The organism is Bartonella raoultii (genome assembly GCF_019659805.1).
In the GTDB taxonomy this organism is placed as follows: Bacteria; Pseudomonadota; Alphaproteobacteria; order Rhizobiales; family Rhizobiaceae; genus Bartonella; species Bartonella raoultii.
Genome location: NZ_JAIFRO010000002.1, coordinates 230686 through 288356, shown reverse-complemented (window position 1 = coordinate 288356; position 57671 = coordinate 230686). Strand labels below are relative to the sequence as shown.

Sequence of the window (57671 nt, the reverse complement as noted above, 5' to 3'; positions counted from 1 at the left end):
TCGAAGCATTGGAAATCAATACTCCTCTTGGAGAAGCCCTTAATTGTTTTGCAAAAATTGGGCACTCTCGCATACCTGTTTATGCTGAAACCTTAGATGATCCTAGGGGAATGATTCATATCCGCGATATCCTTAACTACATGACACGCTTCATTATACAATCTGTTCAAACAACACAAAAGCCCGATTTGCTCCAGATAAATCATGCAGACTTATATACCCCAATTGGTGAATTGGGGCTGATTCGAACAGTTCTTTTTGTGCCTGGATCCATGCTAGCAAGTAAATTATTAACAAGAATGCAAACCACACGAACACAAATGGCTTTAGTCATTGATGAGCATGGAGGAACAGATGGTTTAGTTTCTATGGAAGATATCGTCGAATTGGTCGTTGGAGATATTGAAGACGAACATGATAATGTCGATAATGCTATCGTACGTGAACCCAATAATAAATGGCTTGTTGACGCAAAAACCGAACTAGAAGATGTAGAAAAAGCTCTTGGTCCTGATTTTATTGTCGGAGAATATGGTGATGAAGTCGATACTATTGGTGGTTTAATTGTCTCCATTCTTGATCGTATTCCTGCAAAAGGTGAAATCATTGAAGCAGTACCTGGCTATCGATTCCGCATTTTAGAAGCAGATAAACGTCGGATTAAGAGATTGCGCATTTTTCGCATTCCAAAAAATGAAAATTTTGAGAAAAATGCCCTCTCTGAAAAATAATCTCACATTTTTAAGTCATATATCACTCTTCTTGTCTTCTGTTACCGGCTGGAAACGACAAATGTGGGTGTTTTTATGTGGTGCATTCACATCCCTTGCGCTTCCACCTTTTTATTTGACACCTCTTTGTTTTTTCACCTTCCCTGTTTTCATTGTTTTACTTGATACAATAAATAGCATTCAAAACACTAAAAAGCGTTTTTTAATCTACGCTTTCAGTTGTGGAAACTTTGGCTTTAGTTATTTTATTTGTAGCCTTTGGTGGCTATGCAATGCTTTATTGACGGACCCTGTCTCTTTTGGCTGGGCGGTACCATTTGCTATTTTGGGTCCTCCTCTTTATCTTTCTTTTTATTGGTTTTTGGCTGGATTTCTTGTAGGGTTGTTATGGACAAAAGGAATAGCGCGCTTTTTTATTCTAGCCTTTGCACTAGGATTAGCAGAATGCTTACGTGCACTCCTTTTCACAGGTTTTCCATGGAATGCTCTTGGGTATACAGCTATGCCAGTACCTATGCTCATGCAATCTGATGCAATTGTCGGGCTTTACGGCATGAATATTCTTGCGGTCTTAGTCTACAGTTTACCTACTGTTTTATTAACAGATGAAAAAAAGAAAACTGCACTTTTTCTTTGCTTATCACTAATACTTCTGCATAGTGGTTTTGGATTTTATCGTCTCAATAGTATACCTAGTGTAATCAATGAACATAAAAGTCGCTATTGGGTGCGCATTGTTCAGCCTTCTATCCCACAAAACATAAAATTAGATGATACAGTACAAAAAACTATTTTTGCAACGCATATGCATCTGAGTGCAACACCAATAACAAACCAAAACCCAGAACCTGACTTTATCATATGGCCTGAAGCATCCATTCCTTACCTGCTCTATGACAACTCTAACATAACAATGCGTATTGCTTCCCTGCTCAAACCCAAACAATGGGCGATTATTGGTGCGATACGTGCTGTGCACGATTCTTCTCATGAACAAACACAATATTTTAATACTATTGCAGCCATTAATGCACAAGGTCATATTTTAAATACTTCTGATAAGACCCACTTAGTTCCTTTTGGGGAGTATCTTCCCTATCAGACTTTATTAAAAAAAATTGGGTTACATATTCTTGCTGACAATATTGGTGGATATAGCGCCGCTAGTGTGCGTAAAACTGTCGTCCTGCCAAATGGATTTTCCTATCTTCCATTGATTTGTTATGAAGTTATATTCCCTAATGAAATGACTTTTGAAGGTCCCTCTCCTCAAGCAATCATTAATGTTACAAATGATGCATGGTTTGGCGTAACACCTGGACCATACCAACATCTTCAACAAGCACAGCTTCGTGCCGTTGAAATGGGAATTCCCCTTATACGTGCAGCCAATAATGGCATATCAGCTATCATTGATTCTTATGGACGAATCGTTGTAGCTCTCCAGCAAAATGTTGTTGGTATTATTGATGCGCAAATTCCATTACCTATTACCCCTTTATGGAGCAATAAGTGGAGAATATTCTCTACTTTTATCTTATTTATTCTTATGCTATTGTGTTATGCTGTTTTTGGGTCTACAAAACAGCTTAAATAATCACATGCCCATGTATAGTATTATGTTGCGCGTACCAGTAACCTTGGGAAAAATTATTACATATTATTTTAATTATATGATAAACCAACCTCATAGTAAAAGTGATGTTGGTTTAGAAGTAAAGTGCTGGAAATAAAGAGTTGCATTATGACCGAAACTAGAAAAAAACCTGATCCTATAGATATCTATGTCGGAACTCGTATTCGTTTACGTCGTAATATTTTAGGACTTACCCAAGAAAAACTAGGTGAAAAATTAGGTATTACATTCCAGCAAATCCAAAAATATGAAAAAGGTACAAACCGTATTGGTGCAAGCCGTCTTCAAGCGATTGCGGAAATTATGGATGTACCCGTTTCCTACTTTTTTGATAAAGGTCTTGCCTCCCAACAAGTAGACGGTTTTGCTGAAAGTGACAGCGATTTTATGGACTTTTGCTCAAGCAGTGAAGGAATACAGCTCATGCGTGCTTTCACAAATATTTCTGATGCTAAAGTGCGTCGAAAAATTATTGATTTGGCAAAAGCTCTTTCTGAGGAAGATTTGACAGACAAGTTCTAAAATAAAAATTATAGCTTTTCGTTTTTACCATATCAATCAATATTGACGATTTGCCATGGGAATGGCAAAGAGTGACGATTTTAGAAAACATTAGTTAAATACTGGTTTTCTTTTTGAAGGAGTTCTTATGCCGCATCAAGATTATTTTTTTACTAGTGAGTCGGTATCGGAAGGACATCCTGATAAGATTTGCGATCGTATTTCCGATGAAATTGTTGATATGGTCTATAGAGAAGCTCAAAAAACTGGTACAGATCCATGGTTAGTACGTGTAGCTTGTGAAACTCTCGTCAGTGTAAATCGTGTTGTTATCGCTGGGGAAGTGCGTGTTCCTGATACACTCTTAAAAAGAAACAAAAATAGGGAATTTGTCTATGATGGAACTGGCTGTCCATTCATTAATCCTGCGCGTTTTCGTGCAGCAGCACGTCGTGCTATTCGTGCAATTGGTTATGAACAAATAGGTTTCCATTGGAAGACTGTCAAAATTGATGTTCTTTTACGTCCTCAATCAACAGATATTGCACGCGGAGTTGATAATGCTATGGATCGACACGGCGAAGAAGGAGCAGGTGATCAGGGCATTATGTTTGGATATGCTTGCCGCGAAACACCAGACCTTATGCCAGCACCAATTTATTATGCACATAAGATTCTAAAACTTCTTGCAGCAGCCCGCCATAAAGGAGAAGGAGAAACCGGAAAATTAGGACCAGACGCTAAAAGCCAGATTACAATACGCTATAAAAATGGAAAACCTATAGAGGTAACATCCATCGTTCTTTCAACACAGCATCTGGATGAAAGTTGGAATTCCGATAAAGTTCGCACAGTAGTTGAACCTTATATTCGCCAAGCTTTGCACGATATTCCTATTTCCGCTCAATGTCATTGGTATATTAATCCAACAGGAAAATTTGTTATTGGTGGTCCTCAAAGCGATGCTGGGCTAACAGGACGTAAAATTATTGTTGATACTTATGGAGGAGCAGCACCTCATGGCGGAGGAGCATTTTCAGGAAAAGACACAACAAAAGTTGATCGTTCAGCAGCCTATGCTGCACGTTATCTAGCTAAGAATATTGTTGCAGCTAACTTAGCAGAACGATGCACCATTCAACTCTCCTATGCAATTGGTATTGCACAACCCTTATCCATTTATCTTAATCTTCATGGAACAGGGAAAGTTGATGAAAATATTATTGAAGCAGCTATTCGTAAAATAATGGATCTTTCACCGACAGGTATCCGAAAACATCTTAATCTCAATAAACCTATTTATACAAAAACAGCTGCCTATGGTCATTTTGGACGTAAGCCAAAGCAGGATGGTTCATTTTCATGGGAAAAAACTGATCTGGTTGAAACACTTCAAAAAATGATTACAGTATCATGATTGATCATAAACTACGTATAAGTGAAGCCTTTTTTGGTCGCCGACAAGGAAAACGGCTACGAAAAAATCAGCTTGCACGTATAGAAAAGCTTCTTCCAGCTCTTAACATTGATTTAAATAATCGTCCCCCTTTAGATCTCACATCTTTATTTTCTAGTAGAGTGAAAGAAGTTCGGCTTGAAATTGGCTTTGGCGGAGGTGAACATTTGCTCCACGAAATGGAACATTTTCCACAAACTGGTTTTATCGGTATCGAGCCTTTTATCAATGGTATAGCAAAAATATTAATGTCTCTTGAACAATGTAAACACCATCAAAGTCACCTTCGTCTTTATAATGATGATGCTACAAACCTCCTTGATTGGCTTCCCAGTGCTTCACTTGATGGAATAGACCTCTTTTATCCCGATCCGTGGCCTAAAAAAAAGCATTGGAAACGACGCTTTATCAATATGAAAAATCTCAACCGTTTTGCTCGCGTTCTTAAAAAAGGCAAAAAATTCCGTTTTGCCAGTGATATTGATAGTTATGTCAATTGGACTCTCTACCATTGTATACACCATAATAATTTTGAATGGGAAGCAGAAAAACCTAAGGACTGGAAGACTCCTTATCCATTATGGTCAGGAACCCGCTATGAAGCGAAAGCTTTACGTGAAGAGCGGATACCTACCTATCTTACTTTCATCAAAATATAGATGATAAAATGCTTTTCTTATAAAAAACTTGAAAAATTGTGAATTTAAGAGTATCAATAGATACATTCTTGATCTTATGGTGAAGAGTGGGCCATGTGGACCCGCTCTTTTTTAATATCATAAAATGGATAAAATGTATGGGTGCAATGGAAAAAATAAGTGATATTAATGAGCCGCGTCTTTTTGAAGAAGATGGCACTGAAGCACAAATTGCTGCTCTCATTACACCATTGCTTACACCATTGGGTTTTCGTTTGGTTCGCGTGAAACTCCTTGGGCAAAATGGTTTAACGCTTCAGATTATGGCTGAACGTGCTGATGGTTCTATGACAATAGAAGATTGCGAAACTATAAGTCGAACGGTTTCCCCCCTTCTTGATGTACAAAATGTTATTGAACGCAAATATCATTTAGAGGTCTCATCTCCTGGAATTGATCGTCCATTGGTAAGAAAATCTGATTTTTTTCATTGGCAGGGACATGTTGCAAAAATTGAAACAAAAATCACTATTGATGGGCGCCGAAAATTTCGTGGAATACTGACAAATATCACTCAAGATGGCTTTACTTTGAATACTGATAAAACTGCTCATGGAGAAGCTATATGTGTCTCTATACCCTTTTGTAATATAACCAATGCCCATTTGGTTCTTACCGATGAACTTATTCATGAAGCTTTGAAAAAAGATAAAGATTTAAGTCAACAACTTATTCTTGGAGAACATTCTAACATTTCAAAAAAAATATAAAATTATAAGAATTCATATCACTGGAATTAATGCCTATCGTGTGGCATAAAAAAGGAGAAAAGCGATGGCTACAAGCGCTAACAGGCTTGAAATTCTGCAAATTGCAGATGCTGTTGCACGTGAAAAGTCAATTGATCGTGAAATTGTCATTTCTGCAATGGCTGATGCTATTCAGAAAGCGGCGCGTTCTCGTTATGGTCAAGAAACAAATATACGTGCTGAAATTAATTCAAAAACAGGTGAAATTAAATTACAGCGCCTGCTCAAAATTGTTGATGTTTTGGAAGATTATACAACTGAAATTACCTTATCTGATGCACTTAAACGTCAAGCAGATGCAAAAATTGGTGATTTTTTTGCTGACCCTTTACCTCCTATGAACTTTGGGCGTATCGCAGCGCAATCTGCTAAACAAGTGATTGTACAAAAGGTGCGCGATGCAGAACGTGACCAACAATATGAAGAATTTAAAAACAAAGTTGGTGAAATTATTTCCGGTACAGTAAAACGTGTAGAATATGGTAATATTATCGTTGATCTAGGACGAGGTGAAGCTATTGTACGCCGCGATGAATTAATTCCGCGTGAATCCTTCCGTTATGGTGATCGTATTCGTGCTTTTGTCAATGATGTGCATCGTGAATCACGCGGTCCACAAATTTTTCTTTCACGCACACATCCTCAATTTATGGTAAAACTTTTTACCATGGAAGTCCCCGAAATCTATGATGGTATTATAGAAATTAAATCCGTTGCTCGTGATCCAGGTTCACGTGCAAAAATTGCCGTTGTTTCACGTGATGGCTCTATTGATCCTGTGGGTGCATGTGTAGGAATGCGAGGAAGTCGTGTACAAGCTGTTGTAACAGAATTACAAGGTGAAAAAATTGACATTATTCCTTGGTCACCAGATGCTGCAACATTTATCGTTAATGCATTACAACCTGCCGAAGTTTCTAAAGTCGTTCTAGATGAAGAGGCAGAACGTATCGAAGTCGTCGTGCCTGATGATCAACTTAGTCTTGCAATTGGACGGCGTGGACAAAATGTTCGTTTAGCTTCACAATTAACAGGATGGAATATTGATATTTTAACAGAACAAGAAGAATCTGAAAATCGTCAAAAAGAATTTAATGAGCGCAGCAAAATGTTCATGGAATCCTTAGATGTTGACGAAATGATCGGGCAAGTTATGGCATCAGAAGGCTTTTCTTCCATTGAAGAAATTGCCTATATTGCTCTTGAAGAAATCGCTTCTATTGATGGTTTCGATCATGAAACTGCTGCTGAAATCCAAAGCCGTGCACGGGAGTATCTTGAACATAAAGAAAAAGAGCTGGATAAAAAGCGTAAAGAGCTCGGTGTCTGTGATGAATTGCGTACACTTCCTGGAATGACAAGTGCTATGTTGGTTGCTATTGGTAAAGATGGAGTGAAAACAATAGAAGATTTTGCGGGTTATGCTATTGATGATTTGGCTGGCTGGAGAGAACGCAAGGAAGGACAAACACAAAATTTTGCTGGTATTCTAACTCCATTTGATATTACACGTGCTGATGCAGAAGCTATGATTTTAGCAGCACGTGTGCAAGTGGGCTGGATAGATCAAGCGGATCTTGTTACAGAAAATCCTATAGAAAATGAAAATTCTGTAGAAGATAAAAAAATAGATAATTTGGATGTGGATACACTTTAAATGAATGAACGGACCTGCATTGTGACAAGAAAAAATGCTTCAGCAAAAATGCTGATCCGTTTTGTTATTGGTCCTAATAATCAAATTGTCCCTGATATTAAAGCCAATTTGCCTGGACGTGGTGTTTGGGTTTCAGCCCGCCATTGTGCTATTGAAAAAGCAGTCAAATTAAAAGCTTTTCATAAAAATTTTAAAACAGATGTTGAGGTTGCGCCAAATCTTGCGCATATTGTTGATAGACTTCTGCTAAATGCTGCTCTTGGAAGCCTCTCCATGGCGCGAAAAGCAGGGGCAATTGTCACGGGAGCAACAAAAGTTGATGCAGCTATTCGCTCTGATCACGTCCTTCTCGTGCTCCATGCCAAAGAAACTACAGAAGATGGGAAACGAAAAATTTTACAAGCTATTCATAAAGTACAACAGCAGACAAATAGGAATATAAAAACTATATCTTTATTTACAAGTGATGAAATGCGTATGGCTTTTGGTACTAATCCTGTAATGCACGCTGCCTTATTAAACAGTAAAGTTGCAGAAGGGTTTCTCAAAACGATACACAAACTGATCGCCTACCGTGATGACAAGCACAGTAAGCTTGGTGAGATGACGGCACAAGCCGTGAAGGAAATACAATGAGTGAAAAAAATAACGACAAAATAACAGTCAAAAGGACATTGACCTTAAAGCGATCAGTCCTAGAAACGAGCACGGTTAAACAAAACTTTAGCCATGGCCGTACAAAGGCTGTGGTTGTCGAGACCAAGCGGCGTAAAATTACACGACCTGATGAAAAAGCTGAAACACAAAAGCCAATTACAAAACCACATGTTGCTCCTCAGCGCTCTAAACCGCGGTTTGAAGATAAAAAGCCAAGTGAACCTGTCTCTAAGAGCAATCTTTCATCTGCTGAAATGGAAGCAAGGCTTCGCGCGTTAGAAGAAGCACATATCCAAGAAAAAATAATGCGTGAACAAGCTGAAGAAGAAGCAAGACGTGCAAAAGAACGTGAAGAAAGTTTGCAGCAAAAAAATCAAGAAATGGAAAAACATCAAGAAGAAGACAGTCTACCAGTACCGCCCCCACCTCTTCCCTCTGATCATTCTCTCATAGAACCGATAGATCTGCCTACCACACCTAAAAATACCCCTGCTCTTGAAAAGCGCAAAGCAGATGAAAATAAGGAAAATGAACGGCATAGTCGGCGTACCAATTCTTCTAAGTCAGAAGTACGTGCACCTAAAGTTATAAAAGGTGCTGATGAACGACGTCGTGGAAAAATCAATCTCAACAGTGCTCTGGATGAAGAAGGTAGTGCACGTGGGCGTTCAATGGCTGCCATGCGCCGTAGACAAGAAAAATTTAAACGTGCGCAAAATCAAGAACCAAGAGAAAAAATTTCTCGCGAAGTTATTCTTCCTGAAACCATTACCATTCAAGAACTTGCGCAGCGTATGACTGAACGCTCCGTTGATGTGATAAAATTTCTAATGAAACAGGGACAAATGATGAAGCCAGGCGATATCATCGATGCCGATGTTGCCGAACTTATCGCAGTGGAATTCGGTCATACTGTAAAGCGTGTCTTAGAATCTGACGTAGAGGAAGGCATCTTTAATATAACTGATAATCCTCAAAAAATGCAGCCACGTCCACCAGTTGTAACAATTATGGGCCATGTTGACCACGGAAAAACCTCTCTGCTTGATGCTATTCGAAAAGCGAATGTTGTTTCTGGTGAAGCAGGTGGTATTACACAACATATTGGTGCTTATCAAGTAGAGCAAAATGGTCAAAAAATTACTTTTATTGATACACCAGGTCATGCTGCTTTTACAGCTATGCGTGCTCGTGGAGCTCGTGTAACAGATATTGCTGTTCTGGTTGTTGCTGCTGATGATAGTGTAATGCCACAAACAATTGAATCAATTAATCACGCCAAAGCTGCTGGTGTTCCAATTATTGTTGCTATCAATAAAATTGATAAACCCGCTGCTGATTCACAAAAAGTACGTACAGAACTTTTACAACATGAAGTATTTGTTGAAACCATGGGTGGAGAAACTTTGGAAGTTGAAGTTTCTGCTAAAACTGGTCAAAATCTTGACAAACTTCTTGAAGCGATCCTCCTTCAAGCTGAAATTCTTGACCTAAAAGCGGATCCAAAGCGAACTGCGGAAGGTGTGGTCATTGAAGCAAAATTGGATCGAGGTCGTGGCTCTGTTGCTACAGTGCTTGTTCAAAAAGGTACACTACATCCTTCTGATATTATTGTTGCTGGCAATGAATGGGGTCGTGTACGTGCTTTAATTGACGATCATGGCCGCCATGTTAAAGAAGCCGTTCCCTCTACACCTATTGAAATTTTAGGTATGCAAGGAACACCACAAGCTGGTGACCGTTTTGCTGTTGTGACCCATGAAGCAAAAGCACGAGAAATTGCTGAATATCGTCAACGATTAGCGCGTGATAAAGCTGTCGCTCGACAAACGGGTTCCCGTGGTTCCCTTGAGCAGATGATGAGCAAATTACAAACCACAGGTATTAAAGAGTTTCCCCTTATAATTAAAGGAGATGTGCAAGGTTCAATTGAAGCAATCGCTTCAGCATTAGAAAAGCTTGGAAATGAAGAGGTTCGTGCACGCATTGTACATTCTGGTGCTGGAGGAATTACTGAAAGTGATATTTCTCTCGCTGAAGCATCTAATTCAGCTGTAATCGGCTTTAATGTTCGTGCTAATAAACAAGCACGTGATTGTGCAAAAACACAAGGAATTGAAATTCGCTATTATAATATCATCTATGATCTTGTTGATGATATAAAAGCTGCTATGTCAGGACTCCTTTCACCAGAGCAGCGTGAAACTTTCCTCGGTAATGCTGAGATTCTTGAAGTCTTTAATATTACAAAAATCGGAAAAGTTGCTGGATGTCGTGTTACAGAAGGAAAAATAGAACGTGGTGCCGGTGTCCGCCTTATTCGTGATAATATTGTTATTCACGAAGGAAAACTTAAAACACTCAAACGCTTTAAAGATGAAGTTAATGAAGTGTCAAGCGGTCAAGAATGTGGAATGGCCTTTGAAAACTACGAAGACATACGTGCAGGAGATATCATTGAAACCTTCCGTATTGAACATATTAATCGCACATTATAAAATTAATCCTGTAACTGTGTACTGTTATAAAATGAGAAAATTATCACATTTTATGTACACTTCTTCTTTTTATCCTTGATAAACTGATCTTTAAAAAAGTTATAAGAAAGAAAAGATAAAATTTTGATGAAAAATATAGGGCCATCACAACGGCAACTCAGAGTAGGAGAGCAAGTACGCCACGCAGTAGCGCATATGCTACAACGTGGTGTTCTGCTTGATAATATCTTAGAGAATATTGTGATTTCTGTCTCTGAAGTACGCATGTCACCAGATTTAAAAATTGCTACCTGCTTTATTTCTCCTCTCAACACTCTTAAAAGCGCATCTCATATTGATGTCGTAAATACTCTCAATAAACATAGCCGTTTTATTCGTGGAGAAATTAGTCATTCATTACGACAAATGAAATATATGCCCGAACTGCGTTTTCGGCTTGATAACAGTTTTGATAATTTTTCAAAAATTGATGCCCTGCTCCGCTCGCCTCAGGTCGCACGTGATCTTCATCATCGTGATAAAATTGAGGATTAAAATATGTCACGGCAACGTAAAAAAAAAGGACGTTCTGTTTCTGGTTGGGTCATATTTGATAAACCAAAGGGAATGCGCTCAACAGAAGCTGTTGCGCAAATCAAAAGGCTCTTTAATGCTCAAAAAGCTGGGCATGCAGGCACGCTTGATCCGCTTGCTTCTGGTCTTTTACCCATTGCATTGGGTGAGGCAACTAAAACCGTTCCTTACGTGATGCAAGGCATAAAAACTTACCGCTTTCATGTTGCTTGGGGAGAAGAACGCTCAACAGATGATCTAGAAGGAGAAGTAACCAAGACATCTCTCAAACGCCCAACACAAGAGGAAATACTTGCTCTTCTTCCTCAATATACAGGCATGATTTTACAAACACCTCCACAATTCTCAGCCATTAAAATTTCTGGTAATCGTGCTTATGATCTAGCACGTGAAGGTGAAACTGTTGAAATTCCACCACGTTACGTAGAAATAGAGACTTTTAAATTAATAGAAACTCCAACAAAAGAATGTTCTATTTTTGAAGTAACCTGCGGAAAAGGAACCTATGTACGTTCTTTAGCACGTGATATGGGACGTAACCTTGGTTGTTATGGACATATTGCTGATTTAAGACGTATTGCAGTAGCACCTTTTTGTGAAAATGATCTCATTACATGGAATGCACTCAAAATGATAGCAACAGATAAAAGTGCAACAAATGACAATGATATGCCCCCAAAAAGAGACTTTGCAACACTTGATAAAATCTTAATTAAAACAGGTGCTGCATTAAATTGTCTTACGCATTATACTCTTAATGAACATCAAGCGCTGCGAGTCAGGAGGGGCAATGTCGTATCCCTTTCTCATCATGATGCATCTCTTGATAAAGATGAGGTTTGTGTTCTTTACAAAGAACAACTTCTTGCTATAGGTATTCTTGAAAAAAATCTGTTTACACCTAAGCGACTTTTCACAATTTGATATGTTTTTTTGCACAAAAGGCTTTTGTAAAAAGATTGTTTTTTGACCTTAACAAAAAGGAAACAGCTTTTTTATGATTTCCCACGTGATTCTTTTTCCTTTAAGGTAATTGCTCTGCAGAAGGCTTTAAATGCATTTCACTGGCATGCGGTATCGTCTGCCGCTCAATCATACGGTGTACTCTTATACCGTTTGGCATACGATTTAAGTGACGTAGAATTTTATTTACCTCTGCATCTGCTTTTATGCGACGATGATTATGGCGTAAATAATCCACCCACGTTGGCATATGATATGCTTCTGTCCAATATTCAGGCCTTTCAAGATCGCGTAAAAGAACCCATTGACGCGCACCATCGCGTAAACGAATATGGCGACGACGTGTCATAACTTTGAGAAACTCTTCAAGATCATTTTCATGGATCTGATAATCGATCATAATCATAATTGGACCACTTCTTGCTTTTAGATCAAGTAAAAGTTCCGGTTCTCTGAAATGATCAAGTGGAGCCAAATCTATTTCAGGAATTTCATGAATTTTAAATTTGAATCCTGCTAGAGCTCCTAGAATTAAGAAAAAGGAACAAATACTCAAAGCAATAGTTGGAGAATAACCATCAGCGAGACCTCCCCAAATTGCGCTTCCAACAGTCATCCCTCCATAAGAGAAGGTTTGATACAAAGCCACAGCACGCGCTACAACCCAGCGTGGTGTAGAAAGTTGTACAGATGTATTAAAAAGTGATAATGCTAGAACCCAACATAAACCAGCAGGAAATAAGGCAATATGGCTTATAATCAACGAATGGCTTATTGCTAAAAAAAAGCAGGAAAAAGCAAAACCAATAAACGCGCTTGCAATGATTGTTTCTGAATGAAAATAATATCGTACCGATGAATTAATAAGGCCAGCTGTCATCGCTCCTAAACCAAAACAACCAAGCAACGTACCATAAAGAAATGCACTTCCCCCAAGAATTTGATGCACAACAACAGGCAAGAGCGCTAAAATCGAAATTGCTCCAATACCAAAAAGAAAAGCTCTAACCATAATATTCAAAAGATTAGGTGACATCGCAACATAACGTACTCCATCTGAAACAGCTCCGAGAAATCTTTCCCGTGGTAATACATTATTTTTATAGTTATGCTTCCATAAAGACAAAGCACTAATTAAAGGAATATAACTGATTGCATTGAATAAAAAAGCCGCAGCCACCCCCAGAGCTGCAATGATTGCCCCACCAATAGCAGGGCCAACACTGCGCATTAAATTAAAGCCCACACTGTTCAAACTCACAGCAGAAGAAATATTTTCTCTGCTTACAATGTCCCCTATCGTTGCCTGCCAAGAAGGATTATAAAAGGCCGTTCCGCAACCAATCAAAAATGTAAAGCCTAATAAAAGCCAAGGTGTTAAAACCTCCATATAAGCCAAAATAGCTAAACTCACGGATAAAAACATCATCATAAGCTGCGCGTACAACATAATTTGACGCCTGTTAAAATTATCAGCTAATGCCCCAGCCATTAAAGAAAACATCACAAGTGGTAGTGTCGTAGCACTTTGAACAAGCCCTACCATAGAATGCGAAGAACTAATCAATGCCATTAACCATCCTGCTCCTACAGCTTGTATAAGCCCTCCTAAATTAGACATGAGGGTGGACGCCCATAAATTTCGAAATACCGAATTACGAAAAAGTTCAAATGTTGAAATGCTTTGCATCTTTTGCCTCCAAATCAATATTTACCGCTTTTGTTACTACATATACACTTTGTACAGCAGTCATCTTTGTATCAAAAGGATGCATAATTCTTTAAAAACTTTTTATAAAATACTCTCAAAATCAATATTTCTAAAAAACCTTTTGCTAAAGAAGAACTTCTGAATGTTTTCAAGGACTAGTATTTTTGTCTTCTTTCTTATATAAGAGCCAAAGTGAATAAGAGTCTTTAACTCTTTTTCTTTTTTCGTAGACCCTTGCTGGACGACATCTCGGCTGTGGGTGTCTTTTGTTTATTCGTTTTTTGAAAGGATAATACGATGTCGATTACAGCTGAACGTAAACGAGCTCTTGTCGCAGAATATGCAAATAAAGTTGGTGATACAGGATCACCAGAAGTGCAAATTGCTGTACTTTCTGAACGTATCTCTAATTTAACTAATCATTTTAAATCTCACAAAAAAGATAACCATTCTCGTCGTGGTCTTTTAAAAATGGTCTCTCAACGCCGTCGTCTTCTTGATTACCTTAAAGGAATTGACCCAAATCGTTATCAAACCCTTATTAAAAGATTGGGTTTACGTCGTTAAAGGAAAAGTAAATGGGTGGTATTTTAGAAAATCCGCCCATTTTTTAGCTTGCTTCTTTTTACTAAAAGCCAGTAAATAAGCGTCATGGGGCAGGATTGCTAGTTACTTCGTGTTAAAATAGTATATTACTCCTTCTCTATTTTTACAGGAATACAGAAGTGTCTTGTTATCCTGCCCATAGCTTGAAAATATGCTACGCAAAACCAGAATGTGAATACTGGTCATTAAGGATAAAAAATGTTTAAAACGCATAAGATTGAAATTGAATGGGCCGGTCGGCCACTTACCCTTGAAACGGGAAAAATAGCGCGTCAAGCTGATGGTGCAGTCATCGCCACTTATGGTGAAACTATTGTATTAGCAACCGTTGTATCAGCCAAAACCCCAAAACCGGATCAAGATTTTTTTCCGCTTACCGTTAATTATCAAGAAAAATCTTATGCTGTTGGTAGAATACCTGGTGGTTATTTAAAACGTGAAAGTCGACCAACTGAAAATGAAACGTTGATTTCACGTTTGATTGATCGTCCTATTCGCCCTCTCTTCGCGGATGGTTATAAAAATGATACACAAGTTATTGTTTCCGTTATACAGCATGATCTTGAAAATAATCCTGATATTCTTGCAATGATTGCATCTTCTGCCGCATTAACTCTATCAGGTGTTCCTTTCATGGGACCCATTGCTGGTGCCCGCGTTGGTTACTGTAATGGGCAATATATTCTTAATCCTCACATCGATGAGATGCCCGAATCAAAACTTGATCTTGTGGTAGCTGGAACAGACAGTGCTGTGTTAATGGTTGAATCAGAAGCACAAGAATTACCAGAAGATATCATGTTGGGGGCTGTTATGTTTGGGCATAAAGGCTTTCAGCCTGTTATTGATGCTATCATCAAACTTGCCGAAGTTGCCGCAAAAGATCCACGTGATTTTATTCCTGAAGATCTTTCTGATCTTGAAATAGCGATGCGGGAAATGGCTGAAAAGGATATACAAAAAGCTTATACAATTACTGATAAGCAAGAACGCTACGCAGCAATCGATACACTGAAAACAGCAGTTACCAACAAATTTATGCCAAATACAGCAGAAGACTGTCAATTTACGACAGATCAAATTGCAACTGTTTTCAAAAAGTTACAAGCAAAAATAGTTCGTCGCAATATCCTTGATACAGAAAAGCGCATTGATGGACGTGATCTTTCAACAGTCCGTCCAATTCAATCAGAGGTTGGTATTTTACCTAGAACACATGGATCTGCACTCTTTACTCGCGGAGAAACACAAGCCATTGTCGTAACAACATTAGGAACAGGTGAAGATGAACAATATGTCGATTCTTTAACAGGTATGTATAAGGAAACCTTCCTTCTCCATTATAATTTCCCACCATTTTCAGTAGGTGAAACAGGGCGTCTTGGTTCTCCTGGTCGTCGTGAAATTGGACATGGAAAACTAGCGTGGCGTGCACTTCATCCTATGTTGCCAACAAAGGAAGCCTTTCCCTATACCATTCGTGCTGTTTCAGAAATCACCGAATCAAATGGATCTTCTTCAATGGCAACAGTTTGCGGAACTTCACTTGCTCTTATGGATGCTGGTGTTCCTCTAGCACGCCCTGTTGCTGGTATCGCTATGGGCTTAATTAAAGAAGGTGAACGCTTTGCAATTCTCTCTGATATTTTAGGAGATGAAGATCATCTCGGCGATATGGATTTTAAAGTTGCTGGGACAGAAAATGGTATTACTGCTTTGCAAATGGATATCAAAATTGATGGTATTACTGAAGAAATTATGAAAATCGCACTTAAACAAGCCAAAGATGGTCGAATTCATATTCTTAACGAAATGGCAAAAGCTTTAACCAACGCACGTGATGAATTGAGTAAATTTTCTCCGCGAATTGAAGTTATGAATATTGCTGTTGATAAAATCCGCGATGTTATCGGCTCTGGTGGCAAAGTTATTCGAGAAATTGTGGAGCAGACAGGAGCAAAAATTAATATTGAAGATGATGGAACTATTAAAATCGCTTCTGCTGATGCAAAAACAATCGAAGCAGCAAAACATTGGATCCATTCAATTGTTGATGAACCTGAAGTTGGTGTTATTTATCAAGGCACCGTTGTAAAAACAGCAGAATTCGGAGCATTTGTAAACTTCTTTGGTTCAAGAGATGGACTTGTTCATATCTCTCAGCTTGCCTCAGAACGCGTCACAAAAACAACAGATATTGTTAAAGAAGGTGATAAAGTCTGGGTAAAATTAATGGGATTTGATGAGCGTGGTAAAGTGCGATTATCGATGAAAGTTGTAAATCAGCAGACAGGTGAAGAGATTACAGGAGACAAATCAATAAAAGAAGAACAAGAAAAATGCATGGATGAAAAAAATAAATCCGAAAATAAGCGTCGCCGTAAGAAAAAAGAAGAGTAATCTCTTCTTTTTTCTATAACATGAAATGCCATCCTAATATGAGTGTGGCATTTTTTTTAAAGAGGCACATATGTTATTATTTTTGCCTTTTGAAAAGCATGAACTTCCATATCCTGATCCAAATCAATATTGGCTTAGTTTTGGATTAACAGAGATTCCTCCTCCAAAGTGGATAAAAAACTTAAAAGTTATAACGTCTTGGAGACCGGATTTTTTAAAGTTTTCTCATGCTCAATTTTCCTGCTCGCCCCAAATAGATAAAAGTTTTATCTATGATGGTGCATTTTTGTATTTAAGCAAATATCGTGGTTTGAATCAAAATCATTTTCTTGATTTATTAGAATGTATAAAACCTGGTGGATGGATTGTTATTGGTGGAGACAAAACTGTTGGCGCTGCTTCAATGATGAAATGGGTTAAAACAATTGTTCCTGTCTGTGATAAATTATCTAAAAATCATGGACTTGTTTTCTGGCTTAAAGTCCCCCAGAAGATAGAGAGAGAAAAAATTGCACAATTGCGCGCACCACCACTTGCTTTTGAAAATAAATTTCAAACAGCCCCTGGTATGTTTTCGCATGGTCGCATTGATCCAGGATCTGCCGCACTTACTCTACATATGCGTGAGGTTATTTCCGGAAAAACTGCAGATTTTGGAGCTGGTTGGGGTTTTCTTTCTCACGCTGCACTTGAAAGAAGTGACAAACTAACAACTCTTGATCTTTATGAAGCTGACTACAATGCTTTAAATGCTGCCAAACAGCACCTCAAATCCGTAATAGCACCTTGTCCAATTCATTTCTATTGGCATGATCTTATACAGGAACCGATAAAGAATCTATATGATACAATTATTTCAAACCCGCCATTTCATACCCAACAAAAAATAGATATTGCATTAGGACAGCATTTTATTATCAATGCAGCAAAATCTTTAAAGCCCGGTGGCAATCTGCTTCTTGTTGCTAATCGCCACCTCCCTTATGAAACACTTTTAAAAGATATTTTTCAAACAGTTCTGATACATAAAAAACCTCATGGATTCAAAGTAATCCACGCACACCTTTAATACAAAACACGTGATAAATTTAAAGAATAAAACGCGAGAGATCAATATCAGCAGCAAGATCACCTATCGATTTTTTGACATAAGCAGCATCAATTTTAAACGATGTTCCAGCTTTATCCGGCGCAGTAAAAGAAATTTCATCTAAAACACGCTCCATCACCGTTTGCAAACGACGCGCTCCTATATTTTCAATCCTTGCATTCAAATCTACAGCAATATCTGCTAAAGCATCAATTGCATCATCAGTAATTTCTAAATGCACTTCTTCAGTTGCCATTAAAGCAATATATTGCTTAATCAGGCTAGCCTCGGGTTCAGTTAAAATACGTCGTAAATCTTCCCTTGTTAAAGCATTTAGCTCTACGCGGATAGGCAAACGTCCCTGAAGTTCTGGTAATAAATCAGATGGCTTAGAAACATGAAATGCTCCTGATGCAATAAAAAGGATATGGTCTGTTTTTATTTGCCCATATTTTGTAGCAATTGTTGTTCCTTCAACCAAAGGCAAAAGATCTCGCTGAACACCCTCACGCGAAACGGCAACACTTGCCCCACCATCTCGCGTTGCAATTTTATCAATTTCATCAATAAAAACGATTCCGTCATTTTCAGCAACACGAAGTGCTTCTTGAATAATTTGATCCTGGTCAAGAAGTTTTTCAGATTCATCATCAATAAGTGGTCTAAAAGAATCCTTTACTGTCATTTTGCGAACCTTTGTACGATTCCCCATTTTGCCAAAAATTTCTGACAAATTCATAATTCCCATTTGCGCACCAGGCATTCCAGGGATATCAAAGGTTGAAGCACTATTACTATTATTATCAGCTATTTCAATTTCAATCTCTTTCTCATCCAATTCTCCTTCACGCAATTTTTTACGAAAACTATCACGGGTATTAGGACTTGCTGTCTTACCAACAAGAGCATCCAAAACGCGCTCTTCGGCATTAGCATGCGCTTTTACCTTTACTTCATCCCGTTTCTTTTCACGCACAAGGGAAATAGCAATCTCAACAAGGTCACGAATAATTTGTTCAACATCACGCCCTACATACCCAACTTCAGTAAATTTAGTCGCTTCTACTTTAACGAAAGGTGCTCCAGCAAGTTTTGCTAATCGACGCGCTATACCCGTTTTTCCAACACCTGTTGGTCCTATCATCAAAATATTTTTTGGCATAACCTCTTCACGCATCGGACCATCAAGCTGTTGTCTACGCCATCGATTGCGCAATGCAATTGCTACAGAACGTTTAGCATCATTTTGGCCAATGATAAAACGATCAAGTTCAGAAACAGTTTCACGAGGGGAAAATACAACACACATTCACATAGCTTTCTCTAAAGAAGATAATTATACATCCAATGTTTCAATTGTAAAATTATCATTGGTGTAAACACAAATTTTAGCGGCAATATCCATTGCTTTACGGGCAATGGTTTCTGCATCCAAATCCATATCCATAAGTACCCTTGCAGCTGAAAGAGCAAAATTGCCCCCCGAGCCTATTGCCATAACCCCGTCTTCTGGTTCTAAAACATCACCAAGCCCTGTTAAAGCTAAAGTTACATTCTTATCAGCCACAAGCATCATTGCTTCAAGACGACGTAAATAGCGATCTGTTCTCCAATCTTTTGCAAGTTCTACACATGCGCGCATAAGCTGATCAGGATATTGCTCAAGCTTTGTTTCTAATCTTTCTAATAAGGTAAAAGCATCTGCTGTAGCACCTGCAAAACCAGCAATCACTGCTCCACCCTTCCCAATGCGACGCACTTTACGTGCATTACCTTTCATAATCGTTTGCCCTAGTGAAACTTGACCATCACCGGCCATTACGACTTTGCCACCTTTTCGTACAGTAACAATTGTTGTACCATACATTATGTCTGGCTTATGTTCTGCCATAAGGAAACTCCTTAATATTGACTTTTCACTTTAAATATGGATTTCTTTTTACCAAATGTAAAATCCAATCAATATTGTCTTATTTAAGAACACATACCGAAAAACACAATGTCTTAACATCATTCAATTTACTGAAATAAAAAAAATGCGTGCATTGTTGTCAATAAAAATTGTTGCTAAATAACTTTATATAAACAGTTTGTACTTGTGGGAGGAAAAATTATGAAAAAAATAGCCATAGGAACACTAGGCGGAACAATTGCAATGGCTGCTGACAGTTTTGGCAAAATGCAACCAACTTTAACCTCAGATATACTTATTAAAAATGTTCCTGATCTAAATAACATTGCTGATATTCACGCGCAAACATTAATGCAAATGCCAAGCGGATCCTTCTCTTTTAATACTCTTTTCGAAATCATAGAGTGGGCAACACAACAAATAAAAGATGGTGCAGAAGGTATTATTTTAACCCAAGGAACTGATACACTAGAAGAGACGGCTTTTTTTCTTTCTCTTTACTGGAATAAAGCAGAACCACTTATTATCACAGGTGCTATGCGCATACCTCACGAAGCTGGAGCAGATGGACCTGCTAATATCTTAGCAGCAACGCGTGTCGCTGTTCATCCCCAAAGCCGTAACAGAGGTGTTTTAGTTGTCATGAATGATACTATTCATTCACCTTATTGGGTTCAGAAAAGCCATACAGTAAAAATTGAAACATTTCAGTCAGGTCTTGCAGGCACTTTAGGGACTATTTTGGAAGGAAAAGTGATTTATTTCAATGATCGAAAATTCTTCCCAACAATATTTGAACTGCCTAAAAACTATGATCATCAAGTCGCACTCCTCTACTGTTCTCTATCTTCTGATACAAATTTAATACAATTCTGTCTTGAAAGTGGGTATTATGCTGGGCTTGTTATCGCTGGTTTTGGCTCAGGACATTGTAGTTTTCAAGCAACAGATATTATAAAGAAATATACGCACAAAATGCCCATTATTATTGCTAGCCGTTGTTGTAACGGCTCAACAACGCGTGCCACTTACGGCTATAAAGGCTCAGAAGTTGATATGATTGCCTCTGGAGCCCTCATGTCAGGTTATTTATCAGCCGTAAAAGCACGTTTACTTTTATGGGCCTTTTTAGCGCAAGGTATTTCACTGGAACAAATCAACAATCAATGGAATGATTGGACTATCAGCTAATAAAAGATTATCTTTTATATAACTTTTAAAGAAAAGAACATTTAAAATAAAACAGCTTGTCTGTCTATTACATTGCCACAGAAAAACATCCCGATAATATAGATGATTGATACGACCCTCTCAAAAATTCATCAGGAAAATAACCTGATAAAATCCATTTCTGATAGATATTCACCCTATCATATTTTTACTGCACAAGAGTGGTCGCAGTTTCGTGCAGATACACCACTTACTCTGACCTTTGACGAAATTAAACGTTTACGGTCAATGAATGATCCAATTGATCTTGAGGAAGTACAGCGTATCTATCTTTCCTTATCACGTCTTCTCTCATGTCATGTTGAAGCAGTACAGGAACTTTTCCGAAAACGTCAACAATTTCTCCATCAAAAAGGAAGCAGAAAAACGCCTTTTATCATTGGAATTGCTGGCTCTGTGGCAGTAGGAAAATCAACTACTGCTCGCATTCTTCAAGAGCTTTTAAAACGTTGGGCATCTAATCTTAAAGTGGATTTAGTTACAACTGATGGTTTTCTTTATCCTAACGCTATCTTAGAGCAAAAAAATCGTATGAATCGTAAAGGATTTCCTGATTCCTATGATATAAAAAAGTTACTGAGTTTTCTTTCTGCTATCAAAGCAGGTGTTGGTCATGTGCATGCTCCCCTTTATTCACATATAACTTATGATGTTCTAGAAAATCAAACAATGCTCATTGACCGTCCTGATATCTTAATTGTTGAAGGGATTAATGTACTGCAAGTTAATGACCTTCCTAAAGATGGAAAAATCATCCCATTTGTTTCAGATTTTTTTGATTTTTCAATCTATGTGGATGCTGAAACGGACATTATTCATCGCTGGTACTTGGAACGCTTCAAACGTTTGCGTAAAACAGCTTTTCAAAATCCTGAATCTTATTTTCATCGTTATGCACTCCTTAATGAAAAGGAAGCTTTAAAAATCGCTGATGACCTTTGGCAAACGATTAATTTGAAAAATTTACAGGAAAATATATTACCTACACGGCCACGATCTAACCTTATTCTACGAAAGGGAAAAAACCATTTGGTCGAGTATGTTGCACTTCGACGATTATAAGGATCTTATCAATATGACTCTACATCAAATTCATTTTACCTCAACGCCTGTTAACAATAGTTGTCCCATTTTTTTGCTTAACCAAAGAAATCTTGCAGACTTATCTCTCGACGCATCAACAACAGCATGGATGAAAGTTCATGATTTTACAGCTAAAGCAGGACAAATACTCTTCATTCCTCATGAAACAGGGCATTTAAAAAAAGTTTTCTTTGGCATTGGTAACGGTGATGAACCTTTTATCACAGGACTCCTTGCTAAAAAACTTCCCGCAGGTCAATGGTATTTAGAAGGAGACACCTCTCATGAAATCAATAGCTATCTTGGACTTGCATTAGGAAGCTATCAATTTAATCGTTATCGTCAAAATACCTCCTGCAAGTCATTATCGTTCTACGTTAACGATATGGTTGATCTTAATGAGCTTCAACGCCTTTATGAAACAATCTTTTTTGTTCGTGATCTTATCAATACTCCAGCAAATGATATGAATCCTGAAAGCTTAGAGCAAAAAGTACGCCAACTGGGTAAAAATTATGGTGCGCATGTTACAAGCATTTGTGGAGACGATCTCTTAACACATAACTTTCCCATGATTCACGCAGTAGGACGCGCCAGCAGTACTGCCCCTCGTCTCATTGAGCTACACTGGGGACAAGAAGATCACCCTAAAATAACATTGGTTGGTAAAGGTGTAGCCTTCGATACTGGAGGGCTTGATATTAAATCAGCCCAGAGTATGTCACTTATGAAAAAAGATATGGGAGGAGGAGCACATGTTTTAGGATTAGCTAAACTTATCATGGATGCTAAATTACCCTTTCGTCTTCGTGTATTGATTCCTGCTGTTGAAAATACAATTTCTGCGAATTCTTACCGACCAGGTGATATTCTCCAAAGTCGTAAAGGCTTAAGCGTTGAAATTGGCAATACAGATGCTGAAGGACGGCTTATCCTTGCCGATGCATTGACCTATGGTGATGAAGAAAGCCCACAATTCATGCTTTGTATGGCAACGTTAACAGGAGCAGCGCATATTGCATTAGGACCAGATCTTCCAGCATTTTATTGTAATGATGCAATATGGGCCCAACAGATTTCTCAATCTGCGCATGCGGTTTCTGATCCTCTTTGGCAAATGCCTCTTTGGAAACCCTATAAAGAAATGTTATCTTCACCAATTGCCGACCTTAATAATATAACTGGAAATCATTTTGCCGGCTCTATAGTTGCTGCTTTATTTCTTAACTCTTTTGTTGAAAAAGCTAAGCATTTTGCGCATTTTGATCTTTATGGGTGGGTTCCAAAAGAAAAGCCCGGCTACCCTGTTGGTGGATCTGCACAAGTTATTCGTGCTCTTTATAATCTTTTTAAAAGTTCATCTTGACACAAAATATCCGTAAAGATGGACAAATCTGCAATTTTAAGAATGGCTGCTTATCACTATTTTATATGAAGATGTAAAATTCTAAAAAATATAATTTTCATGTATCTGCGTAAAGAGAAAAAGCTAAAAACCGAAGGTGAAAAATGATCTCTAAAGATCCAAGGTTGTATGCATTCAGAGATGATCTTGCAGATCAACGTCTTGAAACAGAAGTTACTGCTCGACGCTTTGTTCAAGGTAAAAAAAGACGTGTTAAGACAGCTGTTGCAGGATTGTTTAAAGAAAATAATAAAAAAAGCGCAAGACAAACAGAGTGCTTATTCGGAGAAGAACTCCTTATCTTTGAACAAGGAAAAACTATGTCGTGGGGACAATCACTCAAAGATGGTTATGTCGGTTATATCGATACTAAGGCTCTTTGTACATCAACCATAAAACAAACACATGTCGTTTCAGTACCGCGTACTTTTCAATATTTACAAGCTGATATACATGGTCCAATAGAAACGTCCTTATCCATGGGAAGCAAAGTTAGTGTCATAGATGAAACTGAAATCCATGGCACACTATATTCCATCCTTGAAAAGGGAAAAGCAATCATTACCCGCCATCTTAGTCCTATTGGACGCGTATATGAAGATTATGTCAAAGTTGCAGAAACTTTAATACGCACTCCTTACCTTTGGGGTGGGGCCAGTGGTTTTGGAATTGATTGCTCAGGGCTTGTCCAGCTTTCTATGATGATGACTGACCAGATGGTTTTGCGCGATACTGACATGCAGCAAGAAACCATAGGCAGCCCCCTTAAAGACGATGACAATCTTAAACGAGGCGATTTAGTTTTTTGGAAAGGTCATGTCGCTATTATGATTGATCATAAAAATGTTATTCATGCCAGTGGTTTCTCCATGGACGTGATGATTGAACCCTTAGAAGATGTAATCACACGCACTTCTCAGCATCATCAGTATCCTATAGCAAAACGTCGTCCTATTCAGGAGATATAATGCATATTTTATATGGGAATAAACAATTTATTTCTAGTCCCTATACTCTTCCATGAAATTATACAAATCGTAGCACACCGCTAAGCATATATGAATAAAACACATTTTTATAAACTTATTTATATGCGCGGGTCATTTACCATTTTCTCTTTTCCTAAACTTCATATTTAGCATTTATTTCCCCTTTTTCATCAATATTCAATGGTAAAATAAACAGAATGGTTTACTAAATGACTTTCACTCAAATCCTCTCTTCAAGATATTAACTTTTTAAATAATACTCTCTTATATAACTTGAATCATAAAAATCGATACTGTCATATTTTATATGGGATGCTTGTACTTTTAATAGAATGAGAAAAAAGGTTCGTGTATTCATTTTAGAAAAATACTAAACTATGAAGGAGAAGATATCATACAACTTTACCATTTTCTCATAGTTTTCAAAGATATAAAAATAATATCTTTTAGTACTACCTATAATGTATAATATGACACATATTCCTTTTTTATATTTATAAACGTATAAAGCCAACCTCACTTTATTTGGCTTTTTCTTACATATTTTCTTTACTCTTAATACATAGTGCATACATATTATTTGTTTCATCTATACTATAAAGACTTACCAAATTACACACTAGTCCTCACTGATCTGTCATAGAACGCTTTTCTGCTTTAAAGACGGTTTGTATAACAGATTATGAAGATGTATAATATCAGGAAGAAAACTTTATGCAGTGTATTTATGAATTAATATCTTAGCATAGATAACACATCACATTGTTGTAAAAAAGAAAAACTCTCATAACAACCATCATACTTTTTTGGGAAAGCCGCTTCTTGAAGCCTCTTTCTCATAAATGTTTTATACTACAAAGCATCCTATTCTTGGCTGCGATACCTTCTGCTCAAACACACATTAAAGAAGAAAATTTTTCAATATTTTAACCAATGGCTTATCAGCATCAGGCATAGGATATTTATCAAGATCTCTTATAAAAATCCATTTTAAATTTTGCCCTTCTCGTCCTTTTGGCACCCCCTCATAATGATAACAAAGATATAATGGCATTAAGAGATGAAATGTCTCATAACCATGACTTGCAAATGTTAAGGGTAATAAATTATTTGCTTGAACATGCACCCCAAGCTCTTCCTCTAACTCACGAATTAACGATGCCTCTGGAGTTTCACCTTGTTCAACCTTTCCACCAGGAAACTCCCATAATCCAGCCAATGACTTTCCTTGAGGACGTTCTGTAAGCAAAATGCGATTTTCTTGATCTAACAATGCGCATGCAACAACAAGAAGAAGAGAGCTTTTTAGATGCATATCGCTCTCCAACAAAGATCATTGCCCCTTCTCTTATAAAAATCTCCTCTACAATAAAAAAAGATCAAATATTTCACCCTCTCTGAGAACATAGATAAATATCCAATATCATATTTACAACATATCTGTTAACTTCTGTAATCACTATTGATGATAACGTACTCTTTCGTTAAATCACAAGACCAAACTGTTGCCTTACCAATGCCCAAACCAATATCCACACGAATTGTAATGTGTTGCTCTCTCATATAAGCAGCTATGGTTTCTTCACAATACTCAGGATCTCGTTCGCCATTGACTGCTAAACGATGTTCTCCAAACCAAATCGTCAACAGATCACGATCCACTTCAACCCCTGCTTTACCAACAGCCATAACTACGCGTCCCCAATTCGCATCTTCACCAGCAATTGCTGTTTTTACAAGAGGTGAGTTTGCAATTGATAAAGCAATAATCTTAGCAGCACTATCTGTTGTTGCGCCAATTACATTTACTTCGATTAAATGACGGGCTCCTTCACCATCACAAACCACTTGTAATGCAAGTTCACGTAACAGTGTACTTAATTGTTCCAAACATATCTGGTAACGTGGATCAGATTTTTGCGTAAGAGATGGAAAGCTTTTTTTTGCTTTTCCTGTCGCAAACATCATTAAAGTATCTGATGTGGAAGTATCATTATCAACAGTAATCGAATTAAAAGAGCCCTTAACAGCCTCTGATAGCATAGATTGGAGTATATCTGAAGAAATAGCTGCATCACTGACCACAAAGGAAAGCATCGTTGCCATATCTGGAGCTATCATACCAGCACCTTTTGCGATCCCATTCATGGTTACAGTCACTCCTCCACAATCAAATTTGCACGTAGCAAGTTTTGGAAATGTATCAGTCGTCATAATAGCTTTTGCTGCTTCTAACCAATCTCCTTCTTTTGCTGTTTTGGCCATAGTTGGTAAAAGATTAACAATAGTCGACGCTTCCATCGGCTCACCAATCACACCTGTAGAGGCTATAAAAATTTCATTTTCTTTTACATTTAAAGCACGAGCCGCTGCACACATTATAGCATTTGTTGTATGCTTTCCTTTGCGTCCTGTAAAAGCATTTGCGTTTCCAGAATTAACCACAATTCCCCTCGCAACCCCATGGGGAAGTGATGCCCGACAATGCTCGACAGGAGCAGACGGGCATTTTGAACGTGTGAAAACACCTGCCACACTTGCCGGTGCATCAAATATAATGAAAAGAAGATCCGTACGACCTTTATACTTAATCCCAGCTTCAGCTGTTGCTATCCGTACACCAGATAATGGCGGCAAATCTTTTATATTTTTAGGAGATAAAGGGGATATCGTTAAAACCACAATATATTTTCCATAAAAAATAAATAAAACGATTATAGATCAATAATCCATTATAAAACAGCCAAGCTTTTTGAATAAAATAAATTTATTAAATTGCCTAGCTTTAAAAAGACTATTCTTCTTCTTCATCTGTAGTTTCATCTGGAAGCGGCGATGGTTTATCTTGCTCCAGCGATTGTATAAGTTTTTCAACCTCAGGATCAGGATATTTCACATCTATCGTACTGCGTAAATCAGTCATCAGTTTTTGATAGCGCTCTTTTATCAGTTGCGTACGCAATATCTCTTTAACATCATCAAAGAGAGGAGGCTGTTTTAAACGACGATCTTCCAACTTGATAATATGCCAACCAAAAGGACTTTCAACAGGCTTTTTCGTGTATTCACCAATCTTCAGAGCAAACACTGCATCTTCAAAAGGTTTAACCATCTGACCATGGCTAAAATAACCAAGATCTCCCCCAACAGCAGCGGAACCATCTGTCGAGTGTTTTTTTGCAATCTCTTCAAAACTTTCACCCTTATTTAAACGCTTGATGATAGCTTCTGCTTCTTGTTTCGTTTTGACCAAAATGTGTCGCGCTTTAACCTCATCCTCTTTAGGTAAAGCAGCAACTTCTTTATCATAAAGAGTTTTTAAATCAGTATCTGAAATTTGATCAACAACTGTCTGTTTAAAATAAAGCTGCTGAAGAACGTTATCACGCATAATTGCCATCCGTTTATCAAAAGCTTCAGTTTTATCAATGCCTTTGCTTATTGCTGCTTTCGCCAATGCCTGCATATCTATATAAGCTTTTAAGACCATTACACGGCGCTGTTCATCAGGAAAACGCGCTAAATTAGGATTTATTTCAAGTGCCAGCTCATCCAGTTGCCCTGCGGTAATATTCTTACCATCAATAACCGCCATAATATGAGAGGGAGAAATAACTTTTTCAGAAGTTTTCTCCAAAGTTTTTAAATCATTCGACTCAGAATTTAAACTTTCTTGGGCTACCACTCCCAAGCTCGTACTTGCTAATAAAGTCGATGCTAAAAACAACATGATAAAGTTGAACTTCATAAATATACTCCTTAAAAACGAAGATGTGTTCAAAATTTTTATTTTTTACCTTAACACTTTAATCTCTAAACAGAGATAAATAAATCTGTAATTTTATTTAAAAAGTACAAATTTATCCTTTTATATTTATTGACTCTACCCCATCTAATGTTATTGAAAGTATGATAAGAGCAGAAAATGACATATTGTATCCTAAATGACTCTGTATTGTATCAACAAAATCGTATCCTTAAAGTTGACACAGTGCATTTCGCCTCTTATCTCTTATCTATAATTAAAAGTAAAAAATTGCACACCAGCAAGTATAATGATAGCATCTACATCCAGTTATTTATATGAGATGTCTTGGAGGGTAATGAAGTATAGGGATAGTATATGAAGTACCCAAAAAGAGTAACAACAATTAAAAGAAAGGGCCAGGGATGGTCGGTTTAGGTGTTTTTGCACGTAAATTTTTTGGTTCAGCTCATGAGCGACGCATTAAAAATCTTCGCCAAAAAGTTGTAAAAATTAATGCTTTGGAAGAAGAGTTCCAAAAATTAAGTGATACGCAACTCAGCCAAAAAACGGATGAATTTCGTAAACGTCTCACTGAAGGTGAAAACGTTGATTTACTTTTACCAGAAGCTTTTGCAACTGTGCGTGAAGCAGCAAAACGTGTTTATGACATGCGTCCTTTTGATGTACAGCTCATCGGTGGAATGGTACTTCATGACTGTGGTATTGCTGAAATGCGTACTGGTGAAGGTAAAACCTTAATGGCAACTTTGCCAATTTATCTCAATGCCTTAGAAGGAAAAGGGGTTCATGTCGTTACAGTAAACGATTATCTTGCTGGTCGTGATGCTGAAACAATGGGAAGAATCTTCAGTTTTCTAGGACTTACAACGGGTGTGATACTTCATAACCTTGATAGTGATGCTCGCCGTGCTGCTTATGCATGTGACATCACTTATGCTACAAATAATGAATTAGGTTTTGATTATCTACGTGATAATATGGCTTTTGATCGTAGTCAAATGGTTCAACGTGGACATCATTATGCAATTGTCGATGAAGTCGATTCTATCCTTATCGATGAAGCTCGTACCCCTCTTATTATTTCTGGTCCTCTAGAAGATCGCACAGATTTCTATAATCTTATTGATACATTTATCCCTACTTTAACTTCTGACGATTATGAAATAGACGAAAAACAAAAAACAACAACTTTTACTGAAGTAGGGACTGAAAAAATTGAAAAAATGCTCGAAAAAGCTGGGCATCTTAAAGGTGAAAGTCTTTACGATATAGAAAATGTTGCTATTGTTCATCATATCAATAATGCTCTAAAAGCTCATAAGCTATTTGTCCGTGATAAAGATTACATTGTTCGAAATGATGAAATTGTTATCATCGATGAATTTACAGGCCGCATGATGCCAGGACGGCGCTATTCCGAAGGACTTCATCAAGCCCTAGAAGCTAAAGAGCATGTTGCTATTCAACCAGAAAATCAAACTCTTGCTTCTATCACTTTCCAAAATTATTTCCGTATGTATAGAAAACTATCTGGAATGACAGGAACAGCCACAACAGAAGCCGAAGAATTTAATAATATTTATGGGCTTGACGTTGTAGAAGTCCCTACAAACTTACCAATACAGCGTCTTGATGAAGATGATGAAATTTATCGAACAGCAGAAGAGAAATATCGTGCTATTGTGCAGGATATTCGTCAAGCACACGAAAAAGGACAGCCTATTCTTGTTGGAACAACTTCTATTGAAAAATCGGAACAATTGGCAGAACGTTTACGAAAAGAAGGCATTTCTGATTTTAGAGTCTTAAATGCTCGCTACCATGAACAGGAAGCATATATTATTGCACAAGCAGGTGTTCCTGGAGCGCTTACCATCGCAACAAACATGGCTGGTCGTGGTACAGATATACAGCTTGGCGGAAATGTCGAGATGCGTATCCGACAGGAATTACAAGATGTGCCTGAGGGATCAGAGCGGACAGCTAAAGTTGAAGAAATAAAAAAAGATGTAAAAAAACTCAAAGATAAGGCATTAGCTGCTGGTGGTCTTTACGTCATTGCGACTGAACGTCATGAAAGTCGTCGTATTGATAATCAGTTACGTGGTCGTTCTGGTCGCCAAGGTGATCCTGGTCGCTCAAAATTCTTTCTTTCACTTCAGGACGATCTCATGCGTATCTTCGGCTCTAACCGTATGGATAGTATGCTACAAAAATTGGGACTAAAAGAAAATGAAGCCATTATCCATCCATGGATTAATAAAGCTCTCGAAAAAGCACAAAAAAAAGTCGAAGCACGCAACTTTGAAATTCGTAAAAACTTGTTAAAATATGACGATGTCATGAATGATCAGCGTAAAGTTATTTTTGAACAGCGTATGGAGGTCATGAACGCGGATGATTTAACAGAGATGATTCTTGAAATGCGCCATGAAGTGGTTGAAGATCTCGTAGAAACCTATATCCCATCTGGGACATATTCTGAAAAATGGGATGTGAATGCTCTACAAAAAGAGCTTCATCAACTTTTTAATCTTGAGCTTCCTGTCGAAAAATGGGCTAAAGAAGATGGAATTGCTGAAGAGCAAATTTTAGAGCGTGTATCAGATGCTATTACTCAACTTGAAAATGAACGTACTGAACGCTACTCTCCAGAAATCATGGCTTATTTCCATAAAGCTGTATTACTTGAAACTATTGACATGTTATGGCGTGAACATCTGGTAAGTTTGGACCATTTACGTTCTGTTGTGGGTTTTCGTGGTTACGCACAACGTGATCCACTCAACGAATATAAAACAGAATCATTTGAACTTTTTCAGGCTATGCTCAGAAATCTGCGTAGAATTGTTATTTCTAAACTTATGCGTTTTGAGATCATTCAGCAACCTACGGAACCGCCTATAACTGAAAATATTGATGCTGATTCTTCAGCTTTTGATGACAAAAATAGAGGAAATAGCCCCACTTTATGGGCGCGTTCACAAGAAAGTAAATTTGTTAATCCGAGAGACCGTGATCCAAATGATTTAACCACATGGGGAAAAGTAGGACGTAATGAACGTTGTCCTTGTGGTTCGGATAAAAAATACAAACACTGTCATGGAGCTTTTGTTTGAACAGTAAGCAATGAAGATGAATAAAAAGCGAAATTACGAGCAAGAATTGCGTACTGCAGGCTTGAGAGTAACACGTCAAAGACGCATTATTCTTGATATTTTGACAGATACAAATGATCATCCAAATGCATTTGAAATTTTTCAACGTGCTCATAAAGTAGATTCTAGTATTTCACTCTCAACCGTTTATCGAACTATGAAAACATTAGAAGGAAACGGGACAATTCACCGCCATACTTTTAGTGGTGGACCATCTCGTTTTGAGCAAGCAGATAGGCAACATCATGATCATCTCATTGATGTAGAAACAGGGCAAGTTATTGAATTCCAATCTGATCTCATTGAAAAGTTACAAGCAGAAATTGCCAAATCTCTTGGCTATGATATTATTCACCATCGTCTTGAACTCTATGGAAAAAAACATAACTCTTAAGAAGCTGATTTTATATGTATTCAAAAACTCCTTCATGCATATCAAATTTTATACAAGTTTATCTTAAAAACTTATAGTTTTTATTGGAAAGAAAGTTTTTCTGTTTTATTACCCTTTTTTATAGAATGCTCTAAAGCACTCAATTGCTATTATAACAACAAAAATATTATCACAAATTTAGGCCTATATTATGGTTTCTTTGCCACAAGATCGTATGAAACAGCTTGAAAAGCGCTTTGAAATAATTGAAACGCAAATGGCAAATAGCCCCAATGCTGAAACATATGTAAAATTAGCTTCCGAATATGCAGAATTACAGCCCATTGTTCATTCTATACAAGCGTTAAATGCTCTCTACAAAGAAATTACAGAGCTAGAAACAATCATAAATGATAAATTGACGGATATAGAAATGCGTCATCTTGCCCAAGAAGAGCTACCATTACTTTCTCAGAAAATGGAACAACTTCAGCAAGAACTGCAAATTCTTCTTTTACCTAAAGATGTTGCCGATGAAAAAAGTGCCATTATTGAGATTCGAGCAGGAACAGGCGGATCAGAAGCAGCACTCTTTTCTGGTGATCTTTTTCGTATGTACGAGCGTTATGCCAATTCTCATAACTGGAAAGTAGAGATTGTCTCACTCAGTGAGGGAGAAATTGGTGGATATAAAGAAATTATTGCTACCATTTCAGGAAAAGGTGTCTTTTCTAAACTAAAATTTGAATCAGGCGTTCATCGTGTACAACGCATCCCTGAAACAGAAACAGGAGGACGTATTCATACATCTGCTGCTACCGTTGCAGTCCTTCCAGAAGCTGAGGAAATTGATATTGAAATCCGTCCAGAAGATATTCGCATTGACACCATGCGTGCCTCTGGAGCAGGAGGGCAGCATGTCAATACAACTGATTCAGCTGTACGCATTACGCATATTCCAACAGGGATTATGGTTGTACAAGCCGAAAAATCACAACACCAAAACCGAGCACGCGCACTCCAAATTTTACGCGCACGTTTATTCGATATTGAACGACAAAAAGCGGAAAATGAACGTTCTGCCTCTCGTAAAAACCAAGTAGGATCTGGTGATCGATCAGAACGCATTCGTACCTATAACTTCCCACAAGGACGTGTTACAGATCATCGTATTAATCTTACTCTCTATAAGCTTGATCGCATCTTAGAAGGAGATCTTGATGAACTTATTCATGCGCTCATCTCCGATCATCAGACAGCACTCCTAACGGAAATGGATAATAATGAATGAATCCTCATACTCTTCGCAATGCAATTTTGAAAACACAAAAAGAATTGTGTGAGCAAGGAATTTCTGAAGCAAATCTTGATGCAAAAATACTCATTGAATGGATCACAAATACAAATCTATCTGATAGAATTCTTCAACCAGATATGTATCTATCTTCTAAAGAAATTGCACAATTAGAGCATGCTATACAACGCCGTATTGCTGGTGAACCTGTTCACCGTATTATAGGAACAAGAGAATTTTATGGCATTTCTTTCGCACTTTCTCAAGATACATTAGAACCACGTCCCGATACAGAAACACTCGTAGATCTTATTTTACCACTCCTCAAAAAACATGGTGAGAAATCAGAAAAAATAACATTACTGGATATGGGAACAGGAAGTGGCGCTATTGCCATTGCAATCCTTAAACACATTCCTCAATCCTATGCAGTGGCTGTTGATATTTCTGAAAATGCTCTCAAAACAGCTACAAAAAATGCACAGAGTGTAAATGTAATACATCGCTTTACACCTCTTCTTAGCGATTGGTTTGATGCTGTTACCGGTCAATTTGATCTTATTATTTCCAATCCACCTTATATTCCGGAAAAAGATATCCCATATCTTGCAAAAGAAGTACGGTTATATGATCCGCTGCACGCTCTGATTGGTGGAAAAGATGGTCTTGATTTTTATCGAAAACTTTCTGATAAAGCGGCCAAATATCTGAAAGAAAAAAGCTATGTTGCTGTTGAAATCGGTTACTCTCAAGAAAAAGAAGTACGCAACTTGTTTGAAAACAATGGTTTCAAATGTCTCGAAATGCGCAAAGACTTAAGTGGTATCCCTCGCGCACTTCTTTTTGCACATAACTATTAAAACGCCCAATCATCATCTGTCGTAGCAACAGCCTTACCTATGACATAAGAAGAACCCGCTCCTGAAAAAAAGTCATGATTCTCATCAGAATTTGGGGATAGAGCTGCCAGAATAGCGGGATTAACACGACAAACTTCAGGAGGAAAAAGTACTTCAAAACCTAGATTCATTAAAGCCTTATTCGCATTATAATGTAAAAAGATTTTAACATCCTCTGTTAATCCAAGAGCATCGTAAAGATCTTCAGTATATTTGCACTCAATATTATAAAGGTCAAAGAGTAGATTAAAAGCAAAGTCTTTTATTTCCTGCTTTTTCACCGCATCAAGTTTTGCAAATCCTAATTGAAATTTATAGCCTATATAATAACCATGAACTGCTTCATCACGGATGATGAGTCGAATTAAGTCGGCTGTATTTGTCAATTTAGCGCGACTAGCCCAATACATAGGCAAATAAAACCCAGAATAAAATAAAAAACTCTCCAGAAAAGTTGAAGCAATTTTTTTCTTGAGTGGATCACTTCCTTCATAACGTTCAAGCACTAATTTAGCTTTTTTTTGCAAATGGCCATTTTCTTCTGACCACCTAAACGCATCATCAACTTCCACCGTCGAACATAAAGTTGAAAAAATAGAAGAATAAGAACGTGCATGAACCGCTTCCATAAAGGCAATATTTGTTAATACTGCCTCTTCATGCTCTGTTATCGCATCAGCAAGCAGTGAAATAGCCCCTACAGTGTTTTGAATTGTGTCTAGAAGCGTTAACCCTGTAAAAACACGAATCGTTAGTTTTCGTTCTTCTTCTGTCAAACTTGCCCATGAAGGAATATCATTAGAAAGTGGGACTTTCTCTGGCAACCAAAAATTTCCCGTTAAACGATTCCAAACTTCAAGATCTTTCTCATCATGCAATCTATTCCAATTGACAGCGCAAACAACAGGATTTTTTGTTGTAATCTTGGTCATATCATTATCTCCTATAAACTGCACGAAACACAACCATCCACTTCTGTTCCACTCAATGCTATTTGCCGCAGTCTTACATAATAAATGCTCTTTATGCCTTTTTTCCAAGCATAAATTTGCGCGCGGTTAATATCACGTGTGGTCGCTGTATCAGGAAAAAATAATGTTAACGAAAGACCCTGATCAACATGCTGTGTAGCAGCCGCATAGGTATCAATAATTTTTTCAGGACCAATCTCATAAGCATCCTGATAAAAATTCAAATTCGTATTATTCATGTAAGGGGCCGGATAATAAACACGTCCAATTTTTCCCTCTTTGCGAATTTCAATTTTTGAAGCAATAGGATGAATAGAAGAGGTCGCGTGATTAATATAGGAAATAGATCCAGTAGGAGGAACAGCTTGCATATTGCGATTATAAAGGCCGTACTCAATAACGCTTTTTTTGAGTTCCTGCCAATCTTTTTTATTTGGTATAGCGATATTATTCCGTACAAAAAGCTCTCGCACAAGCGCAAATTGTGGTTTCCACTCTTTCTCAATATATTTTGTAAAAAAACGACCATCCGCGTAAGCAGATTTCTCAAACCCCACAAACACCTCTTTACGTTCACGTGCAATCAAATTGGAAGCACGTATTGCATGATACGTTACAGTATAAAAATAGATATTCGTAAAATCTATTGCTTCTGGGGATCCATAATAAATCTGTTCGCGTGCTAAAAAACCATGCAAATTCATTTGTCCCAAACCAATCGCATGACTTTCCGCATTGCCTTTTGCAATGGAGGGCACACAAGCAATATTGCTCATATCAGAAACAGCAGTAAGAGCACGAATAGCAGCTTCTACCGTTTGCCCAAAATCACGGCTTTCCATAGCTTTTGCAATATTCATTGAACCAAGGTTACAGGATATATCATTTCCAACTGTTCGATAGCTCAAATCCGTCTCTAGTTCACTCGCCTCACTCACTTGCAAAATTTCTGAACATAAATTGCTCATACTTATACGTCCAGCTATTGGATTAGCTCGATTAGCAGTATCTTCGAACAAAATATAAGGATAACCCGATTCAAATTGGATCTCAGCCAAGGTTTGAAAAAAAACACGTGCATTTATCTTCTTTTTACGAATCCTTGCATCATCAACAAAAGATCGGTAATGCTCCGTCAAAGAAATATCACTAAAGGGTTTTCCTGTAACACGCTCAATATCATAAGGTGAAAATAAATACATATCCTCATTATTGCGTGCAAGCTCAAAAGTAATATCAGGAATAACCACACCAAGCGAAAGTGTTTTGATTCTGACTTTTTCATCAGCATTCTCACGCTTTGTATCTAAAAACTTCATAATATCTAAATGGTGCGCATGCAAATAAACAGCGCCTGCTCCCTGTCGTGCACCAAGTTGATTGGCATAGGAGAAGGAATCTTCCAAAAGTTTCATCACAGGTAATACACCTGAAGACTGGTTTTCTATTTGCTTGATTGGCGCTCCTGCTTCTCGCAAATTTGTTAAACAAAGTGCTACACCACCACCACGTTTTGAAAGTTGCAAAGCCGAATTGACCGCACGACCTATCGATTCCATACTATCTTCAATGCGCAATAAAAAACAAGATACCAATTCGCCACGTTGTTTTTTCCCAGCATTTAAAAATGTCGGTGTTGCAGGTTGAAACCGTCCTGTGATAATTTCCTCCATAAATATCTCAGCAAGAGATTTATTTCCTTGGGCTAAATATAAGGACACAAGACAAACACGATCTTCATAACGCTCCAGATAACGCTTTCCATCAAAAGTCTTTAATGTATAGCTAGTATAGTATTTAAATGCGCCTAAAAAAGTAGGAAAACGAAACTTAAATGCATAAGCGCGTTTAAAAAGCTTTTTTATAAAAGAAAAATCATAAAGCTCAAATAAAGCTTTTTCGTAATAATTTTCCTCTATTAAGTAATTTATTTTTTCCTTCAGATTATGAAAGAAAACCGTGTTTTGATTAACATGCTGAAGAAAATACTGCCGTGCTGCAAGTCTATCCATATCAAATTGAATATGACCATTTTCATCATAAAGATTAAGCATCGCATTCAGTGCATGATAATCCATGGCTTGACCTAATTTTTGTGACTGTTCTATATTGATTGTTTCCAAAATTTTTCCAATCCCTTTTTTACAAAAATAACGTCCTCATCAGTTCCACGCAGCTCAAAACGGTAAAGGCAAGGTATACAACATTTTTCAGAAATGATCTTGCTTGCTAAACTATAATAACGACCAAAATTACGATTCCCACCACCAATAACACCACGAATTAACTTGCGATTCTCATTTTCATTAAGAAAATGAATAACGGCTTTTGGCACAGCCCCTTTCCCTTCACCATCTGCATATGTAGGAACAACCAATACATAAGGTTCTTTAACTAATAAAGAGGGCTTTTTTTTATCAATTTTGAAAAGTCGTTGACCAAGCTGCAAGACAAAATGTTCTGTATTACCCGTTGCACTCGAATAATAAACAATAAGCCCCATTAAACACAAAGACCACTAATCATATCTGGTCTAAAACCGGACCAATGACTTTCACCACAGACAACTACAGGAACCTGCCGATATCCTAAAGATTGAACAAAACTATATGCTTGTTCATCACAGGAAATATCAACAACACGATAATGAATGCCTTTAGCATCAAAAGCTCGGCGTGTAGCATCACATTGGACGCACGATGGTTTGCTATAAATAGTAATAGACATTTTCTTTAACTTTCATAATCCTAAAAAATCAACCCTAAAAGAGTTAATTCTAATAAATTTCATAGATACTCAAGAATAACAAAAAAACAGCAATTGTACGCAAACGCGTGTAGCTATACTCTCGTTCAAATAACATATAGCTTTCTGAATAGAACAGAAGTCCCCATCACATATTTTACACGTTATGATGAGAATAAATGATTATTCTACAACTTAAATGGTACAATTCCCCAGTTATAAAATAATCTTTTGTTTGCATTACAATTCCCTCCTGCAGTCTAAAACGAACGACTCTTTAAATATCTTCAAAAGCCGTTTTACAATAATTTGGTTTTACTCATTTCATGATAAAACATGACAAAAAATTAATTTACAAAAACGAAAGGAAATTCCTCCTAAAGAGACATTTCAGTAAAAACACTGCCTTACTCTTAGTTAATAAACTCTCTGCTATTACATTGTGGGAATAATTTAGACGCCAAACGAAACACACACTACCCTCACTTGTGCTTATTTAGAATCACCAATCATTTTGGTACTATATATAGTATACACACTCTCTTTTTCGTCAAGAAAAATTCAATCAATATTTTACATTTTCCACGATCTTCCCACTAAAATTTTTAGCTCCTAAAACATATGTAATAATATAACGTTTTATTGACAAACGTTATATTATTACATATGTTTCTAAAGAGAATAATTGTAATAATAGTGGTATGAATTATGGGGCTGTATTTTGATAATGCAACATTAGGTTATGGAAAAAGAATAGCAATCAAAAGCTTTTCAGCAATAGTAAAGACCGGCTCATTGGTAGCAATAATGGGCAACAATGGCGCTGGAAAATCAACGCTACTGAAAGCCACAGCTGGATTGATCAAACCTCTTAGAGGTAAAATCAGCACCCCCCCCAAAAAACGCATTGCTTACCTTGCTCAGCAATGCGATATCGATCGAACATTTCCAATCGATGTTAAGGCGCTTATAAAAACAGGATTATGGTCTTTTTGTGGATTGTGGAAAAACCAACGCCCTTATTCTCATAAAATTCAAAATGCACTTGAAATGGTTGGACTCACGGCACTTGCTAACCGTCCACTTGACGCACTCTCAAGCGGACAATTACAACGTGCTCTTTTTGCACGTATCATTGTACAAGATGCTGATATTATCTTACTCGATGAACCTTTCAATGGTGTAGATCGCCATACCCAAAAAGATCTTCTTACATTAATTACACATTGGCAACAACAAGGGCGAACAATTCTCACAGCACTTCATGATCCTCTCATTGTGCATGAATATTTTCCTCAAATAATTCAAGTTGATAAACAAAACGCCTTTTATGGAGAAACAATGCAATTTGTTCACGATAATATTCATCACATAATACCCTCTCTTATATCTCATCCTATCCGTATCGACACACTCAAACAGTATCTCCCTACCAATACTCCTAATCTATGAGGTTATATACGTGTACGCGTTCTTTCTTGCCCCCTTTATAGATTTCCATTTTATGCAAAGCGCTCTCATAGGTTCGATTCTTTTATCTGTTAGCGCTTGCCCTATTGGTGTCTTTTTAATGTTACGCGGAATGAGTTTAACAGGAGATGCTATATCGCACGCTATTCTTCCCGGTGTTGCAGCAGCATTTCTTTTTTATGGATTCTCCCTCATATCTATGACACTTGGTGGTATCTTAGCGGGCATTATTGTTGCTTTGGCAACCGCTCTTATTTCACGAAATAGCTTTCAGAAAGAAGATGCATCAATGACAGTCTTTTATCTTATTGCACTAGCAGCAGGCGTTATTATTGTTTCACTTAAAAATTCAACCGTCGATCTGCTTCATCTCTTATTTGGCTCAGTACTGGCACTTGATACGCAAGCCCTTTTACTGATTACCACTATCATGCTCATTACAGTTTGCAGTCTTTGTATTTTTTGGCGCGCACTTGTAGTAGAAAGCTTTGATCCCTTCTTTTTTAAATCACTTTCTCCATTGAGTAAATATGTTCATATATCCTTACTTGGACTTGTCGTATTAAATCTTGTTAGTGGCTTCCAATCACTTGGAACATTGCTCTCCGTAGGTATCATGATGATTCCAGCTATTACAGCCCGTTTTTGGTTTTCGCATTTAGGCCCTATCTGCATACTTTCTACTCTTTTAGGAATCATTGCAAGTATATGTGGGCTTCTGCTTTCTTTTCATCTCTCGCTTCCTTCCGGTCCTGCTATTATCATGGTCGCAGGATGTATCTATCTTCTGTCCTGCCTGATCAGTCCACGCGGCTTTATTGCGAAATGGCTTCCTCGCCTTTCTTATGCGTCTCTCCCTCTCTTAAGGAAATAACGTGCCTAAACTCATGAAACAGTTCATTTTATTTGGAACTCTCCTATTACTTGTCCTTTTTCCACTTTCTACATCTGCGTATCAACACGATAAAATAAGAGTTGTTGTGAGCTTTTCTATCCTTGCTGATTTAGTCAAAAATGTGGGAGGAAACCATATTTCTATGACGACCTTAGTTGGTCCTAACGCCAACACTCACACGTATGAGCCAACCCCTCGTGATGCTCAAACGCTTAGAAATGCGCATATTATTTTTATCAATGGACTGCATTTAGAAGGTTTCATGGATCGCCTCATCACAGCAAGTGCGACACAAGCACTTCTTGTTAAAGTAAGTACGAACATTCCTCTCTTAGAAATGCAAAATCAAGAACATGGTGTCCAACAACACAATCATGACAGCAATATTGACCCACACGCTTGGCAAACAATCCCCAATGTTGAAATTTATGTCAAAAATATCGCTGCTGCTTTTTGTAAAATAGATCAACAATCTTGTACAAGTTATAGAAAAAACTCTGCACGCTACATAAAAAAACTACAAACAGTACAAGAACTGCTGAAAAAAAAGATTGCGACTATTCCAAAAGATAAGCGTATTATTATCACCTCTCATGATGCCTTTGGTTATTTTGCCAAAGAATATGGTTTTACTATTCTCGCCCCCCAAAGTGCTTCAACCGAAGCTGAAGCAACTGCAGCCGATGTAGCCAAACTTATTCAACAAATAAAGACCAATAAAGCAGCGGCATTGTTCGTTGAAAATATCTCTAATCCCCGTCTCATAAAACAAATTTCAAAAGAAACAGGCTTAAAAATTGGTGGAACACTCTATTCTGATGCATTATCGGACCAAAACGGTCCTGCGGCAACCTACCTCGATATGATGACCCATAATGTGAATACTATCGTTGATGCTATAATAAAACACTAAAAAATATTATTCAAAAATCATAAGGTAAACGATATAAAATTTTCTCTAAACAATACATATACTACTATAAAACTGAATAGAGTTTATTGTTTTTACCCTTGCTCTTTGTTATTTGAATTTTTCCAATTTTTATCAAATAGCTACAATATTTTATGAACAAAAAAGTGTCCTTAATAAAAGAAAAATTGATAAACCTACACAAATTTGATTGACCTTTTAAGCGTTCCTGTTTAAATGAGCCGGTATATTTCTGAAATAGAACCGTCATGAAATGTTCATGTATAAATATAATCGAGGGGGGAACTTGTGTTCCATTACTTCAGAAAGGGTAAATCATGAGTCGTCTTTATCTTTCTATAGCAGCATTCACAATTTCTATTGCTGCGGCGACAACGGCTTTTGCACAGACAAAAATTAGCTTTTGGCACTCTATGAGTGGCGAATTAGGAAAACAAACTGAAAGCCTTATTAATGACTTTAATGCGAGTCAATCTGAGTATAAAGTCGTTCCTTCATTTCGTGGTGAATATGAAGAAGGAATGGTTTCACTTATTGCAGCATTTCGCGGAAAACAACAACCAGTTCTTGCACAAATTTATGAAATTGGTACTGAAACCATGATGGCTGCAAAAGGTGCAGTTTATCCTATTTATCAACTTATGGCTGATACAAAACAAGAATTTAATCCTACAGATTATTTGCCTGCTATTAGTGGTTATTACTCTGATTCTCAGGGGAAAATGTTATCTATGCCATTCAATGCTTCAACACCAATTCTTTATTACAACAAAGATATCTTTAAAAAAGCAGGACTAGATCCAGAACAACCCCCAAAAACATGGGAAGATATTGAAAATTTCTCGAAAAAAATTCTCGAAACTAAAGCTGCAAGTTGTGGTTTTACAATGGCTTATGCTGCTCAATGGATTGGCATAGAAAATTTTTCCGCATTACATAATATTCCTTTTGGAACGAAAGAAAATGGTTTTGGTGGACTTGATGCAAGGCTTACCTTTAATGGCCCTTTACAAGTGCGTATGTGGAGCGATCTTAAAAAATGGTCTGATCAAGGCATTTTCCGCTATGGTGGTCCTGCTAGTGCACTAGATTCAACACCAATGTTTATGGCACAAAATTGTGCAATTTTCTTACAATCTTCAGGATCGCTTACTGGAATCGTTTCCGAAGCAAAATTTCATGTTGGAGTTGGTATGCTCCCCTATTACAGTAATGTAAAAGAAGCACCGCAAAATTCAATTATAGGAGGAGCTTCTATTTGGGCACTGAAAGGTCATACTCCAGAAGAATATGCTGGAGCTGCTGCTTTCCTTAAATTCCTTTCCAAGGCTGATAATCAAGCAAAGTGGCACCAAAAAACAGGTTATCTTCCAATCACAAAAGCTGCTTATGAATTAAGTAAAGAACAACATTTTTATGAAAAAAATCCAGGTGCAGATATAGCTATTAAACAGATAAACCTAAATACACCAACAGTGAACTCAAAAGGTATAAGATTTGGTAATTTACCACAAATTCGCTCTCTTCTTGATCAAGAATTAGAAGCTGTTTTAAATGGTTCTGAAACACCACAAGAAGGACTAGATATAGCAGTTGAACGTGGTAATAAGCTTCTCCGTGAATTTGAAAAAACGCATCATTAGGATTTTATGATTTCATTTAAAAGTTTCAAAAAACTCAACCTAAAAATTGAGTTTTTTGTTTTTATATTCCGAATATCTTGATATCCTCTTATTTAAAAGTCATAAAAATGCAAGAGAAACATGCATATTTTAAAAACTGTCGACTATCCTATTTATTTCTTTTCCCTCAACTTATAGTGACTTTTTTGTTTTTTTTACTTCCAGCAGCTCAAACGATAAAGTTATCTTTTGAACGTGCGGATCCCTTTGGCTTTTCTACAACATTTATTGGTTTTGAAAATTACTTAACGGTTCTTTCTGATCCTGTTTATTTAGAATCACTACTCACAACAGTCATATTCTCCATCTCTGTCACTGTTGTTGCAATGGCAATATCACTGCTGTTAGCTGTCTGCGTTGATCGTGTTATCCATGCCAAAAAAGCTTATACAATGCTTTTTCTCTGGCCTTATGCTGTTGCTCCTGTCTTGGCAGGTATATTATGGTTATTTATTTTTCATCCAACTATTGGTATTTTTCCTTTTCTCCTTGAAAAAATAGGTATTATATGGAACCATCGCATTAGTGGTGTTCAAGCGATGATTCTTATTGTGATTGCTGCTAGCTGGAAACAAATTTCCTATAATTTTCTCTTTTTTCTTGCCGGTCTTCAATCTATCCCGCGCTCTCAAATAGAAGCTGCAGCGATTGATGGTGCTAGTCCCTTTAAACGATTTTGGACTGTAATTTTTCCTCAAATTTCACCAACAACCTTTTTTCTTCTCGTCGTTAATATTAATTATGTTATGTTTGATACATTTGGTATTATTGATAATATGACTGCTGGAGGCCCTGCGCGGGCAACAAACACACTTGTTTATAAAGTCTATGATGATGGCTTTAGAAATCAAATAATTGGTGCATCAGCAGCACAATCAGCAATATTGATGCTCATAGTTATTGTCTTGACATTTATCCAATTTCGTTGGATCGAACGTCGTGTACAATATTAGGAGAAAAGTATGGTTGAAAATCGTCCTGTTTTAAGATTTATGACTCATCTTATCCTTATTGTTGGTATTATTATTATCTGTTTTCCAGTTTATGTCGCTTTTATTGCTTCAACCCATAGCTCTGCTTCATTTAGTGCAGGCACACTCCCTCTTCTTCCAGGAAAATATGCCCTAGAAAACTATACGACAATCTTTGGTGATAAACTTGTGCAACTTGGTCTTCCACGACTAGGGCCTCTTTTAATCAACTCATTCATTATGGCATTGAGTATTAGTATTGGAAAAATTATTATTTCGATCTTCTCTGCTTATGCAATCGTCTATATGCGCTTTCCTTTTCGAAAAACTGCTTTTGCTCTTATTTTTGTTACATTGATGCTTCCTGTTGAAGTTCGTATTATCCCAACATATACTGTAGTTGCAGAACTGAATATGATCAATACTTACAGTGGAATGATTATTCCACTTATTGCATCCGCAACCGCTACATTTTTATTTCGTCAATTTTTTCTTACTGTTCCTGATGAACTTCTAGAAGCAGCACGCATTGATGGGGCAGGACCTTTTAAGTTCTTTAAAGATATTCTTTTACCTCTCAGCAAAAGCAATATTGCTGCTTTATTTATCATCATGTTTATTTATGGATGGATACAATATCTTTGGCCTCTTATTGTCACAACAGATCAAAACCATCAAACTATTCTTGTTATTCTAAAACAACTTATCGTTGAATCACTTGAAGATAATCCTCAGTGGAATATTCTTATGGCAATATCAATCATTGCCATGGTGCCGCCTGTTTTAATCGTCATTTTTATGCAGCGATTTTTTGTCAAAGGCCTCATTGAAACGGAGAAATAATTGTGGCCACAATTCAGTTATCAAATATAAAAAAACAATATGACAATGATATTTCGGTTATTCGTGATTTAAACTTAACCATTGCGGACAGTGAACTTCTCGTTCTTGTAGGACCTTCAGGGTGTGGAAAATCAACCCTCTTGCGTATTATTGCAGGACTTGAACAAGTCACTTCAGGTGAACTCTATATTGACAATGAGTGTATCAATGATCGTGAGCCCGCTGACCGTGATATTGCTATGGTATTTCAGAATTACGCTCTCTATCCGCATATGACAGTTCGTGGAAACTTAGAATATGGCCTGAAAAATCGTAAAACGCCTAAAGATGAAATTAAAAAGCGTATTGCACATGCTGCAAAACTCTTACAAATAGAACCGTTTTTAGATCGAAAACCACAACAACTATCTGGAGGACAACGGCAGCGTGTTGCAATGGGGCGTGTAATTGTACGCCAACCTCGTGTTTTTCTTTTTGATGAACCACTTTCAAACCTTGATGCAAAATTGCGCGCACAAATGTGCATTGAAATAAAAACGCTTCAGCGTTCTTTGAAAACAACAAGTCTTTATGTCACCCATGATCAACTAGAAGCCATGACACTTGCTGATAGAATCGTTGTTATGAATAAAGGACATATTGAGCAAATTGGAACCCCAATGGAAATTTATGACTCTCCAGCAACAACATTTGTTGCTGATTTTATCGGCTCTCCCCCTATGAATTTTCTTGATCGCCAGATCTTAGAAAAACAGTTAGGTCGTTCATTACCTTATAGTGAAAAAACTGATCTTTTGGCATTCAGACCAGAAGTCATTTTATTGGGTGAATACCCAGATCAAGGGCCTGTCTTTCACACACAAATTGAGCTTATTAAACCTGTAGGAAGAGGATGTCACGTTTTAACACGTTGGAACGATACTCTTTTTACCATTGAAATAAAAGAGCGTCTTACAAATGATTATGGTACAAAATTAAGCTTTACTGTTACACATAAAAGTTTTCATACTTTTAATAAAGCCACTGGTAAACGCACAAGTAACAAATAAAAAATTTTTACCTTATTAGCTCCTGTAGACCGTTATTTCTCAGTTTCTCTTCTTTATCCTATTTTTACAAGAGCAAAAAATTTCTTGTGTATTTTAGATGTAGATTTTTATCTTTGTGCACGCAATTGTAATGCAAGATCAGGCTGGTCTGTTGTGATATAATGTACAGGTACATCAAGCCAATACGATAACCGTGCTCTTCCGTTAATTGTCCACACGCCTACAATAAAACCTGTATCAAGCGCAGATTCAATAAACTCCTGTGAGACGACAGAACCATCTAAACTCAGATCGCGATATCCTAATTGTTTCCACTCCAGAAAATAACGTCTCATATCACCTTCAAAGCTATCAATACATGGACCAGATGTTATTCCTGCTTCAATAAAGGGACGAAGGCTTATAGGATCAAAACTAATTGCAGAAACGCGTTCTGCTAAATTTCGACTTTTTATTAACGCAAGTGCTTTTTGAGATAAAATTGTTTCACGCTCAATGTTACCACATGTTTTGATTTCAAGATGTAATGCAACATTTGTCGGTTTCAAAAGATCAAGCACCTCTTCTAATAAAGGAGGCGCTTCCATACTTCCTTTTACACGCAGTTTTTTGCGTGTTTCATTATCAATATCATGAATATATCCTTTTTTTTCAACCAATTGCTCTAAATTAAAATCATGAAATACTACAACTTCACCACTTTTAAGAAGATGAACATCACATTCAATTGCATCAACACCTAAAGCAATTGCATTGCGAAATGCAGAAAGTGTATTTTCAGAGTAAAGACCTGCTCCCCCACGATGGGCCAAAATTTTTTTCTTAGACATATGAAATTTCTTAATTTTAAATGATATTAGCTAAAACACGATGAGATAATGATTTTGCAAAATTATTTTTTCCAATTTTTTCTCTTTTTATTTTCCCAAACATCAAACTTTTAATCATAGTCTTTTCTTAAAAGACTTTTTTTATTTTACTTATTCCCACTCAATAGTACCAGGAGGCTTTGATGTCACATCATAAACAACACGATTAATCCCCCTTACTTCATTAATAATACGTGCTGCAGTTTTTCTTAAAAACTCCATATCATAGGAATAAAAATCCGCTGTCATCCCGTCTATAGATGTTACTGCACGAAGAGCACAAACAAACTCATAAGTACGTCCATCCCCCATAACACCAACAGTCTGAACAGGAAGAAGAACAGCAAAAGCCTGCCAAATTTCATCATAAAGACCAGCTTTACGAATTTCATCAAGATAAATAGCATCTGCTTCGCGTAAAATTTCTAATTTTTCTCGTGTTACTGCGCCTGGACACCTAATCGCAAGACCAGGACCTGGAAAAGGATGGCGCCCAATAAACTGTTCTGGTAATCCTAACTCTCGTCCTAACGAGCGAACCTCATCCTTAAAGAGTTCCCGTAATGGTTCTATAAGCTTCATATTCATCTGTTCTGGCAATCCACCTACGTTATGATGACTTTTAATTGTGACCGCTTCACCAATAGCTGAAACACTTTCAATGACATCTGGATAAAGTGTTCCTTGCGCTAAAAATTCCGCACCTCCTATTTTTTTAGTTTCCTCTTCAAAAACTTCAATAAAAAGACGGCCTATTGTTTTTCGCTTTTTCTCTGGATCTGTTTCACCTTCTAGCGCCTTAAGAAATATATCAGCAGCATTCACATGAATAAGATCAATATTATAATGATCTCGAAATAATGTAAGAACTTCTTGAGCCTCATTTTTGCGCATTAATCCATGATCTACCAAAATACATGTCAGCTGATTTCCTATTGCTTCATGGAGAAGAACAGCGACAACAGATGAATCTACTCCTCCTGAAAGACCACAAATGACACGACTTTTTCCAACATTTTGTCGTATTGTAGCAATTGCTTGCTCATGATAAGAAGCCATGGACCAATTACCTTTCAGACCAGCAATTTTATGAACAAAATTTTGCAAAAGTTTTGTACCATCTGGTGTATGGACAACTTCAGGATGAAATTGCACTGCATAAAAATGTCTGTTTTCATCAGCAATAGCAGCATAGGGAGCACCTTTTGAAGTTCCGATGACACAAAATCCCTCTGGTAAAGCCGTTACACAATCACCGTGACTCATCCATACTTGATAACGAGAGCCCTTTTCCCACACGCCCTCAAATAGTGCATTCTTTTCTTGTACCTCCAAAAAAGCACGCCCAAATTCACGTTCATGTCCAACTTCAACTTTTCCTCCAAGCTGAGCACACATAATTTGTTCGCCATAACAAATCCCAAGAATCGGGATACCTGCTTCAAAAATTTCCATGGGAGCACGCGGTGAAGCATTATCAGTCACCGAATAAGGACTCCCTGATAAAATAATCGCTTTAGGCCTTATCCGCTTCATACCCTCTAAAGCAAATTGAAAAGGAATAATTTCAGAATAAACACCCATTGCGCGTACCCGACGCGCAATAAGTTGTGTTACTTGTGAACCAAAATCAATAATAAGGACAGTATCTGGATGCGCTATGCTCATAAAAAACCAATCAATAATTGTAAAAATAATCAATGCGATTTGTTATTCAATCTTTTTCTTTTCACAAGCCTATTTGCTAAAGTAAAAATTTATTCTTGTAAAATTTAAAATAAAAAACATATCAGTGTTTTTTTTGCAATACAGATAAAAAGAAACCATCTGTTTTTGTTGTTGCTGGTGATAATGTCAGTCCATAATTTGAAAAGATTGGTTGTACATTTGCAAGATGAAAGTGTTTTTGCCAAAGTGTACGCATATTAATTGGATAAAAATTAGAATGCTGTTGAAGAAAATAGGATATTTGCTCCTCGTTTTCATCTCCAAAAAGGGAGCATGTAATATAGATTAAGCGTCCATTTGGTTTAAGATAATCTATAGCCTCATTTAAAATAGCCTTTTGTACTGTTTGTCGTTGTTTGACCTGTTCTAACGTTAAACGCCATTTTGCATCAGGACGACGACGCCATGTTCCTGTACCGCTACATGGTGCATCTAGCACAACTCTATCCATTTGACCTACTAATGGCTTCAATTCTTCTTTTTGCGTCCATGTTTGTACATTACGAACACCAGCACGGCGAAGACGTTCAAAAATAGGCGCAAAACGCACTTTATCTATATCATAAGCATAAATTTGCCCACGATTGTTCATATTAGCAGCTAAAGCTAATGTCTTTCCACCAGCACCTGCGCAATAATCCAACACCTGCATACTCGCTTGTGCTTCTACTAGATACGCAACAATTTGAGATCCTAGATCTTGTATTTCAAAATATCCCTTTTGAAAAGCTGGTTCCACTTGAACATTTGGATGACGTTCAAATTTTTCTGCCGGTGCAATCCTTAAAGCCGTCCGAAACCATGACAGAGATTGAATTTGGGTTTTTTCTAATTCTTTAAGAACCTTCTCTGGTGTTGTCTTTAAACTATTGACTCGTAAATCTAACGAAGGACGTGTTGCTAATGCCATCGCTTCAGTAACCCAATTATCAGAAAATAAAGGATACAAATGCGCTTGACACCATTGAGGAATATCACCACGAATATAGTCTGGTGCATCTTCTAACTGTCGTTTTTGCCATGATTGACGTTGCTTAATCCCTAATAACTGTGGAGCAAACCGATCCCCCTCTAATGCGCAATCAATTTGTTCAAGCGTCATTTTTCCAGTATCTAATAAAGTACCATAAACAATGTCTTTTAGATCATCACTTTCCATCCGCCACTGTAAAGAATAACGTCGTCTTAAGACATCATAAACAATTGTACCAATTGCTGCACGATCTCCTACTCCAGCAAAGCGATGAGAAATCCCCCAATCTTTTAAAGATTCACTTACTGGACGATGCCGAATTTCTATCTCTTTTAGAATATCTATTGCTGCCTGCAAACGCCCACCTAATCGCATAGATTTCTCCTATTGAACTTCAATAAATATTTTTAAAACGTATAAATGATTAATTATGTTAACTTTTTTAAATTTTGAGATTTTCCTCTCATCTATTTTTCATTCATACTTTTGTCCTTCTAAAAGAAATGGAAGCTTCTTTAAGGATGCAAACTAAACTCTCTCTATAAAGAACTTCTTCTCATGATACACTACATAAAAACTATCAGACTTCTTAAGTACTACGTCAAATAAGAATTTAAGAATCTGAATCCACGCAATAGACAACATTCACATATCGTATATGTTGAAAAGATAGAAAAGCTTCTATCCCCGCAAAACTATTTGACTCTTAACAAAATATTAACTTTTTAAAAACTGCTTGGAACCACTATTTGGTACGACCGTTTTTACTGTACTAGCTAGTGCCAGATAATTTAAAAGGAGAAAATAATGAATACTTACAACAATGGAAAAACGGCTTCATCTAAAAGTCGCCACAATACAGGTCCCTCAAACCCTGGAAAGAAATCCATCCAAAGTGATCAGGCTAATACTCGCCAACGTGCGTCCAAAACAGAACGGAAAACGACAAAAAGTTAATTCCTTGCATCTTATATAAGCCTCTGGAAAGAATTGGAATATCAGCCTCTAATTCTTTCCTCCTTTAAGATTTGTGGATCAAATCACACAGAAAGATATAAAAATCCCTCTATATTTTCTCAAGAAAAATACACCCTTTTGATCTGAAAATCTAAGCTCTTATCCATTAAATAGGACCCCGATAATTCGGACTCTCCCGTGTGATAGAAACATCATGTGTATGGCTTTCCTGAAGCCCAGCATTCGTGATACGAACAAAGGTTGCTTTTTCACGAAACTCTGCCAAATCTTTTGCTCCAACATACCCCATTGAAGCACGTAACCCGCCCGCAAGTTGATGTAAAACCGACGCTATAGGCCCTTTATAAGCAACTTGCCCTTCAACACCTTCAGGTACTAACTTAAGCTCATCACGAACTTCATCTTGAAAATAACGGTCTGCTGACCCCCTTGCCATAGCAGCAACTGATCCCATACCGCGATAAGCTTTAAAAGATCGTCCTTGATACAAATAAACTTCACCAGGGCTTTCATCTGTACCTGCTAAAAGAGAACCTATCATAGCAGCACAAGCCCCCCCTGCTAAAGCTTTAGCAAAATCACCCGAAGCTTTGATCCCACCATCAGCAATAACAGGAATACCCGCTTTTTCAGCAACTTCTGCTGCATTCATAATAGCTGCGAGTTGAGGAACACCAACGCCGGCAACAATTCGCGTTGTACAAATAGAACCAGGACCAATACCAACCTTTATTGCATCTGCACCACTATCAATCAATGCTTTTGTTGCTTGGGACGTTGCTACATTACCTGCAATAACAACGGATGAGACTCTCATTTTTTTAATCCTCTCAACGGTTTCTAACACACGTTGAGAATGCCCATGTGCTGTATCAATTACCAAAACATCAACACCAGCATCAATGAGTCGTTCCGCCCGCTCAATTCCATCATTTCCCACACTACTAGCCGCTCCAACACGTAAGCGCCCTTGAGAATCTTTAGCAGCATTTGGATTTAATTGCGCTTTTTCAATATCTTTAACCGTTACCAAACCAACACAGCGATTGTGTTCATCTATAACCAATAACTTTTCAATACGATGATGATGTAAAAGATACTTTGCTTCATTCAATTGAACATTTTCACGCACTGTGATTAAATTTTCATGCGTCATTAATTCATAAATTTTTTGTTTTGGATCTGATGCAAAACGTACATCCCTATTTGTTAAAATACCAACAAGCCGTCCCGCAGTCTCACCTCTCTCACTGTTTTCAACAACAGGGATTCCTGAAATACTATGAGAATGCATCAAAGCTTTCGCTTCTTCAAGTGTTGCATTTGGCCCAATTGTTACAGGATTAACAACCATACCAGATTCAAATTTCTTTACCTGGCGGACTTCTTCAGCTTGCTCTGCAGGAGACATATTACGATGAATAACACCAAGTCCACCAGCTTGGGCCATAGCAATTGCTAACCGTGATTCCGTTACAGTATCCATCGCAGCAGAAAGCAATGGTAAATTAAGTTTGATATCAGCAGCAATACGCGTTCTCAAATCTACCTGGCTTGGCATAACAAGAGAATAGCCAGGTTGTAAAAGCACATCATCAAAAGTCAGTGCTAATGCACCTGTCCCCGTTTCAACAATCTTTGCCATCGCCAAATTCCTTTATAATAAAACGCCGCACGGAGCTTAAATACAACTGCGGTTATCATACGTTGTGGATTGGCAATGAATTATGCCATGCTACAAATAAAATGAAAAGAAAAATTAAATAATTCCTTAATAAAATATTTATAAAATCTATAATTGTGATTCAATAGGTAACCAACTTATTATTTTTGCAAATGCACGACGCCAAAAGTTGCTTTCTGGTTCATAATCAAGGCTATACTCTTTTTCGTTCTCAATAAAATCCCAATAAATACGATTATTTTTACCAAGACGGAGATGATAACTCATTTCACCTGTTGTTTCTTCAGAAAAGAGCAAATCTAAACGCGCTGTAATAGGTGCACATTCAAAAAGAATGCCCATTTCTGTATTCAGTGCAGCTGATCTTGGATCAAAGTTTAAAGAACCAATAAAAGCAGTCTTACGATCAACTAAAAAAGCTTTGGCATGTAAACTTGCCTTACTTGAACGAAACAGTCGTAACCCATAAGTGTTTCCGCCCGGTTTTAACTCATAAAGTTTAACACCACTTTTTAACAACGCTTTACGATATGGTACATAACCGCCATGTACAAGTGCTACATCAGTAGCTGCTAAGGAGTTTGTAAGAATTTTGACATCCACACCTTTTGCAACCAAACTGCTAAAATTCTGCGTTCCTCCTTTACCAGGTACAAAATAAGGTGATGTAATCTGAACCGTCTTTTGGGCATTTCCAATCACCTGTGAGAGCACCTTCATCAGCCAATTTCCTGCTTTTTTGCGTAATGCTTTTTCCGGAGGATCAGAAAGAACAACCACTTTATCTGCTAAAAATAATCGCTTTCCTGTTTGAATAAAACAGTCAAAATTAATATGTTCCTTGATATAATCTAAATAAACTTTTGCAACCTTGGAATCACGAAAATTTCGTAATTTATCCTTCCAATAGCCAAGGTCACTTGCACTTTTAGGAACAACTAAAGTATGAATCGGTAAAACGACAGAACTATTCCAAAAATCATCAAAAATGGTTTCTACTTTTTTAACCGAAGGACCAATTAACATCAAATCCAAATCTCTAAAATGTGATTCTTCACCAGCATCAAAATAAGAATCTGCAAGGTTTCGTCCCCCTACAAAAGCGACTCGGCCATCTACAATAAAAGCCTTATTATGCATTCTCCGTGTTACAGTAATTGCCCGCAAAAAAATTTCTAAACCACGACGCAATCCTCCTTTTCGTGAACGTCCTGGATTAAACATCCTCACCTCGATGTTAGGATGCTTATCTAGCGCAATATATGCTGGATCACGTGCTTGCGCATTAATATCGTCTAAAAGAAGGCGTACTCGAACACCACGATCAGCAGCCTCTACGATTTCACTTAATAATAAACGTCCCGTTAAATCATCATCCCAAATATAATACATGAGGTCAAGACTACGCCCTGCCTGTGCTGCTCCTATCGCACGAACACAAAAAGCATCCAAATTGCTAATAATCAGAGAAAGAGCATCTTTATCAACTCCTAACCCATCTGATTTTTTTGCTAATTGGCTTACTATACGATCAAGTTTAGTCTCATCATTTTTTATAGCTAATGCATAAGAACACTCCCCTCGTGCATTTTTAACAAAACGTCCATATGTATAAATAGCTAACATAGACGCAACCAAAAAAAATATGATAAAACCGATAACAATTTGTAACAGAGTCAAAGAGGATCAACTTTCCATTTTTTAATTACTGCACACCATAAATACAAACGACGATATAAAAATCAATAATTCTCATTATAATTGCGCACTAAGCAGAACTCCACCCCTTGTTTTAGGAAATATAGGTCTCGCCTTAATGATTCTAGAATTGTATTTAGTACAAAAAAGAAAAAATATTTTTATCGAATAAAATTTTTGCTTAATAAAGCTTTAAAATACATCTTTAATCTTTAGACTCTAATAATAAATAATATTTTTTAAAAATCAAAACTTCTCCATCACTTTCAGCAAAAAGCTACAGCTTTTTGAAAAATCATATCTCTTATTATGGATTTTACATTCGTTCTCGGTTTTTTATCGCTCTTAATTCTTCTATTTTACGATAAAGCGTGGAGCGTCCTATGCGAAGGCGGCGTGCAATCTCACTCATATGTCCCTTATAATGTTTAACCGCTTTTTCAATAATATCATGTTCCATCTCTGCAAAAGTACGAACATGCCCATCCGCATCCAAAAATTGTATAGTTTCTTGTTCATAATCTTCTTGTACGTTGCTCTCAATAATATTGGGAACACTCACGAATGAATTTCCCATTAATTGAGGAAAATCTCGAACAGTTAACAGAGGCCCCTCACTCAGTAAAACCGCACGAAATAGAAAATTCTCAAGCTCATCGCGATTACCTGGCCAATCATACTGCATAAGCAATGAAAGTGCTGATCCGGCTAAACCATGCACATGTGAACGCCCTGTTTCTGTAATAATGCGGTCAATTAAATGCTGTGTAAGTTCTGGAAAATCATCTCTCAATTCTCGCAAAGCAGGAACACTGATAGATAATTGAGAAAGTTCTTCAAATAAACTGTGTGAAAAACAATCTTCTTTAACCAAACCTGAAAGACGCGATGATGAAATAGCTATAATACGAAAGGCAGGAGGAGTATCTTTGATTGTCTTTTCCCTCTCTTTAAGATATTGGGAAAAACGTTTTTGCTGTATTGGCTCAAGTCGATCAACATCACAAAGGCAAAGTGTTCCCTTTTCAAGAGAAGAAACCAAAGGTAAAAACTCTTTAAACCACTGACGATTTTCTTCTTCTGGATCAATGATAGCTGAACATTGAAAGCGAACAAAAGCACCCTCAGATAACAAACCTTCATGATGAATAATGCGTGCTAATGTTTCACGACCAGTTCCAACTTCACCTTCTATCAAAAGATTATCTAAAGAAGCCGCTGCTTTTTTCGATTTTTCTAAAACAACCTGCATTACCCTACTTTTTACGCAAAGATCAGAAAACCGCAAATGATTCTCATTTCTTCTCCGCATATAGCGAACCTCACGTTCTAGTGCTGAAATAAGAGCAAGCGTATCCAAAGTAACTCTTAACCGCAATAACGTAACCGGATGAATCCAATAATCAACAGCACCAGCTGTTAAAGCTTTCTGGAGTAATTCTTGATTTTCTTGTTGTGCTATCACAACAATAGGAATAGAGACACCAGCAACTCTGATCATTTTAATCAAATCACCTACACTCAAATCGCTCATAACGACATCAAGAAGTGCAAGAACAATATTTTTACGTCTATGTAAAAGATCAATCGTACGAAGGCCATTTTCTGCTTCAATGACACGGTAACCAAAACCTCGGAGCATAGCAGAAAGCTCTATACGCCTCCCATAATCTTCACTCGCAACAAGAATGGGACCAACCATAACTTTAATAATTTCCTTTGAAACGACTAAGCGACTTAATGTAATAATTATTGTAAACCATAAGAAATATATTACCTCTTGTGTTTCACCTAACGAACTTCATAAAGCCGCTAATAAAATACAACATTAAGGCATTTTTTTCCATTTTTTTGCTTTTTCATTGATTTTTATCAAATTTTTTATATTGACTCATGAATAATTTAACAAAATTATAGAAGTTTGAAGAGAAGAGTAATAAAAATAGAGTAAAACACATGAAAAGCATCTACCATATTTTATGTCTTACAATCACCGCTTTCATATTAGCTTCCTGTGGTGTCTCACAATATTATACCCCCGATATACCAGATGGAATTGAAGGTCAGTGGGTTGATGAAAACGGTATTATTTCTTCTTTCCGAAATGGTGTTTTTGAAACGCATGCAGCAGATACAAAAGAAAAATTATCCGAAGGAACATATAATTATGTCAGTGCTCAACATATAGAAATGGAAATACGTTCTATTCTTCGTGGAACAATATCTCAAGTCAGTTGTACGATGTCACATAATGCAACACAACTTCTATGTACATCATACACAGGATCACAGTTTTTTCTTAAACGAAAATTTTAAATCAAATAAAATTATAGCTGTTCTTAAAAAAATTTACATATGTGCGTAACAGGAGGCGATGCTTTCTCCTCCTAATACAGTTTTTCTCTCAAACAGATAAAGACACACAGAGAGTTATCTATAAAGGAAATGTACAAAACAACCATCTTTTCAAGAAATATTAAGAAGGTTACAATGTGCAAAAACTTTATGAGAAGAAGACTCTTTTGCTTTAAATCATAATTTAATCTGAAATAAGCATATCAACTTAAGCAGCGCCTATGCGCAAAAGATCGTGGAAATGAATAATTCCTACTGGTTTTTTATCTTCAACCACAAAAAAAGCCCCAATGTGATGCTTATTAATAAAAGCTATGGCAGCACCAACAAGTGTATCGGGCTCCATAATTTTGGAATCTTTCGTCATAACCTTATCAACACTGAATGTTGATAGATTAAGATGCATATTGCGCGCAAGATCACCATCAGTCACAATTCCAATTAATTCGCCTTTTTTATTTACAACACCAACACAACCAAAATGTTTTTCAACCAAAACATTCATCGCTTCCGTCATAGATGTACCCTGTACAACCAAGGGAAGGCTTGTCCCTTTATGCATAATATCACGCACATATTGAAGACTTGCACCAAGAGAACCACTAGGATGATAAATTTTAAAATCCGTTGCTGTAAAACCACGCATTTCTAAGAGAGCAACAGCCAATGCATCACCTATTGCTAACTGCATAACTGTAGAAGTTGTAGGTGCAAGTCCATGAGGACAAGCTTCCTCCACCTTTGGCAACAAGAGTATAATATCAGCTTGTCGACCTAATACGGAGTTTTCACCGGATGTTATTGCAATAAGTGGCGTGCGAAAACGCGCGGCATACTTTATAATGCCACTTAATTCAAGAGTTTCACCAGACCAAGACAAAGCAAGAAGAACATCATCAGATCCAATCATACCAAGATCCCCATGATTGGCTTCTGCAGCATGTACAAAAAAAGCAGGCGTCCCTGTTGAAGCTAAAGTTGCAGCAATTTTTGTACCTATATGGCCACTTTTTCCAAGACCGGTAATCACTACATGACCATTGGCATTTTTAATAGTTTGAACAGCGGCTTGAAAAGAAGAAGAGAGACTTCCTTGAAGAGCTTCTTCTAGAGCTTTAAGCCCCTGTTTTTCACTCGCAATTGTTTTAAGCGCTGACGTAACAGCATTTTGCAAAATTGGCATATGAGGAGATTGTATTGTCATAATGAAAATTCAATAAACGATCTTAAATGGGAAATCTATATTACTTTTCAACTTTAATAGTTTTTAGTAAATTTTTTAATGAAGCCAAAACTTGGCTATGCATATCAGCACGCGCTAGAGAAAATGCAACTTTTGCTTCAATAAAACTAGCTTTAAAACCACAATCAAAAGTGAGTCCCTCTAACTGGAAACCAAAAAATCTTGTTCATTTAAAAGTCGCATCATCGCATCTATTAACTGAAGTTCATTTTTTGCTCTTCGTTTCTAACTAGAAAGAATATTTAAAATTTCTGGTTACAAAATATAACGCCCATTAATATATAAATTTGATGATGCTGTTCCTTTTGTCGACTTTTCTACCATTTGTTCAATTTCAAAGCCGTTTGTAAGCTGTTTTCCTTTCTCAACAATAGCATATTTATGCGCTTCTTTAGGATCACACTCCTAATATTTCCCCCACCCGTTTTCTCATAAAGAGCAATCATTTCAGAAAGAAACCCCTTTTTAGCTTGTATAAGCATATCCGGTAATAATAAAGCAAAAAGCTCCTCTCCCACTCATTCACGTGCACACCAAAGAGCATGCCC

47 protein-coding genes and 1 pseudogene (2 of these 48 only partly in view) are annotated in these 57671 nt (G+C 37.2%); 30 read left to right on the top strand and 18 right to left on the bottom strand.

What is annotated here, in order from left to right:
* From K3248_RS02490 to truB, 11 genes are all read left to right on the top strand, one after another.
* On the top strand, positions 1 to 731 hold the 3' portion of the coding sequence (locus tag K3248_RS02490) for a hemolysin family protein (RefSeq protein WP_220716782.1). The gene continues 289 nt to the left of window position 1, outside the view; only the last 731 of its 1020 coding nucleotides appear in the window; its start codon lies beyond the left edge, outside the window; its stop codon occupies positions 729 to 731.
* A complete protein-coding gene (lnt, locus tag K3248_RS02485; RefSeq protein WP_220716781.1) occupies positions 694 to 2328 on the top strand; it encodes an apolipoprotein N-acyltransferase in 1635 nt (544 codons plus the stop codon). Before K3248_RS02490 ends, lnt begins: the two co-directional genes overlap by 38 nt.
* A gap of 147 nt (positions 2329 to 2475) precedes the next feature.
* Positions 2476 to 2889, top strand: a complete 414-nt coding sequence (locus K3248_RS02480) for a helix-turn-helix domain-containing protein (protein ID WP_220716780.1) — start codon at positions 2476 to 2478, stop codon at positions 2887 to 2889.
* A gap of 127 nt (positions 2890 to 3016) precedes the next feature.
* Positions 3017 to 4285: a methionine adenosyltransferase gene (gene metK / locus K3248_RS02475; RefSeq protein WP_220716779.1), complete on the top strand. Its 1269-nt coding sequence runs from the start codon at positions 3017 to 3019 to the stop codon at positions 4283 to 4285.
* The gene (locus K3248_RS02470) at positions 4282 to 4983 is read left to right on the top strand and encodes a tRNA (guanine(46)-N(7))-methyltransferase TrmB (RefSeq protein ID WP_220716778.1); all 702 of its coding nucleotides are present in this window, start codon (positions 4282 to 4284) and stop codon (positions 4981 to 4983) included. Before metK ends, K3248_RS02470 begins: the two co-directional genes overlap by 4 nt.
* A 137-nt stretch (positions 4984 to 5120) precedes the next feature.
* Complete coding sequence (gene rimP, locus K3248_RS02465; protein ID WP_220716777.1) at positions 5121 to 5732, top strand: ribosome maturation factor RimP; 612 nt, start codon at positions 5121 to 5123, stop codon at positions 5730 to 5732.
* 64 nt (positions 5733 to 5796) lie between these two features.
* Complete coding sequence (nusA, locus tag K3248_RS02460; protein WP_220716776.1) at positions 5797 to 7428, top strand: transcription termination factor NusA; 1632 nt, start codon at positions 5797 to 5799, stop codon at positions 7426 to 7428.
* Entirely contained in the window at positions 7429 to 8064 is a 636-nt protein-coding gene (locus K3248_RS02455) for an RNA-binding protein (RefSeq protein ID WP_220716775.1), read from the top strand.
* Positions 8061 to 10583 (top strand): translation initiation factor IF-2, encoded by a 2523-nt coding sequence (gene infB / locus K3248_RS02450; RefSeq protein WP_220716774.1) that lies wholly within the window; start codon positions 8061 to 8063, stop codon positions 10581 to 10583. Before K3248_RS02455 ends, infB begins: the two co-directional genes overlap by 4 nt.
* A 126-nt stretch (positions 10584 to 10709) precedes the next feature.
* On the top strand, positions 10710 to 11117 hold the full coding sequence (rbfA, locus tag K3248_RS02445) for a 30S ribosome-binding factor RbfA (RefSeq protein ID WP_220716773.1): 408 nt from the start codon (positions 10710 to 10712) through the stop codon (positions 11115 to 11117).
* Between the two features lie 3 nt (positions 11118 to 11120).
* On the top strand, positions 11121 to 12080 hold the full coding sequence (truB, locus tag K3248_RS02440; RefSeq protein ID WP_220716772.1) for a tRNA pseudouridine(55) synthase TruB: 960 nt from the start codon (positions 11121 to 11123) through the stop codon (positions 12078 to 12080).
* Between the two features lie 100 nt (positions 12081 to 12180).
* On the opposite strand, the gene K3248_RS02435 is transcribed toward truB, so the two are convergent.
* On the bottom strand, positions 12181 to 13809 hold the full coding sequence (locus tag K3248_RS02435) for an MFS transporter (RefSeq protein WP_220716771.1): 1629 nt from the start codon (positions 13807 to 13809) through the stop codon (positions 12181 to 12183).
* A 318-nt stretch (positions 13810 to 14127) separates the two neighbouring features.
* On the opposite strand from K3248_RS02435, the gene rpsO reads away from it, so the two are divergent.
* The 3 genes from rpsO to K3248_RS02420 all read left to right on the top strand — a co-directional run bounded on the left by rpsO (position 14128) and on the right by K3248_RS02420 (position 17905).
* Entirely contained in the window at positions 14128 to 14397 is a 270-nt protein-coding gene (gene rpsO, locus K3248_RS02430) for a 30S ribosomal protein S15 (RefSeq protein WP_220716770.1), read from the top strand.
* 237 nt (positions 14398 to 14634) lie between these two features.
* The gene (pnp, locus tag K3248_RS02425) at positions 14635 to 16836 is read left to right on the top strand and encodes a polyribonucleotide nucleotidyltransferase (protein WP_220716769.1); all 2202 of its coding nucleotides are present in this window, start codon (positions 14635 to 14637) and stop codon (positions 16834 to 16836) included.
* A 70-nt stretch (positions 16837 to 16906) separates the two neighbouring features.
* The gene (locus tag K3248_RS02420; RefSeq protein WP_220716768.1) at positions 16907 to 17905 is read left to right on the top strand and encodes a class I SAM-dependent methyltransferase; all 999 of its coding nucleotides are present in this window, start codon (positions 16907 to 16909) and stop codon (positions 17903 to 17905) included.
* Between the two features lie 19 nt (positions 17906 to 17924).
* Here K3248_RS02420 and hslU read toward each other — a convergent pair whose 3' ends face one another.
* Positions 17925 to 19235 (bottom strand): ATP-dependent protease ATPase subunit HslU, encoded by a 1311-nt coding sequence (hslU, locus tag K3248_RS02415; protein ID WP_220716767.1) that lies wholly within the window; start codon positions 19233 to 19235, stop codon positions 17925 to 17927.
* Positions 19236 to 19262: 27 nt separating this feature from the next.
* Entirely contained in the window at positions 19263 to 19817 is a 555-nt protein-coding gene (gene hslV / locus K3248_RS02410) for an ATP-dependent protease subunit HslV (protein ID WP_220716766.1), read from the bottom strand.
* A gap of 222 nt (positions 19818 to 20039) precedes the next feature.
* On the opposite strand from hslV, the gene K3248_RS02405 reads away from it, so the two are divergent.
* The 4 genes from K3248_RS02405 (at position 20040) to K3248_RS02390 (ending at position 24524) form a co-directional block, all read left to right on the top strand.
* Entirely contained in the window at positions 20040 to 21029 is a 990-nt protein-coding gene (locus tag K3248_RS02405; protein ID WP_220716765.1) for an asparaginase, read from the top strand.
* Between the two features lie 156 nt (positions 21030 to 21185).
* Entirely contained in the window at positions 21186 to 22130 is a 945-nt protein-coding gene (gene coaA / locus K3248_RS02400) for a type I pantothenate kinase (RefSeq protein ID WP_220716833.1), read from the top strand.
* A 13-nt stretch (positions 22131 to 22143) separates the two neighbouring features.
* Positions 22144 to 23517: a leucyl aminopeptidase family protein gene (locus K3248_RS02395; protein ID WP_220716764.1), complete on the top strand. Its 1374-nt coding sequence runs from the start codon at positions 22144 to 22146 to the stop codon at positions 23515 to 23517.
* A 143-nt stretch (positions 23518 to 23660) separates the two neighbouring features.
* A complete protein-coding gene (locus tag K3248_RS02390; protein ID WP_220716763.1) occupies positions 23661 to 24524 on the top strand; it encodes a C40 family peptidase in 864 nt (287 codons plus the stop codon).
* 922 nt (positions 24525 to 25446) lie between these two features.
* Here K3248_RS02390 and mutT read toward each other — a convergent pair.
* The 3 genes from mutT to K3248_RS02375 form a co-directional block, all read right to left on the bottom strand.
* Positions 25447 to 25860 (bottom strand): 8-oxo-dGTP diphosphatase MutT, encoded by a 414-nt coding sequence (mutT, locus tag K3248_RS02385; protein WP_220716762.1) that lies wholly within the window; start codon positions 25858 to 25860, stop codon positions 25447 to 25449.
* 128 nt (positions 25861 to 25988) lie between these two features.
* Positions 25989 to 27227 (bottom strand): bifunctional glutamate N-acetyltransferase/amino-acid acetyltransferase ArgJ, encoded by a 1239-nt coding sequence (argJ, locus tag K3248_RS02380; RefSeq protein WP_220716761.1) that lies wholly within the window; start codon positions 27225 to 27227, stop codon positions 25989 to 25991.
* Between the two features lie 112 nt (positions 27228 to 27339).
* Positions 27340 to 28293 (bottom strand): peptidylprolyl isomerase, encoded by a 954-nt coding sequence (locus K3248_RS02375; protein WP_220716760.1) that lies wholly within the window; start codon positions 28291 to 28293, stop codon positions 27340 to 27342.
* A gap of 422 nt (positions 28294 to 28715) precedes the next feature.
* Here K3248_RS02375 and secA point away from each other — a divergent pair, with 422 nt between their 5' ends.
* From secA to prmC, 4 genes are all read left to right on the top strand, one after another.
* Complete coding sequence (secA, locus tag K3248_RS02370) at positions 28716 to 31433, top strand: preprotein translocase subunit SecA (protein WP_220716759.1); 2718 nt, start codon at positions 28716 to 28718, stop codon at positions 31431 to 31433.
* Between the two features lie 10 nt (positions 31434 to 31443).
* Positions 31444 to 31866 (top strand): Fur family transcriptional regulator, encoded by a 423-nt coding sequence (locus K3248_RS02365; protein ID WP_246588219.1) that lies wholly within the window; start codon positions 31444 to 31446, stop codon positions 31864 to 31866.
* Positions 31867 to 32056: 190 nt separating this feature from the next.
* Positions 32057 to 33136, top strand: coding sequence for a peptide chain release factor 1 (gene prfA, locus K3248_RS02360; protein ID WP_220716757.1), 1080 nt, complete (start codon positions 32057 to 32059; stop codon positions 33134 to 33136).
* Positions 33133 to 33999: a peptide chain release factor N(5)-glutamine methyltransferase gene (gene prmC / locus K3248_RS02355; RefSeq protein WP_220716756.1), complete on the top strand. Its 867-nt coding sequence runs from the start codon at positions 33133 to 33135 to the stop codon at positions 33997 to 33999. Before prfA ends, prmC begins: the two co-directional genes overlap by 4 nt.
* Here the strand turns inward: prmC and nrdF are convergent.
* The 4 genes from nrdF to nrdH are packed head-to-tail and all read right to left on the bottom strand — an operon-like array spanning position 33996 to position 37736.
* Complete coding sequence (gene nrdF / locus K3248_RS02350; RefSeq protein WP_220716755.1) at positions 33996 to 34970, bottom strand: class 1b ribonucleoside-diphosphate reductase subunit beta; 975 nt, start codon at positions 34968 to 34970, stop codon at positions 33996 to 33998. The genes prmC and nrdF overlap by 4 nt on opposite strands.
* 11 nt (positions 34971 to 34981) lie before the next feature.
* Positions 34982 to 37132, bottom strand: coding sequence for a class 1b ribonucleoside-diphosphate reductase subunit alpha (gene nrdE / locus K3248_RS02345; protein WP_220716754.1), 2151 nt, complete (start codon positions 37130 to 37132; stop codon positions 34982 to 34984).
* Entirely contained in the window at positions 37114 to 37512 is a 399-nt protein-coding gene (gene nrdI / locus K3248_RS02340; protein WP_220716753.1) for a class Ib ribonucleoside-diphosphate reductase assembly flavoprotein NrdI, read from the bottom strand. The genes nrdE and nrdI overlap by 19 nt, the downstream gene beginning before the upstream one ends.
* A complete protein-coding gene (gene nrdH / locus K3248_RS02335) occupies positions 37512 to 37736 on the bottom strand; it encodes a glutaredoxin-like protein NrdH (protein WP_220716752.1) in 225 nt (74 codons plus the stop codon). The genes nrdI and nrdH overlap by 1 nt, the downstream gene beginning before the upstream one ends.
* Positions 37737 to 38462: 726 nt before the next feature.
* On the opposite strand from nrdH, the gene K3248_RS02330 reads away from it, so the two are divergent.
* From K3248_RS02330 to K3248_RS02300, 7 genes are all read left to right on the top strand, one after another.
* Positions 38463 to 39206 (top strand): ABC transporter ATP-binding protein, encoded by a 744-nt coding sequence (locus K3248_RS02330; protein ID WP_220716751.1) that lies wholly within the window; start codon positions 38463 to 38465, stop codon positions 39204 to 39206.
* A gap of 10 nt (positions 39207 to 39216) precedes the next feature.
* Complete coding sequence (locus K3248_RS02325) at positions 39217 to 40098, top strand: metal ABC transporter permease (RefSeq protein WP_220716750.1); 882 nt, start codon at positions 39217 to 39219, stop codon at positions 40096 to 40098.
* A gap of 1 nt (position 40099) precedes the next feature.
* Complete coding sequence (locus K3248_RS02320; RefSeq protein WP_220716749.1) at positions 40100 to 41032, top strand: metal ABC transporter solute-binding protein, Zn/Mn family; 933 nt, start codon at positions 40100 to 40102, stop codon at positions 41030 to 41032.
* A 335-nt stretch (positions 41033 to 41367) separates the two neighbouring features.
* Positions 41368 to 42693 (top strand): sn-glycerol-3-phosphate ABC transporter substrate-binding protein UgpB, encoded by a 1326-nt coding sequence (gene ugpB, locus K3248_RS02315; protein WP_220716748.1) that lies wholly within the window; start codon positions 41368 to 41370, stop codon positions 42691 to 42693.
* A gap of 107 nt (positions 42694 to 42800) precedes the next feature.
* Positions 42801 to 43685, top strand: coding sequence for a sn-glycerol-3-phosphate ABC transporter permease UgpA (gene ugpA / locus K3248_RS02310; protein ID WP_220716747.1), 885 nt, complete (start codon positions 42801 to 42803; stop codon positions 43683 to 43685).
* Between the two features lie 9 nt (positions 43686 to 43694).
* Complete coding sequence (gene ugpE / locus K3248_RS02305; RefSeq protein ID WP_220716746.1) at positions 43695 to 44546, top strand: sn-glycerol-3-phosphate ABC transporter permease UgpE; 852 nt, start codon at positions 43695 to 43697, stop codon at positions 44544 to 44546.
* Positions 44547 to 44548: 2 nt separating this feature from the next.
* Positions 44549 to 45595 carry a sn-glycerol-3-phosphate import ATP-binding protein UgpC gene (locus K3248_RS02300; RefSeq protein WP_220716745.1) on the top strand — a complete coding sequence of 349 codons (1047 nt, stop codon included), beginning with the start codon at positions 44549 to 44551 and terminating at the stop codon, positions 45593 to 45595.
* A gap of 107 nt (positions 45596 to 45702) precedes the next feature.
* Here the strand turns inward: K3248_RS02300 and K3248_RS02295 are convergent, their stop codons facing one another.
* The 6 genes from K3248_RS02295 to K3248_RS02270 form a co-directional block, all read right to left on the bottom strand.
* A complete protein-coding gene (locus K3248_RS02295) occupies positions 45703 to 46425 on the bottom strand; it encodes a glycerophosphodiester phosphodiesterase (protein WP_220716744.1) in 723 nt (240 codons plus the stop codon).
* Between the two features lie 150 nt (positions 46426 to 46575).
* Positions 46576 to 48132, bottom strand: coding sequence for a glutamine-hydrolyzing GMP synthase (guaA, locus tag K3248_RS02290; RefSeq protein ID WP_220716743.1), 1557 nt, complete (start codon positions 48130 to 48132; stop codon positions 46576 to 46578).
* Positions 48133 to 48253: 121 nt separating this feature from the next.
* Positions 48254 to 49540: an RsmB/NOP family class I SAM-dependent RNA methyltransferase gene (locus K3248_RS02285; protein ID WP_220716742.1), complete on the bottom strand. Its 1287-nt coding sequence runs from the start codon at positions 49538 to 49540 to the stop codon at positions 48254 to 48256.
* A gap of 748 nt (positions 49541 to 50288) precedes the next feature.
* Positions 50289 to 51788, bottom strand: coding sequence for an IMP dehydrogenase (gene guaB / locus K3248_RS02280; protein WP_220716741.1), 1500 nt, complete (start codon positions 51786 to 51788; stop codon positions 50289 to 50291).
* A 147-nt stretch (positions 51789 to 51935) separates the two neighbouring features.
* Positions 51936 to 53507 carry a phospholipase D family protein gene (locus tag K3248_RS02275; RefSeq protein WP_220716740.1) on the bottom strand — a complete coding sequence of 524 codons (1572 nt, stop codon included), beginning with the start codon at positions 53505 to 53507 and terminating at the stop codon, positions 51936 to 51938.
* Between the two features lie 334 nt (positions 53508 to 53841).
* Positions 53842 to 55227 (bottom strand): sigma-54-dependent transcriptional regulator, encoded by a 1386-nt coding sequence (locus tag K3248_RS02270; protein ID WP_220716739.1) that lies wholly within the window; start codon positions 55225 to 55227, stop codon positions 53842 to 53844.
* 254 nt (positions 55228 to 55481) lie between these two features.
* On the opposite strand from K3248_RS02270, the gene omp10 reads away from it, so the two are divergent.
* A complete protein-coding gene (gene omp10, locus K3248_RS02265) occupies positions 55482 to 55841 on the top strand; it encodes an outer membrane lipoprotein Omp10 (RefSeq protein ID WP_220716738.1) in 360 nt (119 codons plus the stop codon).
* Between the two features lie 247 nt (positions 55842 to 56088).
* Here omp10 and K3248_RS02260 read toward each other — a convergent pair whose 3' ends face one another.
* Both K3248_RS02260 and K3248_RS02255 read right to left on the bottom strand, forming a co-directional pair.
* A complete protein-coding gene (locus tag K3248_RS02260) occupies positions 56089 to 57084 on the bottom strand; it encodes a KpsF/GutQ family sugar-phosphate isomerase (RefSeq protein ID WP_220716737.1) in 996 nt (331 codons plus the stop codon).
* Between the two features lie 40 nt (positions 57085 to 57124).
* Positions 57125 to 57671: pseudogene (locus tag K3248_RS02255) on the bottom strand (UTP--glucose-1-phosphate uridylyltransferase); it runs 355 nt beyond the window's last position.

Coding starts and splice junctions, on each gene's coding strand:
- lnt (WP_220716781.1), top strand. CDS start 694: ATGAAAATTTTGAGAAAAATGCCCTCTCTGAAAAATAATCTCACATTT.
- K3248_RS02480 (WP_220716780.1), top strand. CDS start 2,476: ATGACCGAAACTAGAAAAAAACCTGATCCTATAGATATCTATGTCGGA.
- metK (WP_220716779.1), top strand. CDS start 3,017: ATGCCGCATCAAGATTATTTTTTTACTAGTGAGTCGGTATCGGAAGGA.
- K3248_RS02470 (WP_220716778.1), top strand. CDS start 4,282: ATGATTGATCATAAACTACGTATAAGTGAAGCCTTTTTTGGTCGCCGA.
- rimP (WP_220716777.1), top strand. CDS start 5,121: ATGGGTGCAATGGAAAAAATAAGTGATATTAATGAGCCGCGTCTTTTT.
- nusA (WP_220716776.1), top strand. CDS start 5,797: ATGGCTACAAGCGCTAACAGGCTTGAAATTCTGCAAATTGCAGATGCT.
- K3248_RS02455 (WP_220716775.1), top strand. CDS start 7,429: ATGAATGAACGGACCTGCATTGTGACAAGAAAAAATGCTTCAGCAAAA.
- infB (WP_220716774.1), top strand. CDS start 8,061: ATGAGTGAAAAAAATAACGACAAAATAACAGTCAAAAGGACATTGACC.
- rbfA (WP_220716773.1), top strand. CDS start 10,710: ATGAAAAATATAGGGCCATCACAACGGCAACTCAGAGTAGGAGAGCAA.
- truB (WP_220716772.1), top strand. CDS start 11,121: ATGTCACGGCAACGTAAAAAAAAAGGACGTTCTGTTTCTGGTTGGGTC.
- K3248_RS02435 (WP_220716771.1), bottom strand. CDS start 13,809: ATGCAAAGCATTTCAACATTTGAACTTTTTCGTAATTCGGTATTTCGA.
- rpsO (WP_220716770.1), top strand. CDS start 14,128: ATGTCGATTACAGCTGAACGTAAACGAGCTCTTGTCGCAGAATATGCA.
- pnp (WP_220716769.1), top strand. CDS start 14,635: ATGTTTAAAACGCATAAGATTGAAATTGAATGGGCCGGTCGGCCACTT.
- K3248_RS02420 (WP_220716768.1), top strand. CDS start 16,907: ATGTTATTATTTTTGCCTTTTGAAAAGCATGAACTTCCATATCCTGAT.
- hslU (WP_220716767.1), bottom strand. CDS start 19,235: ATGTGTGTTGTATTTTCCCCTCGTGAAACTGTTTCTGAACTTGATCGT.
- hslV (WP_220716766.1), bottom strand. CDS start 19,817: ATGGCAGAACATAAGCCAGACATAATGTATGGTACAACAATTGTTACT.
- K3248_RS02405 (WP_220716765.1), top strand. CDS start 20,040: ATGAAAAAAATAGCCATAGGAACACTAGGCGGAACAATTGCAATGGCT.
- K3248_RS02395 (WP_220716764.1), top strand. CDS start 22,144: ATGACTCTACATCAAATTCATTTTACCTCAACGCCTGTTAACAATAGT.
- K3248_RS02390 (WP_220716763.1), top strand. CDS start 23,661: ATGATCTCTAAAGATCCAAGGTTGTATGCATTCAGAGATGATCTTGCA.
- mutT (WP_220716762.1), bottom strand. CDS start 25,860: ATGCATCTAAAAAGCTCTCTTCTTCTTGTTGTTGCATGCGCATTGTTA.
- K3248_RS02375 (WP_220716760.1), bottom strand. CDS start 28,293: ATGAAGTTCAACTTTATCATGTTGTTTTTAGCATCGACTTTATTAGCA.
- secA (WP_220716759.1), top strand. CDS start 28,716: ATGGTCGGTTTAGGTGTTTTTGCACGTAAATTTTTTGGTTCAGCTCAT.
- K3248_RS02365 (WP_246588219.1), top strand. CDS start 31,444: ATGAAGATGAATAAAAAGCGAAATTACGAGCAAGAATTGCGTACTGCA.
- prfA (WP_220716757.1), top strand. CDS start 32,057: ATGGTTTCTTTGCCACAAGATCGTATGAAACAGCTTGAAAAGCGCTTT.
- prmC (WP_220716756.1), top strand. CDS start 33,133: ATGAATCCTCATACTCTTCGCAATGCAATTTTGAAAACACAAAAAGAA.
- nrdF (WP_220716755.1), bottom strand. CDS start 34,970: ATGACCAAGATTACAACAAAAAATCCTGTTGTTTGCGCTGTCAATTGG.
- nrdI (WP_220716753.1), bottom strand. CDS start 37,512: ATGGGGCTTATTGTTTATTATTCGAGTGCAACGGGTAATACAGAACAT.
- nrdH (WP_220716752.1), bottom strand. CDS start 37,736: ATGTCTATTACTATTTATAGCAAACCATCGTGCGTCCAATGTGATGCT.
- K3248_RS02330 (WP_220716751.1), top strand. CDS start 38,463: ATGGGGCTGTATTTTGATAATGCAACATTAGGTTATGGAAAAAGAATA.
- ugpB (WP_220716748.1), top strand. CDS start 41,368: ATGAGTCGTCTTTATCTTTCTATAGCAGCATTCACAATTTCTATTGCT.
- ugpA (WP_220716747.1), top strand. CDS start 42,801: ATGCAAGAGAAACATGCATATTTTAAAAACTGTCGACTATCCTATTTA.
- ugpE (WP_220716746.1), top strand. CDS start 43,695: ATGGTTGAAAATCGTCCTGTTTTAAGATTTATGACTCATCTTATCCTT.
- K3248_RS02295 (WP_220716744.1), bottom strand. CDS start 46,425: ATGTCTAAGAAAAAAATTTTGGCCCATCGTGGGGGAGCAGGTCTTTAC.
- guaA (WP_220716743.1), bottom strand. CDS start 48,132: ATGAGCATAGCGCATCCAGATACTGTCCTTATTATTGATTTTGGTTCA.
- K3248_RS02285 (WP_220716742.1), bottom strand. CDS start 49,540: ATGCGATTAGGTGGGCGTTTGCAGGCAGCAATAGATATTCTAAAAGAG.
- guaB (WP_220716741.1), bottom strand. CDS start 51,788: ATGGCAAAGATTGTTGAAACGGGGACAGGTGCATTAGCACTGACTTTT.
- K3248_RS02270 (WP_220716739.1), bottom strand. CDS start 55,227: ATGGTTGGTCCCATTCTTGTTGCGAGTGAAGATTATGGGAGGCGTATA.
- omp10 (WP_220716738.1), top strand. CDS start 55,482: ATGAAAAGCATCTACCATATTTTATGTCTTACAATCACCGCTTTCATA.
- K3248_RS02260 (WP_220716737.1), bottom strand. CDS start 57,084: ATGACAATACAATCTCCTCATATGCCAATTTTGCAAAATGCTGTTACG.